This window comes from Parasphingorhabdus cellanae (assembly GCF_017498565.1).
Lineage (GTDB): Bacteria > Pseudomonadota > Alphaproteobacteria > Sphingomonadales > Sphingomonadaceae > Parasphingorhabdus > Parasphingorhabdus cellanae.
This window is the reverse complement of sequence record NZ_CP071794.1, coordinates 1,850,001-1,907,671: the sequence shown is the minus strand read 5'-3', so window position 1 is coordinate 1,907,671 and position 57,671 is coordinate 1,850,001. Positions and strand designations below refer to the sequence as shown.

Annotated in this window: 46 protein-coding genes (1 of these 46 only partly in view); 27 read left to right on the top strand and 19 right to left on the bottom strand. The window is 53.6% G+C overall.

The window, feature by feature from the left end:
• Nucleotides 1–159: 159 nt before the first annotated feature.
• Nucleotides 160–318, bottom strand: a complete 159-nt coding sequence (locus J4G78_RS09075) for a DUF5818 domain-containing protein (RefSeq protein WP_207986285.1) — start codon at nucleotides 316–318, stop codon at nucleotides 160–162.
• A 281-nt stretch (nucleotides 319–599) separates the two neighbouring features.
• Here J4G78_RS09075 and J4G78_RS09070 point away from each other — a divergent pair, with 281 nt between their 5' ends.
• A complete protein-coding gene (locus J4G78_RS09070; protein ID WP_207986284.1) occupies nucleotides 600–1,700 on the top strand; it encodes an efflux RND transporter periplasmic adaptor subunit in 1,101 nt (366 codons plus the stop codon).
• Nucleotides 1,697–4,819 carry an efflux RND transporter permease subunit gene (locus J4G78_RS09065; protein WP_207986283.1) on the top strand — a complete coding sequence of 1,041 codons (3,123 nt, stop codon included), beginning with the start codon at nucleotides 1,697–1,699 and terminating at the stop codon, nucleotides 4,817–4,819. Before J4G78_RS09070 ends, J4G78_RS09065 begins: the two co-directional genes overlap by 4 nt.
• Nucleotides 4,820–4,843: 24 nt before the next feature.
• On the opposite strand, the gene J4G78_RS09060 is transcribed toward J4G78_RS09065, so the two are convergent.
• Nucleotides 4,844–7,177 carry an EAL domain-containing protein gene (locus J4G78_RS09060; RefSeq protein WP_207986282.1) on the bottom strand — a complete coding sequence of 778 codons (2,334 nt, stop codon included), beginning with the start codon at nucleotides 7,175–7,177 and terminating at the stop codon, nucleotides 4,844–4,846.
• A gap of 80 nt (nucleotides 7,178–7,257) precedes the next feature.
• Nucleotides 7,258–8,628, bottom strand: a complete 1,371-nt coding sequence (locus tag J4G78_RS09055; RefSeq protein ID WP_207986281.1) for a FecR family protein — start codon at nucleotides 8,626–8,628, stop codon at nucleotides 7,258–7,260.
• 137 nt (nucleotides 8,629–8,765) lie between these two features.
• On the opposite strand from J4G78_RS09055, the gene J4G78_RS09050 reads away from it, so the two are divergent.
• Nucleotides 8,766–10,493: a ShlB/FhaC/HecB family hemolysin secretion/activation protein gene (locus J4G78_RS09050; protein WP_207986280.1), complete on the top strand. Its 1,728-nt coding sequence runs from the start codon at nucleotides 8,766–8,768 to the stop codon at nucleotides 10,491–10,493.
• 61 nt (nucleotides 10,494–10,554) lie between these two features.
• Here the strand turns inward: J4G78_RS09050 and J4G78_RS09045 are convergent, their stop codons facing one another.
• From J4G78_RS09045 to J4G78_RS09030, 4 genes are all read right to left on the bottom strand, one after another.
• Nucleotides 10,555–11,970: an efflux transporter outer membrane subunit gene (locus J4G78_RS09045; RefSeq protein WP_207986279.1), complete on the bottom strand. Its 1,416-nt coding sequence runs from the start codon at nucleotides 11,968–11,970 to the stop codon at nucleotides 10,555–10,557.
• Entirely contained in the window at nucleotides 11,967–15,140 is a 3,174-nt protein-coding gene (locus J4G78_RS09040; protein WP_207986278.1) for an efflux RND transporter permease subunit, read from the bottom strand. The genes J4G78_RS09045 and J4G78_RS09040 overlap by 4 nt, the downstream gene beginning before the upstream one ends.
• A gap of 3 nt (nucleotides 15,141–15,143) precedes the next feature.
• On the bottom strand, nucleotides 15,144–16,352 hold the full coding sequence (locus tag J4G78_RS09035; RefSeq protein WP_243457038.1) for an efflux RND transporter periplasmic adaptor subunit: 1,209 nt from the start codon (nucleotides 16,350–16,352) through the stop codon (nucleotides 15,144–15,146).
• A gap of 200 nt (nucleotides 16,353–16,552) precedes the next feature.
• Entirely contained in the window at nucleotides 16,553–17,257 is a 705-nt protein-coding gene (locus J4G78_RS09030) for an SDR family oxidoreductase (protein WP_259371364.1), read from the bottom strand.
• Between the two features lie 181 nt (nucleotides 17,258–17,438).
• On the opposite strand from J4G78_RS09030, the gene J4G78_RS09025 reads away from it, so the two are divergent.
• Nucleotides 17,439–18,260 (top strand): helix-turn-helix domain-containing protein, encoded by an 822-nt coding sequence (locus tag J4G78_RS09025; RefSeq protein WP_207986276.1) that lies wholly within the window; start codon nucleotides 17,439–17,441, stop codon nucleotides 18,258–18,260.
• 22 nt (nucleotides 18,261–18,282) lie between these two features.
• Here the strand turns inward: J4G78_RS09025 and J4G78_RS09020 are convergent, their stop codons facing one another.
• From J4G78_RS09020 to J4G78_RS09010, 3 genes are read right to left on the bottom strand one after another with little or no spacing between them, the layout of a single operon-like run.
• On the bottom strand, nucleotides 18,283–19,314 hold the full coding sequence (locus J4G78_RS09020) for a sugar kinase (RefSeq protein ID WP_207990272.1): 1,032 nt from the start codon (nucleotides 19,312–19,314) through the stop codon (nucleotides 18,283–18,285).
• 2 nt (nucleotides 19,315–19,316) lie between these two features.
• The gene (locus J4G78_RS09015) at nucleotides 19,317–19,979 is read right to left on the bottom strand and encodes a bifunctional 4-hydroxy-2-oxoglutarate aldolase/2-dehydro-3-deoxy-phosphogluconate aldolase (protein WP_207990270.1); all 663 of its coding nucleotides are present in this window, start codon (nucleotides 19,977–19,979) and stop codon (nucleotides 19,317–19,319) included.
• Between the two features lie 45 nt (nucleotides 19,980–20,024).
• Entirely contained in the window at nucleotides 20,025–21,701 is a 1,677-nt protein-coding gene (locus J4G78_RS09010) for a glycosyl hydrolase family 28-related protein (RefSeq protein WP_207990268.1), read from the bottom strand.
• Between the two features lie 149 nt (nucleotides 21,702–21,850).
• Here J4G78_RS09010 and J4G78_RS09005 point away from each other — a divergent pair, with 149 nt between their 5' ends.
• The 9 genes from J4G78_RS09005 (at nucleotide 21,851) to J4G78_RS08965 (ending at nucleotide 32,152) form a co-directional block, all read left to right on the top strand.
• A complete protein-coding gene (locus J4G78_RS09005; RefSeq protein ID WP_207990266.1) occupies nucleotides 21,851–24,703 on the top strand; it encodes a TonB-dependent receptor in 2,853 nt (950 codons plus the stop codon).
• A gap of 18 nt (nucleotides 24,704–24,721) precedes the next feature.
• Nucleotides 24,722–25,498 (top strand): 2-keto-4-pentenoate hydratase, encoded by a 777-nt coding sequence (locus J4G78_RS09000; RefSeq protein ID WP_207990264.1) that lies wholly within the window; start codon nucleotides 24,722–24,724, stop codon nucleotides 25,496–25,498.
• 95 nt (nucleotides 25,499–25,593) lie between these two features.
• Nucleotides 25,594–26,520, top strand: a complete 927-nt coding sequence (locus J4G78_RS08995) for a TRAP transporter substrate-binding protein (RefSeq protein WP_243457284.1) — start codon at nucleotides 25,594–25,596, stop codon at nucleotides 26,518–26,520.
• On the top strand, nucleotides 26,520–26,993 hold the full coding sequence (locus tag J4G78_RS08990) for a TRAP transporter small permease (protein ID WP_207990260.1): 474 nt from the start codon (nucleotides 26,520–26,522) through the stop codon (nucleotides 26,991–26,993). Before J4G78_RS08995 ends, J4G78_RS08990 begins: the two co-directional genes overlap by 1 nt.
• On the top strand, nucleotides 26,993–28,270 hold the full coding sequence (locus J4G78_RS08985; RefSeq protein ID WP_207990258.1) for a TRAP transporter large permease: 1,278 nt from the start codon (nucleotides 26,993–26,995) through the stop codon (nucleotides 28,268–28,270). Before J4G78_RS08990 ends, J4G78_RS08985 begins: the two co-directional genes overlap by 1 nt.
• A gap of 54 nt (nucleotides 28,271–28,324) precedes the next feature.
• Nucleotides 28,325–29,347, top strand: a complete 1,023-nt coding sequence (locus J4G78_RS08980; protein ID WP_207990565.1) for a LacI family DNA-binding transcriptional regulator — start codon at nucleotides 28,325–28,327, stop codon at nucleotides 29,345–29,347.
• Between the two features lie 134 nt (nucleotides 29,348–29,481).
• Complete coding sequence (locus tag J4G78_RS08975) at nucleotides 29,482–30,114, top strand: RpiB/LacA/LacB family sugar-phosphate isomerase (RefSeq protein WP_207990256.1); 633 nt, start codon at nucleotides 29,482–29,484, stop codon at nucleotides 30,112–30,114.
• A gap of 35 nt (nucleotides 30,115–30,149) precedes the next feature.
• Entirely contained in the window at nucleotides 30,150–30,908 is a 759-nt protein-coding gene (kduD, locus tag J4G78_RS08970; protein WP_207990254.1) for a 2-dehydro-3-deoxy-D-gluconate 5-dehydrogenase KduD, read from the top strand.
• Nucleotides 30,905–32,152, top strand: coding sequence for an alginate lyase family protein (locus J4G78_RS08965; RefSeq protein WP_207990252.1), 1,248 nt, complete (start codon nucleotides 30,905–30,907; stop codon nucleotides 32,150–32,152). Before kduD ends, J4G78_RS08965 begins: the two co-directional genes overlap by 4 nt.
• Before the next feature lie 338 nt (nucleotides 32,153–32,490).
• Here the strand turns inward: J4G78_RS08965 and J4G78_RS08960 are convergent, their stop codons facing one another.
• A complete protein-coding gene (locus J4G78_RS08960) occupies nucleotides 32,491–33,753 on the bottom strand; it encodes an acyl-CoA dehydrogenase family protein (protein WP_207990251.1) in 1,263 nt (420 codons plus the stop codon).
• A gap of 239 nt (nucleotides 33,754–33,992) precedes the next feature.
• On the opposite strand from J4G78_RS08960, the gene J4G78_RS08955 reads away from it, so the two are divergent.
• From J4G78_RS08955 to J4G78_RS08945, 3 genes are read left to right on the top strand one after another with little or no spacing between them, the layout of a single operon-like run.
• Nucleotides 33,993–34,418: a MarR family winged helix-turn-helix transcriptional regulator gene (locus tag J4G78_RS08955; RefSeq protein WP_207990249.1), complete on the top strand. Its 426-nt coding sequence runs from the start codon at nucleotides 33,993–33,995 to the stop codon at nucleotides 34,416–34,418.
• Between the two features lie 12 nt (nucleotides 34,419–34,430).
• Nucleotides 34,431–35,267: an HAD-IIB family hydrolase gene (locus tag J4G78_RS08950; RefSeq protein ID WP_207990247.1), complete on the top strand. Its 837-nt coding sequence runs from the start codon at nucleotides 34,431–34,433 to the stop codon at nucleotides 35,265–35,267.
• A 33-nt stretch (nucleotides 35,268–35,300) separates the two neighbouring features.
• Nucleotides 35,301–36,515, top strand: coding sequence for a glycosyltransferase family protein (locus J4G78_RS08945; RefSeq protein WP_207990245.1), 1,215 nt, complete (start codon nucleotides 35,301–35,303; stop codon nucleotides 36,513–36,515).
• On the opposite strand, the gene J4G78_RS08940 is transcribed toward J4G78_RS08945, so the two are convergent.
• A complete protein-coding gene (locus J4G78_RS08940) occupies nucleotides 36,512–38,290 on the bottom strand; it encodes a sugar phosphorylase (RefSeq protein ID WP_207990243.1) in 1,779 nt (592 codons plus the stop codon). The two genes, J4G78_RS08945 and J4G78_RS08940, sit on opposite strands and share 4 nt — an antisense overlap.
• Before the next feature lie 63 nt (nucleotides 38,291–38,353).
• On the opposite strand from J4G78_RS08940, the gene J4G78_RS08935 reads away from it, so the two are divergent.
• Nucleotides 38,354–39,628, top strand: coding sequence for a glycerate kinase type-2 family protein (locus tag J4G78_RS08935; protein WP_207990241.1), 1,275 nt, complete (start codon nucleotides 38,354–38,356; stop codon nucleotides 39,626–39,628).
• Nucleotides 39,629–39,696: 68 nt separating this feature from the next.
• Here J4G78_RS08935 and J4G78_RS08930 read toward each other — a convergent pair whose 3' ends face one another.
• Entirely contained in the window at nucleotides 39,697–40,563 is an 867-nt protein-coding gene (locus J4G78_RS08930; RefSeq protein ID WP_207990239.1) for a hypothetical protein, read from the bottom strand.
• Between the two features lie 229 nt (nucleotides 40,564–40,792).
• Here J4G78_RS08930 and J4G78_RS08925 point away from each other — a divergent pair, with 229 nt between their 5' ends.
• The 6 genes from J4G78_RS08925 (at nucleotide 40,793) to J4G78_RS08900 (ending at nucleotide 48,622) form a co-directional block, all read left to right on the top strand.
• Nucleotides 40,793–43,024, top strand: a complete 2,232-nt coding sequence (locus J4G78_RS08925; protein ID WP_207990237.1) for an ATP-binding protein — start codon at nucleotides 40,793–40,795, stop codon at nucleotides 43,022–43,024.
• A 289-nt stretch (nucleotides 43,025–43,313) separates the two neighbouring features.
• Nucleotides 43,314–43,847: an energy transducer TonB gene (locus J4G78_RS08920; RefSeq protein WP_310737260.1), complete on the top strand. Its 534-nt coding sequence runs from the start codon at nucleotides 43,314–43,316 to the stop codon at nucleotides 43,845–43,847.
• Between the two features lie 242 nt (nucleotides 43,848–44,089).
• Entirely contained in the window at nucleotides 44,090–46,768 is a 2,679-nt protein-coding gene (gene acnA, locus J4G78_RS08915) for an aconitate hydratase AcnA (RefSeq protein WP_207990233.1), read from the top strand.
• A gap of 44 nt (nucleotides 46,769–46,812) precedes the next feature.
• Nucleotides 46,813–47,466: a carboxymuconolactone decarboxylase family protein gene (locus J4G78_RS08910; protein ID WP_207990231.1), complete on the top strand. Its 654-nt coding sequence runs from the start codon at nucleotides 46,813–46,815 to the stop codon at nucleotides 47,464–47,466.
• A complete protein-coding gene (locus J4G78_RS08905; RefSeq protein ID WP_207990229.1) occupies nucleotides 47,463–47,999 on the top strand; it encodes a VOC family protein in 537 nt (178 codons plus the stop codon). The genes J4G78_RS08910 and J4G78_RS08905 overlap by 4 nt, the downstream gene beginning before the upstream one ends.
• Before the next feature lie 251 nt (nucleotides 48,000–48,250).
• The gene (locus J4G78_RS08900) at nucleotides 48,251–48,622 is read left to right on the top strand and encodes a hypothetical protein (protein ID WP_207990228.1); all 372 of its coding nucleotides are present in this window, start codon (nucleotides 48,251–48,253) and stop codon (nucleotides 48,620–48,622) included.
• Nucleotides 48,623–48,712: 90 nt separating this feature from the next.
• Here the strand turns inward: J4G78_RS08900 and J4G78_RS08895 are convergent, their stop codons facing one another.
• Both J4G78_RS08895 and J4G78_RS08890 read right to left on the bottom strand, forming a co-directional pair.
• Complete coding sequence (locus J4G78_RS08895; protein WP_207990226.1) at nucleotides 48,713–49,483, bottom strand: sulfite exporter TauE/SafE family protein; 771 nt, start codon at nucleotides 49,481–49,483, stop codon at nucleotides 48,713–48,715.
• A gap of 70 nt (nucleotides 49,484–49,553) precedes the next feature.
• Nucleotides 49,554–50,192 (bottom strand): TetR family transcriptional regulator, encoded by a 639-nt coding sequence (locus tag J4G78_RS08890; protein ID WP_207990224.1) that lies wholly within the window; start codon nucleotides 50,190–50,192, stop codon nucleotides 49,554–49,556.
• A gap of 160 nt (nucleotides 50,193–50,352) precedes the next feature.
• On the opposite strand from J4G78_RS08890, the gene J4G78_RS08885 reads away from it, so the two are divergent.
• The 3 genes from J4G78_RS08885 to J4G78_RS08875 all read left to right on the top strand — a co-directional run bounded on the left by J4G78_RS08885 (nucleotide 50,353) and on the right by J4G78_RS08875 (nucleotide 54,970).
• The gene (locus J4G78_RS08885) at nucleotides 50,353–51,927 is read left to right on the top strand and encodes a DUF389 domain-containing protein (RefSeq protein ID WP_207990222.1); all 1,575 of its coding nucleotides are present in this window, start codon (nucleotides 50,353–50,355) and stop codon (nucleotides 51,925–51,927) included.
• Nucleotides 51,928–51,991: 64 nt separating this feature from the next.
• A complete protein-coding gene (locus tag J4G78_RS08880; RefSeq protein ID WP_207990220.1) occupies nucleotides 51,992–53,371 on the top strand; it encodes a DUF4139 domain-containing protein in 1,380 nt (459 codons plus the stop codon).
• 3 nt (nucleotides 53,372–53,374) lie between these two features.
• Nucleotides 53,375–54,970: a DUF4139 domain-containing protein gene (locus J4G78_RS08875; protein ID WP_207990218.1), complete on the top strand. Its 1,596-nt coding sequence runs from the start codon at nucleotides 53,375–53,377 to the stop codon at nucleotides 54,968–54,970.
• Between the two features lie 187 nt (nucleotides 54,971–55,157).
• Here the strand turns inward: J4G78_RS08875 and J4G78_RS08870 are convergent, their stop codons facing one another.
• Nucleotides 55,158–55,574, bottom strand: coding sequence for an acyl-CoA thioesterase (locus J4G78_RS08870; RefSeq protein ID WP_207990215.1), 417 nt, complete (start codon nucleotides 55,572–55,574; stop codon nucleotides 55,158–55,160).
• Nucleotides 55,567–55,866, bottom strand: coding sequence for a hypothetical protein (locus J4G78_RS08865; protein ID WP_207990213.1), 300 nt, complete (start codon nucleotides 55,864–55,866; stop codon nucleotides 55,567–55,569). The genes J4G78_RS08870 and J4G78_RS08865 overlap by 8 nt, the downstream gene beginning before the upstream one ends.
• Before the next feature lie 138 nt (nucleotides 55,867–56,004).
• Between J4G78_RS08865 and J4G78_RS08860 the strand changes: the two genes are divergently transcribed.
• On the top strand, nucleotides 56,005–56,433 hold the full coding sequence (locus J4G78_RS08860) for a CBS domain-containing protein (protein ID WP_207990211.1): 429 nt from the start codon (nucleotides 56,005–56,007) through the stop codon (nucleotides 56,431–56,433).
• Between the two features lie 27 nt (nucleotides 56,434–56,460).
• On the opposite strand, the gene J4G78_RS08855 is transcribed toward J4G78_RS08860, so the two are convergent.
• A complete protein-coding gene (locus tag J4G78_RS08855) occupies nucleotides 56,461–57,264 on the bottom strand; it encodes a sugar phosphate isomerase/epimerase family protein (RefSeq protein ID WP_207990209.1) in 804 nt (267 codons plus the stop codon).
• 43 nt (nucleotides 57,265–57,307) lie between these two features.
• Nucleotides 57,308–57,671 carry the 3' end of a lipopolysaccharide biosynthesis protein gene (locus tag J4G78_RS08850; protein ID WP_207990207.1) on the bottom strand. 1,148 nt of this gene lie beyond the right edge of the window, so the window shows 364 of its 1,512 coding nt (coding positions 1,149–1,512); its start codon lies off the right edge, out of view — the gene reads right to left on this strand; the stop codon is at nucleotides 57,308–57,310.

Genomic DNA, 57,671 nt, shown 5'->3' with positions numbered 1-57,671 from the left:
TTTTACTCGCACCTTGGTGCACAATAGTGCAACCCGTCTTTTGGCTCGGTTGCTCATTTGGGAGGGTTTGGTAAGACCTCAAAACCATTGAGCCAGGAAGGGAAGGAGCAAGGCCGCCAGAACGAACTAATAATCCAAGCGGTTCTACCGGCTTCTTCGCTATTGGTTTCCCTCAACGGTCACGCGTTCTCCACTCAACTTTCGAGCGCTGTTCTTTACATCGAGCATCCACTTGCCGCCGCCATCCATTTCCAGCGCATAGCCCAATGGTGCCCGGCGCAGAATGCTGGTTTCTTTATGTATTGTTCCTTTTGGCAATTCCGGTCTCCCCTGAGGCCTTTAGGCCCGAGAGCCTTGGACATACGCCACACGTTCCCTGAACATAAGGTAAGGAGTGCGACGCTGATACGGTCCACGCTATCCTGTTATGGACTTTGCAAAGCATGCAAATATTACGATTGCCGAACATATAAGCTATTTCGAAAATATTCTGTTGTCAGCAGAAATCAGGGATAATATGAAATAGTTGACTCAATTGAAGTTCGCGCGCTCAAAGACATAGTTCAATACAGCGTTCCCGGCTTTAAGGTAACCGACATATGGCATTTCGCATTTTATGGTTGCTAACATTATTGCTCGCATTGGCGGCCTGTGGCGGCGCGGATGGACAAGGTGACGGGCGCGGCGGCGTTCCGACAGTTGTTGGCGGCACCGTGACGCAGGCGGAATTTGTGAGTGAGATTGAAGCGGTGGGCACTGCATTTGCCAATGAACAGACCGTGATTACCTCGCCTGTCACTGAACGGATCGAACGGATTGGTTTTGCCGATGGCGCTATCGTTCGGCGCGGCGCGGTTATCGCACAATTGTCACGCAACGAAGAATCGGCTGACCTTAGTTCAGTTGAGGCGCGAGCGCGTGAAGCCAACAAACAGCTGGAACGTCTAACCTCCCTACAAGAACGCGGCTTTGCAACCAATGCCGCGGTGGATGAGCAAACCGCTTTGCGAGATGGTGCGCGGGCTGATGCCAACGCTATTCGATCCCGCATATCCGACAGGGTTATCCGCGCACCGTTTGACGGTGTATTGAGTTTGCGAACTGTATCGCCAGGGACAGTAGTGACTTCAGGCAGTCCGATTGCAACGATCAGCGATATTTCTTCGATCAAGCTCGACTTTACCGTGCCGGAAAACTTTCTTACCGCTCTGGAAACGGGCCAAGTGATCGAAGCAACAACCGCCGCTTACGCCAACCAGAGTTTTTTTGGCACAATTGACAATATCAGCCCGTTGGTAGATCCACTTTCGCGTAGCTTGACCGTTCGGGCTCTGTTACCCAATGGAGCCCGGCAATTACGCCCGGGGATGCTGATGAGCGTGCGCATTGTTTCGGAAACCCGCAAAGGTCTAGCGATTCCCGAAACAGCGTTGATTGCGCAAGGCGATCAGAGTTTTGTGTTTCTGGTCGATAATGAGGGGATCGCCCGGCGTACAGCAATCGGCGTTGGTTTGCGTTCAAATGGCATGATTGAGGTCACAAACGGCATTGCTTTAGGCAATAAGATCGTCGCGGACGGAACGGTCAAGGTGCGCGATGACGCGCCAGTCAACGCAATTTTGCCCGGTGAAAAAACAGCTGGAAAGACCAACAAAAACGCCGGGAAACCAGACGCCGGTCCCACAGCAGGTGGCTCATGATTATCTCTGATGTTTCGGTCAAGCGACCAGTTTTTGCGGTCGTGCTCAGCCTGTTGCTGGTATTGGCCGGTATCGTAGCGTTTCTCGACCTGCCAGTGCGGCAATATCCAGCAATTGAGCCGCCAATCGTATCGGTAGATGTCAACTACCCTGGCGCAGCCGCCAATGTAGTAGAATCGCGAATTACTCAGATATTGGAAGACCGTATTGCCGGTGTGGAAGGTATCGAGATGATCCGTTCCTCTTCCCGCGATGGCCGGTCCGACATTACAATTGAATTCTCGCCGGATCGCGATGTTGATGCAGCAGCCAATGACGTTCGCGACCGTGTGTCGGGAGCGCTCGACAATTTGCCAGAGGAATCTGATCCCCCCGAAATTAACAAGGTGGATGCCGATGCCCGCCCATTCATGTGGCTTAATCTTACCGGAGAAGGTCGGGAGTCTCTTTGGCTGGCGGATTATGCGGATCGGGTCTTGGTCGACCGTTTTTCGTCAATAGATGGGGTTGCCCGAGTCCAACCCAGCGGCGCATCGCGTCCTGCAATCCGGATTTGGCTAGATCGTGAAAAAATGGCAGCATCTGGAATTTCGCCCAATGATATAGAAGAGGCGCTACGCCGGGAAAATGTTGAACTGCCTGCTGGCCGGGTAGAATCATCGAACCTCAACCTTACCGTACGTGTCGCTCGGGCTTACGGTAATGTGGATGATTTTCGGGCACTCGTTATCCGGAGGACCGATGATGGTGCGCTGCTGCGTCTCGGCGATATGGCCCGCGTCGAGCTTGGTCCTGAAAATGTCTACGCCCATTTCCGGTCCAATGGCCTGCCCGGTGTTGGCATGGGTATCATCCGTCAATCTGGCGCAAATGAGCTGCAGGTCGCGAACGATATTAAAGACCGCATCAAAGAAATTACCCCTTTACTGCCGCCCGGCGTTGAGCTGGCGGTCAGTTATGACAGCAGTGTGTTCATTGCCAAGGCGATCGATAATGTCTGGCAAACACTGGCCTTTGCTGCGATCCTGGTCATCTCGGTAATTTACCTGTTTCTGGGATCAGTCCGTGCCACCATTGTTCCGGCGGTTACCGTGCCGATTTCAATAATCGGAACGTTTTTTGTGCTCTGGTTACTTGGCCTTTCGATCAATCTTCTCACCCTGCTCGCCCTCGTTATGGCTATCGGTTTGGTCGTCGACGACGCGATCGTGGTGCTGGAAAACATATATTCTCGTATTGAACAGGGTGAGAGCCGCCTGATCTCTGCGTTCGAAGGCGCACGCCAGGTGGGTTTCGCGGTTGTCGCAACCACTGCCGTAGTAGTGGCGGTGTTTGTTCCAGTGATGTTCTTACCCGGCGAGACGGGACTGTTGTTTCGTGAACTTGCCATCACCATGATCGTGGCCGTGTCCATATCCACATTTGTTGCGCTCACACTAATCCCGGTAATGTGTTCGAAAATACTGAAAAAAGGTGGCGGCGAGACCAAGCTGAGCCGCTATGTCGATGATAAGTTTCAGCAAACCAGCGCTAGCTATGAAAGCATATTATCTCGCTGGATAAGCAGGCCATTTCTCCTTGGTGGTATCGCTTTTGGACTGGCAGCGCTATTTGCTGGCATTGGCCTGCAAACGTTAAAAAGTGAGGTCGCTCCCCCGGAAGATACCGGGTTCATGTTTGGCCGAGCCACCATTGCAGAGGGGGCGGGCTGGGACCGATTAGTCAAGACTATGTTTGATCTGGAAGAGCTGGCGTTGCCGCTGACCGAAGAGGATGGTCCGCTGCGCCGTGTCCTGTTCCGTGCGCCCGGATCATTTGGCCCTTCAGGAGATTTTTCGTCTGGACGAATAATCATGTTCCTAAAACCGTGGGATGAGCGCGATATGACGACCGCCGAAACCCAATCGGCAGTCAACAAGCTGTTCCGGGACTATCCGGCAGCTCGGGTTTTTGTATCTGGCGGCTCAACCATCGGCGGGCGCGGTGGTGAGGCCATTCGATTTGTCATTGCCGGTGACACTTATGAAGAATTGACACGCGCGCGCGATGCACTGTTTGTCGCTGCTGATGAATATCCCGGCATTGCGACATTGGAGTCAGACTATAAGGAAACTAGACCGCAGCTAGTCGTGAACGTAAACACCTTGAGGGCTGCGGACCTCGGCGTGTCGGTCGAAGAAATTGGCCGAACTTTGGAAACCATGATGGGCTCACGCAATGCGGGGACTTATGTGGATCGCGGCGAGGAATATGATGTTGTCCTGCAAGCCGAGCCTGAAGACCGGGTTACAGCGGAGGACCTCGCAAATGTTTATGTCCGCGCTCGCGACGATAATCTGGTGCCGTTATCAGGCCTCGTTACATTATCCAGTCGCGCGGAAGCAGGCGAGTTGAACCGGTTCAATAAATTGCGCGCCGTCACTCTGGAGGGCACGGTGGCAGACGGTTATTCGTTGGGTGAATCGCTGACCTTTCTTGAGGATGAAGCAGCATCTCTTCCAGAGGTGGTCTCCATCGGATATGAAGGCCAGAGCCGTGCGCTTCGACAAACCGGAGGATCAATCTGGCTTGTTCTGGGCTTCACCATCATTCTGGTTTATCTCGTGCTCGCAGCGCAATTTGAGAGCTTTATCAGCCCGTTGATCATCATATTGGGTGTGCCGCTGGCAGTAAGCGGCGGGCTATTGGGGCTGACGGTAATGGGCGGGACGCTCAATCTGTACAGCCAGATAGGCCTTGTGATGTTGGTCGGGCTGGCGGCCAAAAATGGGATATTGATCGTCGAATTTGCCAACCAACTTCGAGACGAAGGCCTGGAATTTGCGGAAGCAATACTAGAATCGGCCAAACGCCGTTTTCGTCCGGTATTAATGACATCTATCGCAACCGTTGCTGGTGCTCTTCCACTCATGCTTGCAACCGGCGCTGGCGGGGCGAGTCGTGAAGCCATTGGCATTGTTATCGTCTGGGGCGTCGGCATTTCGACCATCCTGACATTAATCATCATACCATCATTTTACTATTTGCTGGCCCGTGGGACTGGTAGTCCGCTAGCCGTCACTCGGCGGCTCAAAAGCTTGCGCCAGAGCAAACAAGTTCCGGTTAGCATTAAGACATAAGTACACCAATGTTAGATCGCTCTGTCAAACCGCTTGGACGCGTACGGCCTTTTCAGTCGTAATGGAATCCAACCAATTTGTCTTAAAACCCTGAGACGAGACTGGTTTCGAGATATGCCAACCTTGTCCGACATCGCAGCCAAATTCAGTCAGCATGTCCATACACGGCTGATCTTCAATACCTTCAGCAACCACCTTTAGCTTAAGCGCGTGGGCCAATTCGATGGTCGACTTAACCATCAACCGGTTTGAATCATCATTCATCATGGTTTTGACAAAACTTTGGTCGATTTTGATTTCATCAATCGGCAAGCGTTGCAGATAGCTCATTGTCGATTGACCCGTACCATAATCGTCAATCGAAACGCTGATGCCGGCGTTGCGGATACGTTCAAGCGCATCGACGGACAATTGCAGATCCGCCAAGGCTGCCGTTTCAGTCACTTCAAAAATAATATGATCGTTGTCGAGATTGGCAGCACCAACCATCGCGATTGCCTTGTCGATAAATGCAATATCATCGAGCAGCTGCGCCGAAATATTGACCGAGCAGCTTAGACCGGGACGCTGTGCATTCCATATCGACAAATCATCCAGGGCGCTTTGCAACACATGCAGTGTCAGCTCGTCAATTCTGCCAGCTTTTTCCAATATGGGAATAAACAGTTCAGGGCTGATCATCCCGCGCTCGGGGTGCTTCCAGCGCACAAGCGCCTCGACACCGTCCAGTCTATTCTCGCGCAGGTTCCATTTTGGTTGGTAAACCGTCCAGATATGCTTTCTTTCAATCGCTTGTTCCATTTCAACAAGCAAGTTCTGCTTCTGGCCAATCGCGCTTGCGGCCTCGGCGTCATGAAGTGCCCAACGCTTGCTTTTGGCTATTGCCTGGTCACTAGCGATTTTCGCTTTGTCGATCGATTCACCGCTCAGGCCAAAGGAAGCGTTCAGTTTGACTTTCGTCTCGCCGGCCATGATCGGAGCGTGAAAAAGGGCCACTGCCGTATCGAAATGCCCGGATATATCGTTGGCATAATCTTGTTTTACCACCCAGCCGATTATATTGGTATCAAGATGAAAAATCCGTTCCTCTGCAGCCAGAAACTTTAACCTTTCCGCTAGATTCTTGAACAGATCAATCCGGCTGTCCTTATCAGTCACCACCAAAAGGTCGCCAAAATCTGAAAGCCGGGCCACCGCGATATTGCTCATCTCGCAGCGACCAATAAACTCGATCATGGCTGGTTCGTTGGGTAGCGCGCTGTCCGCATTGGAAAAGCGGCTGCGGTTGAGGGCGAGATTTGTTTTGAGAAATTTGTCCGCAATCAGTAAGATACCAAGGAAGAATAATGCAGGAACGTTGGAAAACGTTACCACCCCGAAATATTCCGAAACGAGCAACAGAATGAACAATATGGCCGCAATGGCCAGCGCAGCTGGTACGAGGCTGTTTTCGCTGCGTGACCGGCGCATTGTGAAAATGACAAGTACGATTCCAGCAAAAGCCAAAGATGGAAGATAGCCGATATTTTGCACATTCGTGCCCTGCAACAGGGTTTCAGCTGCCATTGCCTGAACAACTACACCTGGAAGCACGCCGTGAAGGCTGATCGGATAGCGGTCTCCGAGCTCGATTGCAGTCGCGCCAATCAGAATCTTTTTACCTTTGAGAGCTTCAATCGGTTCCGTTGACCGCAATATATCGACAAAGCTGAATCGCGGGATCGTAGCGGGATCTATCGACTGATCGATGGAAAAGTTTTTATCAATATTACCTGGCGTCTCAGCTATCATAGCCGCCATCGAGGGTCGTACGGTACCGTCCGTTATAGTGCCGTAGCTATAATCATTCAGTTGCCCGTTTTCGTCAGGATGGACATTGACCGAGGCCAGAAAAGCATGATCACGTAAAATCGCGATGGGCAGGCTTTCGATATAACTGCCTTTATTTGATGTTTCTTCCTGTTTGAAGGTCGGCAATATCACTGCTGCTTGCGACTTTTTTAATGCTTCAGCAAAAGCCATATCTTGTTCAGCTGTCGAATTGGCGGAAAAATCGACATCGAACGCTATTTGAGCGACATCCGCCGCAGATAATTTCTCAACCAGCCCGGCATAATAATCACGTGGCCAAGGCCAACGATCAAGCGCCTGAATAGATTTCGCGTCAATTTCGACAATAGCGATGTCGCCGGAAGCCGGCTTTTCCAAAAGGTCAGAGCGCAGATTTTGGAATTGTTGTTCAACCTCGCCGCCAACCCCGGCGATAGGCAATGCAATCGCACTTGCTAAAGCCAACGCCCAAGCCAAGAAAAAGCGCCGCGTGGAACTCGCCCGGATAGAAGCAAGAAAGCTTTTCAAAATATCTCCGTAAACCGCTCAAGACACCGGTTTAGGCGAGATATCTCTATTTACGGTTAATTCTGGTCAGGCACAAAGCTTCAGTCGTGTTTGTTGCCGCGACCGTTATTGCCTCTACCGTTACCATTGCCATTGCCATTTCCGCGACCAGGATTGCTGTCATCGAAGCCATCTGGGTCATTTCCGTGACCGTTGTTGCCATCGTCGTCACGATCATCGTCCCGGTCGTCATCGTCGTCGTCGCGATCATCGTCACGATCATCATCGTCACCTTGATCGTCATCATCCGGGCCATCGTCGGTCTGATCGTCTTCCATATCGTCATCGGCAGTGTTGCCATCGGTGCTTTCGTTACCCTTGTCCTCGTCGCCTTCCTCGCCGCTGGCTAGGTTATCATCACCTTGGTCTTCTTCGCCCTGATCTTCACTTTGATCTTCGCTGCCCGGGTCTTCGCCGCCCTGCTGCTCTTCGCCTGCATTTTCATCGCTTGGATCATCAGCGCCTTGATCGTTCTCGTCCTGACTATCATCACCTTTGTCGTCGACAGTCTCTTCGCCGCCGCTATCAATCTCATCATTGCCCGAGGCGATTTCTTCGTTGCCGAGATTGTCATCGAAATTCTCGATGGCACCGATAGCCTCTTCGGCATTTGCAACGGCAACAAAGCTGCCATAACCCACGTCGCCGCGGACAAGCCCGTTTGTCAGCTCGGCCAATTCAACGCCGTCGTCGACAATCGGTGCCGTGATAACGCCCGAAAGATCAGAAAAAGCTGGCTTGTTCGTGGGTGCAACGGAGGTTGTCACTGATTGTCCGGCCGTGTGCGCCTTTTTTGGACCTGTCACATCTGGCTTGTTTGGCGACTCGATCACGCGCCGCTCGCCGTTAATAACCACGAGGCTGAACGGATCATTTGCATTGATCATGCCGATCACACCGGGGGTTACCAATTGAGAAGCGCCACCATCCAAAGTAGATACTTCCACGGCACCTTCGGTGACCTGTACAGCCGTACCTTCTGGACTAACCGATACGCTGAACGTCGTTCCCTTAACGACAGCAGCCATATAGGGGGTTTTGACGCCAAAATGGGGCGTTTCCTTTTTGTCTATACGAAACAGAACATTGCCGAGATATTCGATAATCTGGGTCACTTTGCCGCTTTTGGCCGGTTCGGCTATTTCAATATGACTCGCCGGTGAAACCACAAGATATTCGCCGCCGCGCAGCAACACAGCACGACCCTTCGGCCCGGTTTTGATCACATCACCTGCCGCCAATTTAGTCTGGCGTTGGGCGATCTTCACAACGCCATTACGCGCTATGGTCACATTTCCGCTGATTTCGGAGACTTGCCATCCCGGTGTTCCAGCATAAGCAGCACTGCTAGACAATAGAGCCGCGATAATCAGCGACTTTGCAACGGGATTGGACATAATAACAACTTTCATATCAATATCAGAATCGCTGTTAACGCCACGCCTTTGAAGATATGAAGAAGAGAGTTAGTTAAATGCAGATTAATTTACACCGCTGATAACCAACATTTAATATCGTCCGGCTACACCGTCAACGAAACCAAATGTCCATGAGTATCGGTGTTATTGTGTCCCGCCTTAAAACAGCTTCCTTTCTTTGGGCCTTGTTCGTTCCCCTATCGGGGCAGCAAGTCGCGATTGCACAGAGCACCGAAATAGCCGCATTGGACAACGAAGCCTGGACAGTCGGGTTTCCTGAACCCAGAGTTTCAGAACAGTCGCAATCCGGACTAGACACATCATCACCACCAATTTTACCTAATATGTCAGTCTCCGTGGTTCAGTCCTCTGATGCGGCCGATGAGACCGGTCCATCGCATATCGGTGCGACCAATTTTCGGATTGGTGCCATTAATGTCGCTGGCGCTGCGACGCTTGGTATCGACGTTTTTTCGCCTGTTGTGGAAACGTTTATCGGGCAAGAGGCATCCGAAGAGGAGCTTGCATCTCTCACGCAGCAAATCGCCGATATTGCGCGTGACGAAGGGTATATTTTTGCTTCGGTTTACGTGCCGGAACAGTCCGTTCAGATGGGTGTGCTGGAAGTTCAACTGGTTGAAGGCATGATTGATGCGGTCCGCGTTATCGGCTCCGACAATCGGCATTTACGGAAAATCCTGTCTTCCCTGGAGGGCAAAGTCGCGCATCGCTCAGAGATTGAGCGGAAGCTATTGCTGGCTGGTGATATCCCGGACATCCGTGTGCGCTCCACAGAGTTCCTGCAGGAAGATGGTCGGAATATTCTGCAGGTCAAAGTTCGCGAACGCGGTGATCGTGTGCGTATACAGGGCGATAATTACGGAAGTGACAGTTTTGGTCCGATAAGAGCCCGTATTTCAGCTGACATGCGGGCGGCGATAAACGATTCTGATGCCCTTGGATTCGCGATCCGGACCAATCCGATCGACCCCCAAGAGATACTATCCGTCAGCGGCTATTATCAGACTGAATTTGGCACAGATGGTATCAGGGGCGGTATTGCCGGTTCCATTGGAAATACCGAACCGGGGGGCAATAGGAGCGGTTCTAACATATCGGGGAAAAGCAGCTATTTGGCGCTTTTTGCTAGCTATCCGATTATCCGTGCCACGTCCGGCAGCCTATGGATCGAGACAGAAGCCGCTTATCTATCGATCAACCGTGACGAACTGAACGCCCTGATCCGCGAAGATACGCAAGTCACGGCAACTTTAAGCCTTAGGGGAGAAATACCTTTCGCGGGCGGCAGGCTTCGCGGAGGCGCGGCGCTTGTCCAGGGATTTGATGTTTTCGGCGCGACCCGGCTTGGTAATCCACTATCTTCCCGATTTGATGGCGACGGCGTTTTTACGAAGGGTGAATATTGGGCCGATTTCAGAACCGGATTAACCAAAGACCTTAGCATATATCTTGCCGCCCGCGGCCAGATTGCTAACCGTCCATTGCTCGCAGCACAGGAATTGGGCATTGGCGGGGCTTATCGTGTACGCGGCTATGATTTCAGCGAACTATCCGGGGATGAAGGCTTTTACGGCTTAGCCGAACTGCGATATAATGTCAGATCGCGTTTATCTTGGCTGAAGCGACTGCAAATTTATGGGTTTGCCGACATGGGCCATGTCAACGACATTGCGCGCGATAACAGTGAGGGTACATTAGTCTCAGCCGGTTCCGGTATTCGTGGGGACTTAGGACCCGTTGATTTTGAACTGGAAACCGCTCTACCGGTCAATCGTGATCGTTCAAGCAGCGGCAATAGGAGTCCACATGTGAACATCCGTGTTGGTCTAGATTTTTAGCGCACGCGCAAGATGGTTTGCAACTTAGAGTATTTCGCATGTGGCAGATTTTGAGCGGCGATTAATCATCGATAACTGGCGCGCTCTGCCATCCGCCACCCAAGGCTTTGAACAAGGCCACCTGCGCAGCGGCACGATCGGATTGCGACTGGACCAAAGAAGCCAGCACGTCGACGCGGCTGCGTTCTGAGTCCAATAGCTGCAAGAAGCTATCGGCTCCATAATCATAGCGGATACGCGAAATTCTGGCAGCGTTATGAGCGGCATCGAAGGCCTTGCGCAAAGAAGCCTCGCGTTCAATCGCACCACTGAGCCGGGCAAGGGCCTGTTCGGTTTCTTGCAATGCAACCAAAACGGTCTGATCGAAACTGGCGAGCGACCCTTCGGCAATGGCTTCATTGGCTCTGACCTGGGCTCTTGCTGCGCCGTTAAACGGAAAGTTCCAACTGATGAATGGACCGACAGAATAGCCGAGGCTGCTATTGTCGCCCAGATTGCCCAGGTCATTCGCGCTGAGCGAAATGGATCCTAACAGCTGGATCGATGGATAAAGTGCGGCTGTGGCTACACCGACCCGCGCAACGTCAGCGGCGAGCAGCCGTTCCGCTTGGCGGATATCCGGGCGCCGCGCCAATAAGCTTTCTCCATCGCCCACCGGTATTTTCTGCCGGACCGTGGGTGCTATATCGCATTGCGCAGCGTCTGGATTGATCGCGTGCGGATAATCACCAGTCAGAACGGTAAGGCCATATAGAGCGGCCCTGCGCTCTCCTTCAAACTGCGGGATCTGACTTCTTGCCTGTTCCACCAATAGTAAAATTTGATCGACGTCCCGCTGGGTCCCGCGGCCGCCGGCGAGCAGGCGCTGCGTCAGATCGAGTGTGCTTTCCAACAGGCGCACAGATTCCCGCGCGGCCTTTGATTGTGACCCAAGGGCACAGGCAAGAGCATAGAGGCGGGCGGTTTCAGCGGCCACGGACACACGCGTTACGTCCAGCGCAGCCTGTGACGCTTCATAGTCTGCTCGGGCCGCTTCCACGGCACGGCTTACGCCGCCAAAAACGTCCACTTCATAAGAGGCATCAAAGCCGGCGCTGTAGAAATCATCAACATTGGCCGGAAATCGGTTTGTACCCGCTGTGCGTTCCTGAACGCCGGACGCAGTGACTTCGGAAAACGGCAGCCGGGACGCACGCTCCGCGAACAGCGCTGCTCGTGCTTGTTTGAGATTGGCAAATGCCACTCGGATATCATTATTGTGCCCCAATGCCTTTTCAACCAGGCCATCGAGCACCGGATCATCAAAAAGCTGCCACCACTGATCCGGGAGTTGTTTTACCGTGATGTTCGCATTGTTTCTGGCTTCCAGCAGTGCGCGATTTTCTTTAGACAGCGGCGCTGGTCGTTCATAGTCCGGGCCAACAGCGCAGGCCCCGAGAGCGAAACAAGCCAGGGCAATGGCGACAAAACGTATCATGACTCTGTCTCCTCCGCCGGTTCTCTGTCCGCGCTATTGCCAGCTTTTGACTTTATCCATTGCGCCAGATTGCGCACGATGACGTAGAAGCTGGGTGTGAACAGCAATCCAAAAATGGTTACCCCGATCATCCCAAAAAAGACGGCTACGCCGAGTGCCTGACGCATTTCGGAACCCGGCCCGGTGCCGATGACCAGCGGCAATGTTGCGAGAATGAAGGCAAGAGAAGTCATGATGATAGGGCGCAGGCGCTGCGCGGCCGCTTCCTTGGCCGCTTCCATGATGCCCATATCCTTTTCTTCGTTCTGTTTCGCAAATTCGACGATTAAGATCGCATTTTTGGCTGCCAGTCCGATCAGCACCACCAGACCGATTTGTGTGAGTATGTTGTTATCCATGCCCAAGAGGTTCACGCCCAATATCGCGCTTAACAGGCACATCGGAACGATCAGTATGACAGCCAGCGGAAGTGCCAGACTTTCATATTGGGCGGCAAGAAGCAGGAAAATAAAGACAACGGCCAGGATGAAAACCACCGTTGCCGTGTTGCCGACCTGCTTTTGTTGATAGGCGAGCTCGGTCCATTCATAGGCGAAGCCTTGCGGCAAAACCTCGTCGGCAATAGCTTCCATGCGCGCAAGCGTTTCTCCCGAAGAATAGCCTCTTGCTGCTTCACCCTGTAATTCTGCTGAAGTATAGAGATTGTACCGAACGACCCGGTAAGCGCCGCTTTCATTTTCCAGCGACATAACCGCGTTGAGAGGCACCATTGCGCCCGATGCGGATCGCGTTTTCAGCTGGCCGATATCAGATACTTCGTCGCGATAGGCGGCATCAGCCTGCGCCGTCACCCGGTAGGTCCGGCCAAGAAAATTGAAATCATTGATGAATGTCGAACCGAGATAAGTGCCCAATGTAGAAAAGATTGCCTCGACCGGCACGCCCAGTCGTTCGGCTCGTTCGCGATCAATATCGCCATATAGACGCGGTGTTCCGGTGTTGAAGGTTGTAAAAGCAGAAGCCACTTCGGGCGTGGCATTCGCCCGCTGCATCATATTGAGCGTCACTTGTTCAAGCGTTTTAAGTCCGGCTCCGCCCCGGTCCTCAATAATCATCTTGAAGCCGCCGCCACTGCCAACGCCGCGCACAGGCGGCGGCGGTATTACCAGCAGATTAGCGGCTGTTATCGATGAAAAAGCGCCCCTCAGTTCATTAGCAATGGTGTCGGCATCGGCGCGATCTGGTTGCGGTACCAGTGGCACAAACATAGCAGCCGAATTGGGCGCATTGGTAAAGGTCGCGCCATCGAGACCGGCAAATGCCACTGTCGCACGGGCGGCGTCATTGTCCAAGGCGATCTGCTGGGCCTGCTGAACGATTGCATCGGTCCTTTGCAAGGACGCTCCGGGAGGCAACTGAATGGCAACGATGAGATAGCCCTGATCCTGAGCGGGAATGAATCCGGACGGCGTGGCAACCATGCGCCAGCCGGCCGTTGCAATCAGCAACGCATAGACAACACCGACAATGGCAAGGGCCCTGACCGCTCGTGCTGTGAAACGACCATATTTTTCGGATAGACTATCGAAACGCTGATTAAACCCGTTGGCAAAGCGTTTTGGCCATCCGCGCCATCCGTCGGCTGGTTGCACCTCTTGTTTGGGTTTCAGCAGCAGCGCCGCAATGGCCGGGGAAAGGGTTAAGGACACAAAGGTCGAGATAAGCGTCGCGCTGACGATGGTCAGCGCAAATTGCTGATAAAACTGCCCAGAAATGCCCGGGATGAAAGCGGTCGGGATAAAAACGCCAGACAGAACCAGGCTGGTTGCAATCAATGCTCCCCCGACCTCGTCCATGGATTCATGCGCAGCTCTCAGTGGGGAGAGGCCCTTTTCTTCGATCAGGCGCTCAATATTTTCGACAACGACAATGGCATCGTCAACGACAATGCCGATCGCGAGGACGAGGCCGAATAGCGAAAGATTATTAAGCGAAAATCCAAATGCGGACATGAAAGCCAGTGTGCCAATCAAAGAAACGGGAATGGCGGTGATCGGAATCAGCGCCGCCCGCCAGCTTTGGAGGAACAGCAATATGATGATAGCGACCAGGAATACCGCTTCGATCAGCGTGTTCTGAACCGCGGCGATAGACTCTTCGATATATTCGGTCGGGTTATAGGGAATTTCATAGTCCATACCCGGCGGAAAGGTTTCAGACGCAGTTTCCAGTTCATCTCGCACAAGCTGCGCTGTTGTTAGCGCATTGGATCCTGGCAATTGGGTGACTGCAATTGCCACCGTCGAATCGCCGCTAAGATAGGCGTTAATTGTGTAATCTTGTGCTCCCAATTCGAGACGAGCGACATCGCGCAGCCGCGTCAGCCGGCCCGCCTCATCGCGTTTGACAATGATGTCACCAAATTCAGTCGGAGTGGTGAGCCGCCCTTGCACCCGGATGCCAAGTTGAAATGCTGTTCCCCCCTGATTGAAGGGCGGTTGCCCAACCGCACCTGCGGATACTTGCGCATTTTGAGCGCGCACCGCACCAACAATTTCATCTACCGTCAGGTTCCGTTCTGCCGCGCGATTGGGATCAATCCAGACCCGCATATTATAATCGCGGCCGCCGAAAATTTGTACGGAGCCGACGCCTTCCAATCTGGCCAGTCGGTCCAACATCTGCAGCGTTGCGTAGTTCGACAGATAGGGTTGCGAAAGTGACTCATCCGGTGAGATCAGTGTCGCTACCATCAAAATATCTGGTGAATTTTTGCGTACGGTTACACCAATTTGGCGCACTTCTGTTGGTAGGCGGGGCTCTGCTGTGGAAACTCTGTTTTGAACCAGTACCTGTGCCTGATCGACATCCGTACCTTGTTTGAACGTCACGGTGATGGACAGAACGCCGTCATCGGTTGCCGATGATGACATATAGATCATATCTTCCACGCCGTTGATCGCTTCTTCCAGCGGAGCGGAGACTGTTTCTGATAAATTCTCGGATGTAGCCCCCGGATATGTAGCCGAGACGACGACTGTGGGTGGGGCAATTTCGGGATATTGTGCGACGGGCAATGTCGGATAGGCGACGGCGCCAAAGATCATGATCAATATTGACATGACGGCCGCAAAGATCGGCCGGTCGATGAAGAAATGGGGGAATTTCATCCGTTAACCCGCTGTCGTTGCTTCTGACGCGGGCGGCGCGCGGACCGGGACCGAAACCGGGGAGTCATTCTCTGCCTGCGGTTTGATTTTTACCAGTTGTGGATCGACGACAGCACCAGCGCGCAGCCGGACCAAACCGTCCAACACGACTTTGTCGGATGCTTTCAAACCTTTGCTGACCACACGCAAGCCTTCAACAGAAGGGCCGATTGCCACCTCCCGCTGGGCGACCTTATTATCTTTGCCGAGTATATAGACGAGCTTGCGATCCTGATCGGTGATGATTGCTTCATCCGGTAACAGCATGGCATTGTAAGTGCCGGAGCCAAGTATTCTTATTCGCCCGAATAGTCCGGGGATGAGAAAGCCATTTGGGTTTTGAATGGTGGCGCGCGCGCGAACAGTACCGGAATTCGGATCAATGGCATTGTCAACAAAGGTCATCTGACCCTTCCAGCGATATTCATCCTCATCGGCGAGCTGAATTTCCACTGGATTATTGGCATAGCGCGAGGACTGCCGTTCTCCACTTTCATCCTGGCGGACATATTTGAGATAGAGACTTTCCGCACCTTCGAAACTGAACTCGATGGGATCGACCGTCACAACGGTCGTCAAAATTGACTGTCCTTCGGTCACAAAATCACCAAGCGCCACGCGAGCATCAGATATCCGACCAGAAATCGGTGCATATACCCGAGTAAATGACAGATTGAGCTGCGCATTGTCAGCGGCTGAACTATTGGCATTGACGTTGGCCTGCGCGCTTCTCAAAGCCGCCTGTTTCTGCTCAAATTCTTCTTTACTGATGGCGTCAAATTTCAGCAATTCACGGGCCCGTGTAAGCTCCGTTCTGGCGTTTGTCAGGGTCGCTTGCGCGCTGCGGGTCTGCGCATCTGCCTGTGCGCTTGCTGCTCTAAATGGTCGTGGATCAATGATGAAGAGCAATTGCCCCTTGCGTACTTCCACACCTTCACGAAATGCGATGCGCTGGACTGTGCCAGATACACGCGGTCGGATCTCGGCATTTTCCACGGCCGTAAACCGTCCGACATAGTCATCCCAGTTCACCACTTCGCGTTGTAGTGGAACTGCTACGGAAACTTTCGGCGGTGGAGGTTGTTGATCATCTTGGCCGGAGCAACCGGAAACTATCAGTGATGCGGCGACCAAGCCTGCCACCGCCTGGCATTTTGCGAGTAGATTTTTCACCTGCATTGAAGACCCTCAGTTCAAAACCAGCGCGACCAGAATAGGTCTTTGTGCCAATATTGAGGAGCGGGGAAACAGGATCATAGTCACGCGATCGACCACTCTATATTGTAAACTATGTAAGTTTTGTTGCAATTAAAAGACTCAATCAAACAGGAGAATGGAATTTTCTGTGCAACGGCTATCTGAATTTAGGACCGCTACAAGATGCCTCCATTAGCCTGAATATTCTGACCATTTATCCACCGCGCTTCTCTCGAACACAGAAAACTTACAACATCAGCAACATCTTCCGGTTGTCCGAGCCGGCCCAGCGGTGTCTGCTGAATAAGACTTTTGACCTGATCTTCATCCATTACCAATCCATCGGTATCGGTTACGCCCGGCGAAATGACATTAACCGTAACACCCTTATCACCCAGTTCCTTCGAGAGCCCTAGTGCCATGCTTTCACCCGCTGCTTTGGTACCGGTATAGATGCTGGCACCCATCATTGGCATTTTGGTTCCCCCCGTTGAAAACTGAATGATCCGGCCATTGTCAGCGATGCGCTTGGCCGCTTCACGCAGTACGTGAAATGCACCCAAAATATTGACCGCAACGGATTTTTCCAGATCGTCTGTTGACAGGTTAACCATCGGCCCGAACACGGAAACTGCAGCAGCGTTTATAACAATATCAACATCGCCAAATGTTTTTTCCGTCTGATCAAAAGCATCGTGCACCGCGTCATCGTCCGACACATCAGCGCGAAAGGGGAATGCCTGACCGCCAGATTGTTTGACGAGATCTACTGTCTTGTTAGCAGCCTCTTCATTGCCGGCATAGCCGACCGCGATATTTGCCTCTTCTTGCCCAAGCTTGATGGCAGTTGCGCGCCCGATGCCTCGAGAGCCCGCAAATATGATTGTATTTTGTCCTTTAAGACTAGTGATATGATCGCTCCCGTTCGATGAAATCGTTATCGAACAGGATGTTAACCGATGTAGATCAGTCGTTGTTGTACTGATTAGATCATATATTTGCTAAATTGTTGCACCAAACTGCTATTGCGCATCGGCAACAAATCAGCGATCAATTGCCTACATGACCACTCCCCCTACTGACCTGCACATGAATGCGTACCGACATAGTCTGTTTGATTTTGCCCTTGTTCCCCCTGGTAAGAAGGAATGGGATGGAATTCATTCTCGATCGGAAATCGGTTTCAATTTTTCCGATGTGATCGCAGATTGGTCGATTGATGGGAGTCGTACCAGTAGGAAGCATGCGCCGAGAGACAGTGTCGTTTACTACCCACGTGGCATTCAACATTCTGTAACAGCAGAGAACCACAGAAGCCGGCTGAAATTTACATGGTCGGGCGCTTACATCAAATCAATGATGGTAGATGCCAACCAACTTGAGGTGCTAAGCGAGTTTCGTGACTATCATAGCGATCCCGTTCTGATAACGCTGGCCCGGAACGTCACAGCGATCCTGGCCGACCCCGGCCCATTTGTTGATCTCCAAATGGACGGATATGCGCACGCCATTCTTGGTCGCTTTTTGCACATTCACGCCGGTGCCTTGCCAAATATCGCTCCGGGACACAGCCATCCGCCGATATCACGCGCAATCGACTACGCGATGGAAAACCTGCAAACGTCTCTGACCATCAATGTCCTCGCCGAAAAAGCCGGACTAAGTCCGTGGCATTTTTCCCGCGTTTTTAAAGCTCTTGTTGGAGATACGCCGCATCGATGGGTGATGAAACAACGCTTCAACAAGGCATTCAACCTGCTGCGTTTTTCCAAACTCAGTCTGGGAGAGATCACGTTTGAATGTGGCTTCGCCAGCCCTTCTCATTTGAGCAATACGGTGAAAAAAATCTCAGGTAAAACACCTCGCCAGATAAGGAACGAATAAACGGCGTTATGCTCTCACCCGTTCAGCGCTGTACCCGTCCTGATCCATCACCACTCATCAGCTTTTCGACCTCGTCCACGCTCACGCGATTAAAGTCACCGAGGATAGAGTGTTTAAGGCAACTCCCAGCTACAGCGAATTCCAGCGCTTGTTGCCGGTCATCATAGCTGTTGAGACCATAGATGAGTGCCGAAGCAAAGCTGTCGCCGCCGCCGACACGGTCGATAATGTCAGTTATTTCATAATGCCGAGAGAGCATGAAGCCCTGGTTTCGATCTCGCAAGCAAGCGGACCAGCCGTTAGTGTCCGCGCTTCGGCTTTCCCGCAGCGTGATAGCAATGGCCGACATGTCGGGATAGAGTTCGAGGACCTTTTCTGACAGCGCTTCATATTTCTTGGTGTCCAGCTCCCCGGCATCAACGTCGACATCGACGCTTATACCAAGCGATTTCTGGCAGTCTTCTTCGTTGGCAATCCCGATATCCACATGCTTGACGAGCTCGGTCATCACTTCTGGCGCAGACTTTCCATATTTCCATAGCTTCCCGCGGAAGTTGAAGTCGCATGAAACGGTCAATCCGGCTTTCTTCGCCTGCTGTACGCATTCCATGCTGAGATCTGCCGCCGATTGGCTGAGTGCGGGCGTGATGCCGGTAATATGGAGCCAGCGGGCGCCGTCAAAAATCTTCGGCCAATCAAAATCCCCGGGCCCGCATTCACAAATGGCACTATGTGCGCGATCGTAGACCACTTTTGATGGGCGCTGGTTGGCACCGGCTTCCAGATAATAGATGCCGACGCGATCGCCAGACCGGCGGATGCGCGCGGTATCGACGCCAAAGCGGCGTAATTCGCCAATTGCGGCTTGACCAATATCATTATCCGGAAGGGCCGTTATGAAACCAGCTGACAGGCCATAGTTGCTGAGTGCGACCGCGACATTCGCCTCGCCCCCGCCAAAACTTGCTTCAAAAGACGGCGATTGAAAAAACCGGTCATGGCCCGGGGTCTTCAATCGCAGCATAATCTCACCAAAAGACAAATAGTCAGCCATATTCAATTTCCTGCTTTTCTTCCATTATTGGCCACCGCAACCGCTTCTTTTGCGAGCCGCGTCACCGTTTCAAAATCACCTTGTTCTATCGCTTTAGCTGGTGTGAGCCAGCTCCCGCCGCATGCTACAACCGACGGCATCGCAAGAAACTCATGCAGGTTGTCAGCCGAAATCCCGCCCGTTGGCATGAACCGCATGTCACGGAAAACCGAAGACAGTGCTTTGAGCATGGGTACGCCCCCCGCCAGTTTGGCTGGAAAAAATTTCACGGTGCGCAGACCCAATGCATAAGCCCGCTGCACTTCGCCCGCGGTCATCGTGCCGGCAAATATTGGCACTGAACGTTCCAGGCAATATTGCGCGACTGAATCGACAAGGCCTGGTGAAACGATAAATTGTGCACCTCGCGATAGAACCTGTTCCGCTTGATCATCAGTCAAGACCGTCCCCGCTCCAACAATGATGCCTGAGGTCTCATTTACAATCGCCTCCATGCAATCCACGGCCGCATCGGTTCGCAGAACCACTTCTACCACATGCAATCCGCCCTCCTGCAAAGCATTGGCGGTCGCGATAGCCACCGTGGGGTCGTCGGCTTGAATGAGCGGCACAATAGGTACGTCTTGAAAGGCGTGGTCAAGCTTCAAGTCTATTTTTTCGGTCATTGGTTCGCTCTTCAATATCTGGGAGTGTGGCTGGCAGATGCGGTCTTATTTTTTTCGTTGTTCCAGTTGATAGGTATAAAGTGAAGGAATTTTATCCACCCGGCGATTCAGCGATTCAACATAGGGTTCAGGACGATAATCCAAACGGATCGGGCGATTGCCGTGCAAGCCGATGACCCGGGCATCTGGTCCTTCGGTCGCGCCTAATATAACAAGTTCTTGATCTGTCTCGACGCCGCCATCGACCAGGATTTTCAGGTTCCAATTGGTATTGTACCGGCCATGGCCTGGCTGCCAATAACCGGCGCCACCTGCTTCATAGAGATCGAACATAGGTGCGCCGTCTTTGGCTATTTGGTCCGGTGTAAGGTGTACAGTGACATTGTCATAGAGGTTCTGGTGATTGGCCCCGGCATGTTGGTCCAGGCTCGGTCTGGTCCAGACCACCGCGTCCTTGTAGACCGACTTGGTCGCCTGCGTATTAAAGCTTAGTGTATGCTGCGTGGGATTGAAAACGGTCAGACTATCAATCAGGACATTGTGCACATTTCCGACATGAACGCTATAATGGGCCTTATGATTGCCATCGGTCACGATATTTGCGATCGTCACATTGGCAAGATCATCGGTCAGGATGCCGCTATCGGCATTGGTCACGCGAATGTTTTTGATCCAGCCATTATGGACACCGGTAAAATATATCCCGTTAAACCCTGCCTCAACATGGTGACCAAAATAGGGGTTTTCCGGAAAGACCATCGCAAAATCCTGTAACCCGACATTTGTCAAATGCTCCCATTTCGCGAAATAGGCGGGCATCTCGGCCTCAATATCGTGCAGCAGCGGATCGGCGATGGTGACGCGGTCGCCGTCAATAGCTTCTATCCTTGTCGCCTGACGAACCAAAGGCCGGTCGGGCATGGACCAATGGCGATTACCGATTTTCAACTCTGTTTCGCCATAAAGGGATTTTACCAACGGGCCATTTGGTCCCGCGCGATTATGCCAATGGATTTGCAGGACATCTCCCACTACGAAACCAGAGGTGTCAGCAACCGTCAGCGCCTTCGTGCCCTGTTTTCCCATCGAGATATCGGTGATCTTTGCTATCGGACGATCGTAACGTTCAAGATAAGTGGCATGGCGACCGCCAGGCACGCGCGTCCAGATAAAGCCACCGCTCCAGCTATATTCCGAAAAAATCACATCTATGTTGGCATCCGGCTGGCGCTCTCGCTTATCCAGCTCGACCAGATATTCCCTTACTTCTTTTAGAGCGCCGCCATCATCAATCTGTCCAAGCGGGCGGGGCATGTAAAGCCGGGTCCCGCCCTTGCCGTTTCCCATACCAGCCAAGACGATGCCGCTCTTTTCGATCCACAATATCTCGGAGAGAATATATTGTCCCGCAGCCAACTGGACTCGTACCGGCCCAGTGCTCTTGTGCGCGGATGCGAGAGCCGATTGGAGCGCCTCGCTATCATCCTTCCCATCGTCGGGAATTGCGCCATGATCGGCAACATCAATCACCGTCTCGATTTCAGGGATCGGTGCCTTCCCGAAACCGTAACCGGCATAAGAAAAATCCGGCAGAAAATTTTTAGCGGCTATTTGCGAATCTGAAAGAATTTGCGGAGTTTCTTGAGCGAAGGCACTTTGGGAAAGTAGCGATCCCGCTAAAGTCGAAAAAAATAATATATTTTTATTCAGTGTCTTAGTCATTCCCGCCTCCTAAACCGTCATGTTCTTAGCATGTTTTCCAAAACAGCTATTGACCTCGAATGGCACCGGTGTCAATTAGAAGGTTAACCGGTGTCAATTCCGGAAATATATGCAGGCAAAGACCTGCGGGGGAAATTAGGGAGGTTTTCATGGGAATCAGTTTAACCGGCGCAAAAGGTCATATGCCATTTCGGATGAAGGCATTGCGAGCATCTTTCTTGGTATCCGCGGTCTGTTTGGTACCAGCAAATGCTTGGGCGCAAGATGCACAGCAAGAAGCAGCGCAGGATCAACGCACGGACGATGATGGAACAATCGTTGTCACCGGCGAGATATCGCGCACTATCGAGAATTCACTGGCGACCAAGCGCGACCTTTCGGTCATCGGCGATGCGATTGTCGGTGAGGATATCGGCGATTTGCCGGATCTGTCTGTTGCGGAAACGCTGGAACGTGTAGCCGGTGTCACATCGGACCGATTCAAGGGCGGTGCATCCGAACTCTCTGTTCGCGGTCTCGGCGCCTTTCTTGGAGCATCCTATTTTAACGGAAGGGAAATCTCATCGGGTAGCGATGGCCGAGATGTGAACTTTGGACAATTTCCGTCCGAACTTATTAACGGCGCGGTTGTTTATAAAACTCAGCAGGCCAGTTTCATCGAAGGCGGCGTGTCTGGCATCATCGAACTGCAGACATTACGGCCACTTGATTACGGTAAAAGCCGGCTTCAGATTCAAGGGCTGGCTGGCTATAGCGATTATGAAGATAAAGTCGTCGGCGGCAATCCGGTCAACTACCGTCTGACTGGCTCTTATGTCGATCAATTCAGCACGGGAATTGGTGAAATCGGGATTGCCATTGGCGGGCAGATCCGGCGAGATACAGCACCGGAAGACATCTTTACCAGCAGTTCGACCTATCGTCCGTGTAACACTATCGAAGGTGTGGATCGCAGTAATAACTGTTCTTTCCTGACGGATGGTGACGGGAATCCCACCGGCGCGTCTGACACTTATTTCGTATCCAATCAGTATATCTTCCGGGCTCAAGCGACAGATGCCGACCGCGATGCGGTGATCGGGAGCATTCAATGGCAGCCATCTCCTGATCTGGAATTTAATTTTGACGGGCAATATAGCTATCGGGATGATATCGAAGAGCGCGCCAATCTTGTGATTGCGGACGGGCGTCGGGATATCACGCCGATTGAGATTTCGCCGACCGGAGCATTGCTGGCATGGAGTGGTGAAAGCCGTCTGGAAAACCAGACCGTCTGGCGTCAGCGCACCGAGGAATATATTGGTCTTGGCGGCAATGTTGAATGGACCAGTGATCGTTTGATCCTGGCTGCTGACATCGGCTTTTCCCAAACCAAGCGCCGGCAGGACGAACTGGATATGCGTATCCGGACCAACAGCCGGGTCTTGTACGAAATTGATCGTCGTGGTCAGACCGTTCCGGCTTTGACGCTGACCGATGTTTCCGCGGTCGAGAATAACACAGGACTAACTTTCGATCTCGACAATCATGACCTTTACGATAACGGCGCGCGTGCAAGGCGCCGGCTTGAAAATGTCGATGATGAAATTTTTTCCGTGCGGCTCGATGCAACTTATGAAATGGAAAGCTTTCTGACATCGATCCAGGCAGGTGTTCGCTACGGCGACCGACGCCGGGTTCGCGATGATGGAATAGATTCGACACTTGACCTGCAGCCGGACGGATATTTTTCTGACGCCGCCATTGCAGCGCGCCAGGGATTTTTCCTCGTCCAAGATCTATTTGACGGCGCCGACACGCCAACCGAGGGCCTCACTTTTGCCAATTGGGATGCGCGGCCATTATTTGCTGCACTGACCGGTGACCCGGATGCAGGCTTACCAACGGGCTCTACCTTGTCAACTCAAGATGCGGATGTATCGGAGGAGACCTTTGCTGGCTATCTGCAAGCCAATTTCGACGCCGAATTATTCGGCGCACCGGTGACCGGCAATTTCGGGCTCCGCGCTATCAGGACGAAAATTTCGTCCGTTGGGGTAAGTTCAGCGCTTGTCACCAGCCCAGGTCCTGATCCAGATACGATCACCGTGACTGAGGTGGGTGATCCCATTGTGAACGTGGAAACCAACAGCTTCTGGAATTTCCTACCTAGTGCCAATATTACATTCGAGATAGCGGATGACAAATTGCTGCGATTGGCCGCCTATCGGGCGATTGCACGGCCTGATCCTGAAGCCATGTCGGCAGCATTGTCTTTTGACGATGAGGCAGATCTAGGGGATCTGGGCAGCATCGTCAGCGCCAGCGGCAACCCGTTCCTTGAGCCTCTGGAATCGTGGAACGCGGATATTTCTTTTGAATGGTATGCATCGCCGACCAGCTCTTTGGCTATCGCGGCTTATTATAAAAGCCTGCAAACCGGTTTTCAGACGGATGTTACCAACCTTACGCTGAATGTTGATGGTGCGCCGACGGATGTTGTCATCGGGCGAACCGCCAATTCGAATGACAAAAGCACACTATACGGTTTTGAGATCACTGCTCAGCATAAATTTGACTGGCTGCCTTCGCCGCTCGACGGCTTTGGTTTTCAGGCCAGCTACAACTTTGCGGATTCCAATTTCGAATTTCCGGATCCCATCGTGGTGAGCGGAAATGCGCTGGCTGATTTTACGGAACCGGCCAATATTCCCGGCTATTCCAAACATTCTGCCAACGCGACGCTCTATTACGAACATGAGCGTTTCTCGGCCCGGCTGGCGTACAAATATCGCTCCGATTATTTCAAGCCATTCCGAACGAGTGCCAACCGGTTCACGAAGGACCAAGGCTTTCTTGATTTTTCGGCCAGCTTGAATTTGATGAAAGGGGTGCAAATGCGCTTTCAGGTACTGAATATTCTCGACGAGCCCAATATTTTCTATCGCCCGACGAGCGACAGTCTTGCGCAAGCGGATTATTCCGGAACACGGTATTTCATTGGCCTACGGACGAAATTATAAGGTGCAGTCGGAGCATAAATGGCGATTCCAGATGGTGTGCGGGAGGCAAGTCTGTCAATTTCAGACATATTAGTCCGCGCCCGGCGTGAGGCAAAAACGTTGGAAGGTTTTCCCGGTGATCTGCCGGAAACACTAGAAGATGCCTATGCCGTACAGAACCAGTCTCGTCGTGCCTGGCATGACGAGGTAGGTGGCTGGAAGGTCGGGGGCGTTCCGGCCGCCTATCTTGACCGGTTTGATTCAAAGCGCCTGGTCGGCCCTATCTTCCGGCAAAATATTGTCAGGGCGGAAGTCGACGAACGTCAGTCTATGCCGGTCTATGACGGATTTGCTGCTGTTGAGGGCGAGCTGGTATTTTGCTTAGGCTCGGTGTCAGCGGAAGACCGGCTGCATATCGGGGTAGAGATTGCGAGCAGTCCGTTGCCTGCGATCAATGATATCGGTCCCATCGCGGTGATCTGTGATTTTGGCAATAATGGCGGCTTGATCGTCGGCCCGGAAATCGAGGACTGGCGGACGCTTCAAATATCCGAACTGGACGTTGTGACGGAAATTGATGGCGTGGTTTGCGGGAAATCCAATATCTCTGATTTCCCGACGGACGCGCTGGAAGCCCTATCCTTCCTTCGCGCTCATGCGGCACGGCATGATATTGCTCTTCCCGCGGGTACATTTATATCCACGGGCGCGATCACCGGCGTGCATGAAGCGCGCGCTGGATCGACATCGCAAGTCAGCTTTGGCCGGTTCGGCAGCTTGCAAATCGAGCTGATACCAGCGAAACCGATCATCTGATGAATAGGATCGATAGTCTCTCTTCCTTGCGGCAGCCCCATTTTACCAGACGGGCGGTGCTTGCGGGAGGCGCGACTTTGCTGGCGTCGTGCAGCATGAAATTATCCGGCGCGTTGACATCGGCCGATACCCATGTGGGCAGCTATCCCACCGTCCAAGCGGTCATCCGCTTTGGCGAATTGCTGAAGGAGCGGACGAATGGGAAGCTGAGCGTGCAGATGTATCCCGGCGGACAGCTGGGCAACGAACGCGACACATTGGAAATCACCACTTTCGGGGGACTGGATTTCAACCGGGTCAATCTGGCCCCGCTCAATTCCATCGAGCCGCTGACAATCGTAGCGGCCTTGCCGTTTTTGTTTGAATCGACAGAGCATATGCGCGGCGCTCTCGACGGGCCGATTGGTGATGAAATTCTGGCGTCTCTCGAACGCCATGGCTTGATCGGCTTGTGCTTCTATGACTCTGGCGCGCGCAGCTTTTATAACACGCGCGGCCCGATCCAAACGCCGGATGACATGCGCGGACTAAAGCTGCGTGTACCCGGTTCCGATCTCTATGTCGCGATGGTCAACTCGTTGGGAGCCGACGCGACACCCATGCCGCTCGACGAAGTCTATCAGTCTTTGGCCCAAGGGGTAATTGATGGCGCGGAGAATAACTGGCCGTCATTTGAGAGTGGGCGGCATTACGAGGTCGCACGCTATTACAGCCTGACCCGGCACCTGCTCGCTCCTGAAGTGTTCGTGATGTCGAAGATCAGCTGGGACAAGCTGAGTTCCGAGGAGCAGGCCATTGTTCGCCAATCCGCACGCGATTCCGTGCCGTATATGCGGCAACTTTGGGACGAACAGGTTGAACGCAGCCGCAAGACAGTCTTGGCCTCCGGCGTATCGGTGAATGAAGTCGATCCTGCGCTCTTTACCGACAAAATGACCGGTATGTGGGACAGCTTCGTCACGACGTCCAAACAGCGTGAACTGGTCGATCGCATGTTGTCCATGCGAACGGGGAAAAGCTAATGCTGGATAAGGCATCAGACTGGTTGATCCGGCTCGGTGCAGCGGGGCTGGTCATAATGACGGCCGTGATTGGCTGGCAGGTGTTCGGGCGTTTTGTTCTGCAATCTAGCCCCTCCTGGTCAGAGCAGGCCGCCTTGTTGCTGATGATCTGGTATGTCCTGTTCGCAGCGGCGGCTGGCGTGCGCGAAGGGTTTCACATCCGCATTGCGCTGCTTGAGGATATGAGCTCGCCCGCGATGGCTCGCAGAATACGAATGGTCATCCATTGTCTCGTTGCGTTGTTTGGTATTATTTTGTTCGTTTACGGTTCGCAGCTGGTCTGGTTGGTGCGCGATCACGTCATTCCTTCCCTCGGTCTCAGCCGCGGATTTGCTTATATTCCGCTACCGGTTTCCGGTTTTCTCATGGCCATATTCGCGCTTTTCCATGCCCGTGATGAATGGCGCGGAAATACAACCGGAGAGGATGTCTGATGGAAATTCTCGTTCTTCTGGGCGCTTTGTTGTTACTATTACTGCTCGGCGTGCCTGTAGCTTATGCATTGCTCGGCTCAGCTTTGGCCATTTTTTTGGTCATCGACATCCCGCTGGTGGTTGCGGTGCAACGGATGGCTGCCGGGATTAGCGTGTTCACGCTTATGGCGATTCCGTTTTTCATATTTGCCGGTGATCTGATGTATCGCGCCGGGATAGCGGACCGGCTGGTGCAGGTCGCCGATGCGGCCTTTGGGCGCGTGCGCGGTGGACTGGGCTTGGTGGATGTTGGTGCCTCGATGATGTTCGGTGCTGTCTCTGGTTCAGCCATAGCCAGCGCATCGGCGATTGGCTCGACCATGGTCCCGCTGATGAAAGACAAAGGATATCCGGCGGACTATGCCGTCAATGTGACGGTGACGGCCGCTGTGGTTGGCCTGCTTATCCCGCCATCTCATAATATGATCATTTACGCAGCAGCTTCCGGCATGGGCGTGTCCATTGGCGACCTGTTTCTGGCTGGCATCGTCCCGGGTTTGCTAACCGGACTGATGCTGATGCTGACCACCTGGATTGTCGCCCGCCGCCGCGGATTGCCTAGGGGCATTTTCCCTGGCTGGCGCAAATTCTTGCGCGCTCTGGTCTACGCCATACCGGGATTGATGACCGGTGTCATCATCATGGGCGGCATATTGAGCGGAATATTCACGCCAACGGAATCCTCTGCCATCGCTGTTATCTATACTGCCATCGTGGGAGCATTGGTCTATCGCAGTCTTGGGTGGAAAGGCTTTGCCGAAGCGGCGCAGAAATCAGTTCGAACGGCATCAATGGTGCTGTTTATTATCGCTGCCGCAACCGCCTTTGGATTTGCATTGGCGCTGCTCGAAGTGCCGGCCCAGTTGGCGGCGCTGATCGGCCTGATGACAGATAACCCGATCCTGACATTGCTGATCATCAACATCATGTTGCTGGCGCTTGGCACCTTCATGGACATGGCGCCGCTGATCGTCATCACGACACCGATATTTCTGCCTGTCGCCGTGGAAGTTGGGGTTGATCCGGTACATTTCGGGATTATCCTGATGCTCAATCTCGGCATTGGTCTGGTGACACCGCCGGTGGGATCCGTACTGTTTGTCGGCTCGGCTGTGGGCAAAACCCCGGTGCCAATTCTGGTGAAAACGATCTGGCCCTTTTATATGACGTTAATCGTTGCATTGGGCCTGATCAGCTTTGTCCCGGCTCTCTCATTGGCCCTGCCCCAGGCATTTTAAGATTCGGTACAAGCTGCGCTTGACCTGAGCCGCTGCCCTATTGATAAGGACATGATGACGCAGAGGGGTAATTCAACGATTAACGACGTGGCACGATTAGCCAAGGTCTCAAAGAAGACCGTGAGCCGGGTCATCAATAAATCGTCGCTGCTCAGCGAGAAAACCCGCCAGCATGTCGAAAAAGTTATCGAGGAAATTGGCTATGTGCCCAATCCTCAAGCCCGCGCCCTTGCCCTGCGTCGTAATTTTGTCATCGCGGTCATTCACGATAACCCGAATGCTCAGTTCCTGGTCAGTGTACAAAAGGGCATTCTCGAAGGGATTAAGGGGACAGAATTTGGCCTGATGGTGCAGCCCGTGGACCGAAATTCGCCCACGATCGAAAAGGAGATCAAAGATTTTCTGGAGCGGCAACGTCCCTACGGTGTTGTTCTGCTACCGCCTATTTCCGATAATGATGCACTGGCGGAACTGTGCGCAAGCTATGGCACACGTTATGTCCGGATGGCTTCGGTTGAACTGGACACGCCGGAACATATGGTTACTTCGAATGACAGAGCGCCAGTCCATGAGGCCGTAAGCTATCTCATTGAAGTCGGTCACAAGAAAATTGCACTTGTCGAAGGACCGAAAGGCTTTATTTCGGCCGCGGAACGGCGGGCCGGCTATGAGCAAGCCATGGCTGATGCCGGGCTGGAGGTCGAGCCTTGGATGATCGAACCTGGAAGCTATACTTTTGAATCCGGTGTAACAGCCGGGCTGGCGCTTCTAGATGGGAAAACCCGGCCAACGGCGGTGTTTGTTTCCAATGATGAAATGGCGATTGGCGTTATGATTGCGGCGCGTCGGCGCGGAATCGAAATTCCGCGCGGACTTTCGATTGTCGGCTTTGATGATACTCCGCTGTCGAGCCATGTTTGGCCAGCACTGACAACCGTGCACTGGCCGATAGTCGATATGGCAAGGTCGGCCGCCCTTAAATTGATCAGCGGACCCGGAGAGATCCCGATAGAGGAGACAAGTCTATCCTCTTCACTGATCAAACGTGATTCCGTCGTCGGTCCACCAGAAAACTAGAAAATCGGATCGACATCTCAGGTAAAACTCTGCTTGCATCTAGTTATGACACCGGTTACCTAATTGATAAACGACAACGGTTGGTCTTCGGATCAACGAACGTGCGTCGCCAGCTAGACACAGAGAGAGAAGTTATGAAAATTGCACTGATCAGCGAGAACAGCCAAGCCGCCAAAAATGGCATCATTCACGAGGCGCTAACCTCGGTCGCCGAACCCTTCGGCCATGAAGTTTACAATTATGGTATGTACACCGCAGAGGACAGCGCACAGCTGACCTATGTGATGAACGGTCTCCTGACCGGGATTCTTCTAAATTCCAAGGCCGTGGATTTTGTCGTGACGGGCTGCGGCACAGGCATGGGATCGATGCTGGCTTGCAATGCGATGCCTGGCGTATTCTGCGGTTTGGTTATCGATCCGACCGATGCGTTCCTGTTTAACCGGATCAATGACGGCAATGCTATTTCCATGCCTTATGCCAAGGGTTTCGGCTGGGCGGCTGAGTTGAACTTGCAGGATTGCTATCGCAAATTGTTCGAGGAAGAAGGTGGCATTGGCTATCCTAAAGAACGCGCCGAGATCATGGCCAAGAATCGCGGTATCCTCTCGCAGATGAAAGATGTCACCTGCAACGATATGCTGACCGTACTGAAAAATGTCGATCAGGACCTTTTGAAAGCCGCAATCGCGGGCGAGAAATTCGAAGACTATTTCTACGCCAATTCCCAGGATGACGAGATTAGCGGCTACCTCCGTAGTCTTTAAGACCGGCGGAAACAAACGGAAGCGAGGGGATAAGCATGTCGAACAGTTACTTTGACCTGACAGGGAAAGTCGCCATCGTGACCGGTGCCAACACCGGCATCGGCCAGGGCATCGCTGTTGCCTTGGCAGAGGCTGGTGCTGACATCGCGTTGGTTGGCCGTACCGATGCCAATGAGACCGCCGAGAAAATACACGCAGTCGGAAGAAAAGCTGAACTGATCCGGGCGGATTTGTCGACGACCGAACCTTGTGAAAATATTGTCAGCACTGCGCAGGATGCCCTTGGTGGACTGGACATATTGGTCAACAATGCCGGAATTATTCGCCGCAATGACGCTCTCGACTTTACCGAAGATGACTGGGACTCGGTCATGGATACCAATCTCAAAAGCCTGTTCTTTCTGTCACAGGCTGCGGCCAAGGTGATGGTCGAAAACGGCGGCGGAAAGATCATAAACATCGCCTCCATGCTGACTTTTCAAGGCGGCATAAGAGTTGCGAGCTATACGGCGTCGAAGAGCGGGGTGGGCGGGCTGACCAAGCTGCTTGCCAACGAATGGGCGGCCAGGGGCATCAACGTCAATGCGATCGCACCGGGATATATCGCGACCAACAACACCGCCGCCTTGCAAGCTGATGAGCAGCGCAATGCCGAAATTCTCGGACGCATCCCGGCCAGCCGGTGGGGCGATCCGGACGATCTCGGCGGCGCGGCAGTATTTTTGAGCTCTGACGCAGCCAATTATGTGCACGGCCATATTTTGGCGGTAGATGGCGGCTGGCTAGCTCGGTGACCGCGGGGCTAGCCTCTTTGATGCTGGCTCTGTCGGCAGCGCAGGCAAGTTCGGGCGCCGCGGACCAGGTGCCCATCAATTCTTTCAAACCGGCGCCCGATCAGCCTGCATGTCAGGGTAGCAAGGGCTATGCTGATGCCTTTGAAGGGCGTCGAACATTTCTCTGGCGGCCCCAATGGCTGCGCGCCATTCAGGCGGACGAACAGGCGCGGGCTACTGCTGTCCAAGCCGCTGACAAAGCTTTGCGGAGCTCGCTCTACAGCGTTACGGACAAACCAAAGCCGGCTCCGGGCGCGACCGCCCATGACTATGCGTCCATCGGGCCTTATTGGTGGCCGGATCCAGCAAAGAAGTCGGGCCTGCCGTACATAAGGCGCGATGGACAGGTGAACCCCCAGCGCAACGGGCCGGAATTTGACAAAGACAGGCTGCGCCGGTTCAGCAATGATGCGAAGGATTTAGCGCTCGCTTATTATGTGACCGGTGAAGAAAAATATGCCGAGCAAGCTGCACGCATGTTGCGGACTTGGTTCATAACACCTGCGACCCGGATGAACCCCAGTTTCAATTTTGCTCAAGGCATACCAGGTAAAGTTAATGGTCGCGCGGAAGGCATTATCGAAGCCTCTCATCTGTCGACGATCATCGAAGCGATTGGATTGTTGCGGCCTTCTACGGCTCTGAGCAAAGCCGAACATCAAGCCATTGAGCAATGGTATCGTGACTTTGCCACCTGGATGGCAACGAGCGAAAATGGCACGACCGAAATGCGCAAGGGCAATAATCACGGCATATTTTTCGACTATTATCTGGCCCATTTTGCGCTCTATGCACGGCTGGAAAATGTTACAGAGAATATCGTAACGGCCTTTCCACAGCACAGACTGGCCAGACAGATGGACCGCCGTGGTCGTTTTATCGCTGAACTGAAACGCACCCGCAGCTGGCATTATTCGCACTATGTTGTTGAAGGGACAACAAAACTCGCGACGATCGCTGAATGCGTTGATCTGGACCTTTGGACTTACGAACTGCCTGACGGAAGAGGCATTCCAACCGCACGCAGCTTCCTCGCAAAATATTGGGATGGGGAAATGGAATGGCCGTTCCAGGATATCGATCACCGGAAAGCAAATAGCAGCCCAAAGATATCGAAAACGGTCAAGGCAGTGCAAATATTGGTCGGCTATTCCAATCGCTCCAGCGCGAGCCAAGAACGTGAAACTGTTCGGTTTCTTCCTTAGCAGAAGGACAATCGATGGAGAGCCCATAGTGGTGTCTTAGGATATAGGCTCCTTACCCTCTCCGTGATAAAGTTGCACTACGAGACGGGGGTCACGAGTGCACAATGTAAGAGTGATGGGTTTCTTGTCGGTGACTTCCAATCCGATATGTTGGACAATTTACCGATGATCATGGGCACCGACAATTATCGCCTGATTGATTTTTCATTCTTCTATGGAAACATTCGAAAAAAACGCACGGGACAGAGTTAAAGCGTTTCTTACCATAGAGTGATTGCCCAAATATCAAAAAGGCCGGAATTTGCATCCGGCCTTTCTATACCGTTTAATTTTTGAACCTAGCGCTGCGGCTTGTAGCCGGCATTGGCCATTTCATTCCGGCCAACGACCATATGGTGGACCTCATCCGGTCCGTCTGCGAGGCGCAAGGTTCTTTGATTGGCATATAGCCGGGACAGCGGTGTCCATTGCGACACACCGGCGGCACCGTGAATCTGGATCGCTTCATCGATGATCCGGCAGGTAATCTCTGGGACATAGGCCTTGACCATGGACACCCAGACGCGGGCCTGTTTGTTGCCCATCACATCCATCGCCTTGGCCGCTTTCAGGACCATGAGCCGCATGGCTTCGATATCAATGCGTGCGCGTGAAATGACTTCGAGATTCTTGCCGAGCAGCGCTAAAGGCTGGCCAAAGGCTTCCCGGCTGCCGCCGCGGTGAATCATCAGGTCCAGCGCCCGTTCTGCGACACCGACAGAGCGCATGCAGTGGTGGATACGTCCGGGGCCAAGGCGAAGTTGTGATATTTCAAAACCGCGCCCTTCGCCCAATAGGATATTTTCCTCCGGCACCCGCACATCGTTAAACTTGATATGCATATGACCGTGAGGGGCGTCGTCATCGCCAAACACATGCATGGGGCCCACAATTTCAACACCGGGTGTATCAATCGGTACCAGAATTTGGGATTGCTGCGAATGGGACGGACCATCCGGGTTGGTGCGGACCATGGTGATCATCACCTTGCAACGCGGATCGCCTGCGCCGGAAATATAGAATTTCTCGCCGTTGATGACCCACTCACCCTTTTCGAGAACCGCTTCGGTCCGAATATTCCGCGCGTCCGAAGACGGATGGCCGGGCTCGGTCATAGCAAAGGCCGAGCGGATTTTACCTTCGAGCAGAGGTACGAGCCATTCCTGTTTCTGGGCCGTCGTGCCCACCCGCTCCAGCACTTCCATATTGCCGGTATCGGGCGCGCTGCAATTCATGCATTCGGACGCCAGAGAATTTTGGCCCAGCACGCCTGCGATGAAGGCATAATCAAGGTTCTTTAAACCTTCGCCTGACTCGGCATCGGGCAGAAAGAAATTCCAGAGACCCTGCGTCCGCGCTTTGTCCTTTACGCCTTCCAGCAATTCCAGTTGACCGGGAACATAGCTCCAGCGATCCTCACGCCCTTCACCCATCTTGAAAAACTGCTCGGTAATCGGGTCGACTTCTTCGGTGACGAAGCGCTTGACCTTGTCATAGAGCACGCGGCCCTCGTCGGACATGCGCAGATCGTTCATTTCAGAATCGTTGGGATCTTGGATCATTATGTTTCCTTTTCCAGGGTGATGGGACGGTCATGTCCACATAGGGGTTGATGAAAACGCGAGTCGCCATTTAGTTCATTATTGAACTATATCATAACGGACGAAGATGGCAATATCACTGATATACCTGCAAAAATGGGCAAAATACGCTATCTCTGCCTGAACGCGAAATAATTTATAATTCACCTATAAACTTATAATCGGTTCACAAATGACCGGAAATAGGGTAGCGTTTCGCCATGACGGCAAGACACCTCAGATTCTATTCGCGGCTGCAAATAGCGGCGCATGTGCTCAAGAAAAACTCTGATCGCCGGTTGCTAGAGGTGGCAGGCGTCACGACCGCGCAGATGTCGGCCCTGGGGATTATCGCTTCGGAAGAGACCACGACCCAGACGCGGTTGGCGGCGGAACTGGGGCTGAATGACTCCGCTATTACTGCGATGGTGCGGCGATTAATTGATCTGAAAATGGTGGCACGGGTGCGCGATGATAAAGATGGTCGGGCTTGGCTGCTCAAACTGACAAAGACCGGGGCTGGAGCGGTCAAGAAGGCAGAGTCCATAACCGATCAAACCAGTGCCAAGGTTGATGAATTGCTGGGCGAGAAAACAATTGCAACGGTGGTTGCGGCGATGGAACTGATCATTAATGATACGGATTGAGGGTCAAACATCATGGCAAACCAATGCGTCCACTTTCTGATATTCACTGATCTTGATGGCACTTTGCTGGATCATCATAGCTATTCAGCAAAGCCCGCGGATCACCTGGTCCGGCAATTGCGCGATCAATCGATGGCGGATATCATACCGATCACCAGCAAGACGCGTTCGGAATTGCAAGCGCTGGAACAATCGATCCCGATCAGTGGCGCGGTGAGCGTGACCGAAAACGGGTCCGTCATCCACGCTCCTGATGGAGCGCCTTTTGCACAAGACGAACATTCGCATATCGTGATCATGGGCGTCGAATATGGCCGGATATTGGACCAGGTAAATGGGCTGCCGCAGCATTTACGCCAGCATATCACCGGTTTTGCAGATATGTCGGTACAAGCTGTGGCGGAGGCCACCGGGCTTCCCATCGAAGATGCACAGCGAGCCAAAGAGCGGGAGGCAACCGAGCCATTTCTCTGGTCTGGTTCAGATGCCGCCTATTCAGAATTGGAAGCGGCTATGGCCAAGGCTGATATTCGGATTCAACGCGGCGGACGATTTTATCACTTCACCGGCCAGGCGACCAAGGAACAGGCAATGAAGACGGTCGTCCGTGCCTTTCAAAGCAGCAGACCGGAATTAGAATTGGTGTCTATTGCCCTAGGTGATGGCCCCAATGATCTCGGCATGATTGAGGCCGCTGATATTGGCGTCATCATGCCGAACGTGGACGGGGTCGCGATTATATCGACCAAATCGCATGTCCGCACCGCCGCAGGGCCCGGGCCGCATGGCTGGGTCGCGGCAATTCAGGACATATTGCAAAAATATGGTTTAACCCTGCCTGAAACATGATTAGGCATTGGCCTAGACATTATAGGGACGCACATGGCCGATTTTCATCAAAATGGTATAATTTCCACGCTTCACAATTTGACCGATCGGTCGACCGAGTCATTGGAAGCAGACTTGATGAACTTCCGGTCCGCCAATCCCATGGCGCTGGTGCTACCCAGCCTGTTTTCCGAGCTGGAAGGCCCGGCGCTGGAACATATTGTCGATGAATTGGCAGGGGTGCCTTATCTCGATGATATTATTATTGGACTCGACCGGGCCGATAAAGACCAGTTCGCCTATGCCAAAAGCTATTTCTCCCGCTTGCCGCAGCGCCATCACATCTTGTGGAATAGTGGGCCGCGGCTGACCGCTCTCGACGAGGAACTGAAAGAACATGGCCTGTCACCGGCGCAGCCAGGCAAGGGGCGCAATGTCTGGTTCTGCTTTGGCTATTTTCTGTCGGCCACCAACGCTCAGGTTGTCGGTCTGCACGATTGCGACATTTTGACCTACGATCGGGCGCTGCTGGCGCGGTTAATGTATCCGGTTGCCAATCCAACTTTTCCCTATGTTTTTTCCAAGGGCTATTATGCGCGGACAACCGAAGAGAAGTTCAACGGCCGGGTCGTGCGGCTGTTGATCGGGCCGCTGCTCGCTGCGCTGAAGAAGGTATGCGAACCCAATGACTATATCACTTATCTCAATAGCTTTCGCTATGCTTTGGCCGGTGAGTTTGCGATGGGACGACAGGTGGTCAAGAATATCCGCATCCCGTCCGACTGGGGGCTGGAGGTCGGCGTTCTTTCAGAAGTGTGGCGCAACCATTCGACCCAGTCCATTTGTCAGGTCGAGATAGCTGATAATTATGACCACAAGCATCAATCGGTTTCGCACGATAATCCGGAACGCGGATTGTCTAAGATGAGCATCGATATTACCAAATCCATCTTCCGTAAGCTCGCCACCGATGGACAAATTTTCTCGCAAGGGACGTTTCGTACGCTTAAAGCGACCTATTTCCGGATCGCGCTCGACCGGATCGAAACCTTTTACAATGATGCCGTGATGAACGGGCTGACGCTTGATCGCCATGAAGAAGAGACCACCGTGGAGCTGTTCGCGCAAAATATTATGACGGCCGGTGAGGTCTTTCTGGAATCGCCGAACGAAACGCCATTCATGGCCAACTGGAACCGGATTAACAGCGCTATTCCCGACTTCACCGATCGTTTCAAAGAAGCCGTGAGGCTGGATAATGAAGGTTAGTCCAGCTGTGGTTTGACGTTGGTAATCCACACAGACTGATAAGGGGACAAGGAAAAATCCCCTTCGATATCAGCAACAGCTTGACCGGAAATCAAATCCCACCAGACATCCCCTGCGATCAGGTTAATATCTGCCAGTGCCAGGATCTTTTCGCCGTTCGTCACATTGGTCACCGCGAAAATACTTTGCTTGCGATCCTGGCTTTGCCTCCAGATGCCGAATAAGCCTTCAGGCAAGGCCAGTGTGAATTGCACGGCATTGGGGTGAAAGGCGGATTGTTTTTTTCGGATTTCGATCAGACCGAGGAAACGGTTGAAGACAGTGGCTTCAACCGTCCCGGGATTATCAAGCTTGTCGCTTATGTCGTCATAGTCCAGCCGTCGTCGGTTGATCGAGCGGTTCTGACCGGTCAGATTGACTTCTTCATAACCATTGGGCGTGGCAAGCAGGCTGTGAATATAGATGGCCGGAATGCCTTCCAGCGACAGCATGATTGCCATTGCAGCCATGAACCGGTCAATCTGGTGATCGTCCGGACCATCAAGCGTGCCTTGCATCGCCTCGAAATAAGAGATGTTCATCTCATAAGGCTTTTCGGTTCCGCCGGGACCACGTCGCATCGAAAGGCGGCCACCAAAGCCTTGGATCGCCGTCAGCATTTGATCGACCTCACCTTGCGGCAATACGCCTTCGGTCGGACGCAGACCAATGCCATCATGGCTGGCCGTAAAGTTCAGGTAAGTACAGCCGGTCAATGCGGGCGGATTGCTTCGCGTCAGGCGCTTGAGGTAAAGTGCATCACCGGTCAGCAGCGCGTGGACGAGCAGCGGTGGCAGCGAGAAATTATAGATGACATGCGCTTCATTCTGGTTGCCGAAATAGGTCAGGTTTTCATGATTGGGGATGTTGGTTTCGGTGATGATGATCAGCGTTTCGGCATGATGGTCCATCAAGGTCCGCAATAGCCGGATGACCTCGTGGGTTTCATCGAGATTGATCGAGGGCGTACCGATTTTCTTCCACAGAAAAGCAATGGCATCAAGCCGGAATATCCGCACACCATGAGCGATATAGTCTGCGATAATTTTTACAAATTCACACAATAGGTCAGGGTTGGTAAAGTCGAAATCGAGTTGATCCGCGCTGAACGTGCTCCAGACATTGCGATCTCCCGCTGCGGTGCGAAAGGGCGTGAGCAACGGATGGGAGCGCGGGCGCACCACTTGCCCCAGATCCGCAGCTGGATCGGCCGTGTAATAATAATCTTTGCCCGGTGCTTGGTCGGACAAAAATTGCTGAAACCAGGTTGATTTGCTTGATCCATGATTGATCACCAGATCGGCCATCAAGCGATAATCACCGGCAATGGTTTCGATGTCGGACCAGTCCCCAAGCGCCTCATCGACCTGCAGATAATCGATCACGGCAAAGCCATCATCGGAGCTGTAGGGAAAGAACGGCAGGATGTGCACCATGCCGATGGTCTGGCCAATATGTGTCCTCAAGAACCGGTGCAAGCTATGCAGCGGCTTTTCGCCGTCCGACCGGATCGTGCCGCCATAGGTGATGAGCGCAATATCGCTTTCATCCCAGAGATGCTTGTCGGCAATATGCTCTCGCTTGATCATCTGATCCCGGTCGGGCCAGAACAGGTCGATAATCCGGTCAGCCAGTGCATCGATATCATGATCGGGGCTATCATGATCGGGATAGAGGATGCTCAATTGCGCAGACAGGCGGCTGTGCAGATGGTCGAGTGTTGCGCGATCATTCATATTGGGGATCAACCTCCGAAAAGTCGCTTGACCGCGATGGGACAATCGGGCCTTTATTGTGCAGTGCATAAAACAACAAATCCCGATTCAATAAAAGCTTTTTTAAAAGGCCTTTATGAACGCGCACTCGCGCCGGCACTGCCCAAGCATGCCATGTGCGATGTGCAGTGGCCTCAGGTTATGGGCCGGACCTATGTCCTGGCGGCTGGCAAAGCGGCCACCCAAATGGCGGCGGCGATCTATGACCGGTTGCCGGAAGATGCGGCGGGATTGATCGTCACCCGGCAAGGCTATGCGCAGGCGGATTTTGCACCGCACAATTTTCGGATCGTATCGGCGTCGCATCCTGTGCCCGACACGGCGGGAGCCGATGCGGCGCAGTTGGCGCTGGCGGCGGCGGATGGTCTGGGCGAGGATGACCTGTTGCTGGTGCTGATGTCAGGGGGTGCCAGCGCGCTGCTCCCTGCGCCTGCCGAGGGTATTTCACTGGCCGAGAAGCAGGCGGTCACCCGGGCCCTGCTCCACAGCGGCGCGCCGATTGGCGAGATGAATATTGTGCGCAAGCATCTCTCTGCCATCAAGGGCGGGCGCCTGGCGGCACGGGCATGGCCTGCCGCGACTCATATGCTGGCCATTTCCGATATTCCCGGAGACGATATCGCGATGATCGGATCCGGCCCAAGTGTTGCGGACCTGTCCACTTGCGCCGATGCGTTGGCCATCATCGATCATTATGCGATTGCCATTCCGCCCGCCATCCGCGCGCAGCTGGAGCAAGGCGCGCTGGAAACGCCCAAGCCGGATGATCCGCGCATGCAAACGGCGACGGCCGAAATCTGTGCGCGCCCGGCGGATATGTGCGCCGAAGCCGCCGCCGCCGTCACGGCGCTGGGCTATGAAGCGATCATGCTGGGCGATGCGCTGGAGGGGGAGGCGGCGCAGCTGGGCGCGGAGCATGCAAAGCTGGCCCTGCAATTACAGGCGCAGCGGCGCAAGGCGGCGCTTGTTTCGGGCGGTGAGGCGACAGTCACGGTGCGCAATCGCGATGGCCGCGGCGGGCGTTGCAGCGCCTATATGCTCGCCTGCGCGCTGGCGCTGAACGATGCGCCGGGGATAATCGGATTTGCCGCGGACAGCGACGGGATTGACGGGTCGGAAGATAATGCGGGCGCGTATCTGTGGCCCGGTATTGTGGAGCAGATGGGCGGCGCAGCGGCGGCACGGCAACAGCTGGAGAGCGACAATAGCTATGCCGCCTTTGCCCGCGCAGACGGCCTGCTGATGACCGGCCCGTCGGGCACCAATGTCAATGACCTCAGGATATTATTGATCGGATAGGGGCGCTGAAAAATGGCTGGACGAGTGGGGATGGGGGATAGGCCTACGCCGCCGCGGCTATCTCCCGCCTATTCCCGGTTAAACTCCGCTTTCCTTTCCTCTGGCACGCCGCCGGGATATTCGGCGAGAAATTCCGCCTTGGCCTTTTCAAACTTTTCCGGGGACAGCCATTTAAACTTGGCGGGCAGCATCACCCGGCCGCCGGCGACAAAGCGCTGGACCGCTTCGACCACTTCGTCGGTCATGCCCTGATTGGTGCGCAGGTTGATGGTGCGGCTGCCCAATCGTCTGATATTGTCGCTGATCTTCTTGAGCTTTTCATCGAGCGTGTCTTTGGGCTTTGTCGGGTCCGGCGGGGGCAGGGAGACCCATTTGGGATAGATTGTGCGGCCCGCCACCGTCGTGGGCTCATCCACGTCCGGATATTGCGGCCCGGGATGCGCCCCGTCATGAACTTCCCTATCGGTCCCTTCATCGGCGTCATGGCCAGCCCCCTCACCCGACGGCGCAAAGCGTCCCTGCGCATCGCGGCCGGCGCCGTTGGTGTCATGCTGATAGAGCAGGCGCAGCAGGTCATTGGCATATTTGGTGCGCTTGCCGACCACCTTGCCATAATACCAGACATCCTCCTCCACGCCCTCCACCGCGCGCTGCCACGTGACTTCGCCAATGGTCGTCTCTGCCCGGCGCAGCGCGAGGGCCCAGCGTTCGGCAAAGGCCGGGCTGCGCTTGCGATGGCGATAGGCGCTGTTCCAGCTGATCCCCGCGATGCGGCTGGCGTCCCTAACGCAGCGCGTCTTGGCCAGCGATTCAATAAAAATATTCTGCCGCTCCGCCGTCCAGCCATCATGGCGGACCCGATAGGGGCGCTCCGGCGGCGGCTCCTCCGCCGCGGGGACGGGAAGATTGGAGTTATGGGGGTTGTCATCTGCCATGGCAGCGGCCCTTTCGTTCTTCTTTTGTTCCTTTGATTCGGGCCGGTGTATCAAAGACTGGGGGTTGTAGGAAAGGGGGTTTTACTGCTTTTTGTATCGCGGAGAATATTATTATTCATAGCAATAGACAATTAGTTGAAGAGCAAATAGAAGTAGGGGCTTAACGTATAGCGTTATATTCGGGGTTAATTGATACGCAGCAGCTATACGTTAAATGAAGGGGCATTGATTGACAGAAAATCTTAGCCAAAAAAGCCGATTTCTCGCTTTTGGAATAAACGGCCTTATATTCTATATATTGTATATTTGGGTGACCGGCCACTTTGCAATATCTGCCGGTGGTCAATCTGTTTGGTTTATATCCGCAATCGGGTGGTGGACATTAAGTTTAATATCGGCCCCCTTTTATCGTCCACCTCGTGACGCAATTGGTGCCGCTGTTGTCAACATCGTTGCACTGGTGACGTTGGATTTAGAGCCAGTTCAAGATATTGATTTCGAGATCGAAATCTTCCGTTTTTTTGCAATTGTCTATTCTGCGATTGTCGGCGTAGCGGCCCTTACTGCCGCAATGTTTGCCAAAGATAGGGCGACACCTCTGGGAAGATTTGCATTCGATTTTGCTGCTCAGTTTTCTAACGGAGCCGTTCTTTTCGGAATGACAGCGCTGATCAGTATCTTTGGCTTCTATGCCGATGCCACGAAGATTTTTTTGCTAACCCTATTTTGGCTCGGCTTTGCTTTGTTAAAACCCGTTGAATTTATTATAGCAGCCATAAGTAAATGGGTCGAAGAAAAATCCTCTGGTGAGTTTGTCTTGTCAGGTGAACTCATGAGGGTTGACGATCCAGATATTGTTCGTGTCCGGCTAACCGAAGATGAGCGTTGGATCGACGACGTGCACATCGCTCTGATGCCCAATGGTAGTCAAAGATACGTGTTACCTTTGTTCTCGAATGTTCAAAATGACGAAATAATGGGCACCGGACTGTTGGTTGGTGCGGAGCTAGAGTACGAACTCCCAAAACTAAATGGCCGGGTCTTCAAGGCATTTGCGCCGGAGCTTCGCGAAGGCTTACTCAAAGAGCTTTCGGGGCCAGAAGATCAATGTGAACTGGTTGGATTTGTAGTCGAAGGTTCGGAGATCTCAGAGATAAAATTTGAAATTGCTCTGGGCTCTAATTTGACAAAGGGTTCAGTTCTCTTTTGTATCATAAATGAAACCGCTGTTTATTATCAGATAATGAACGCAAATACTGCTGAGGAAAGTTTTCAACAGAACCCTCGAGGCACACACATTGTTAGTGCTGTTCAACTTGGTACTTGGAGTGATGAAAACGGCTTCAGCACGTTCTCTTGGTTACCGAAAATGAATTTACCGGTATTTATGATACTCGAAGAACGAAAATTCGACTTGAATCCCGGAAAAGGTGAATTTGAACTGGGGCATATTCCTAATACTGACATCAAGACCAAAGGCTTTTTGCCAGATTTGATCGGATATCATACCGCCATTTTAGGTGTAACTGGTACGGGGAAAACCGAACTTGTATTTGATCTAATCGAGGAGTCTTTGCACCAAGACACTAAAGTAATCTGTGTTGATTTAACGGGCGAATATCGAAAGCGCTTGGCCCATTTGAAGCCGGAAGGAATCGGCTTAACTACAGGAAAGTCGGACGAGTTAGAAAGTAAGATATTTGACGTCGATACTGGTAAACATGGTGCGAAGGACGAGAAAAGAATACTCAAGGAATTCCAAGACAAAATAAGAGCGATCGCAAGAAAACAAATAGATACGTTCCTTTGTGCCAGCGGACCCAAGATCGGACTTTTCGAACTGGCCGAGGTGACCAATACAAATGCAACTTTGCTCGCCACTGAGATATATTTATCGGAGGTAATGAAATGGGCAAGAGCACATCGAAAAAGCCGTCGGATTCTAATTGTGTTGGAAGAGGCTCATACCATAATCCCAGAAACTTCGGGATCTGGTTTGAGTTTTGCTACTCAAGCTGTTGTTAGCAAAATTGGGCAAATCGCTTTGCAAGGTAGAAAATACGGAGTTGGCTTGTTCATTGTGTCACAGCGAACTGCCCTAGTGAGTAAAACAGTATTGTCTCAGTGCAATACCTTTCTGACTCACAACCTTGTCGATCAAACCAGCTTATCTTTTCTGATGAACATTTATGATGCTGGTTATGTGAAGGCTATTCCCAATTTAAAATTCCTTGAATTTATCGCGTTCGGTAAAGGGGTGATAGGTGAAAGACCATTGTTATTAAAACGCAATTTTGATCAGGGAAAAAAAGAAGCCAGCGCAAAATTGGACGAGTTCATGGATATAAATACGGCAATTGAAACCGTCGCACAAAAAGAGGCAGCGGCAAAAGAAGCGCAGCCAGAAGCAGCTCCATCTCGACCTTCACCGGCTGTTTCTGTTCCAACAAGTCAAGACTAGTTCAGTTCTTCGCTCCTCTTTTTCTCCCTCGCCTATTATACACCCTCAAAGCCCGTCATGACAAAACCGGACAACCAACATGTAACGGCTTGTAAAATGCATCGTTTCGACTCACCATGCAAACGTAGCGAATACCGGGATTAGCGTTCGTCGCGCGAAGTAGGCATTCTGAACTGGGGATATGGTGTCTGCTGCTATCCGTCGTCACGCATTTGTTCGTGGCCACCTCGGTCCCCATCGCTATGTAGTCTTTTTGACTTTAAAGAATTAGATGCTCTAGGATCACCCGATGACATGGGGCAAAAAACATATCGGGCTAACCACAATAGCCTTATCGATCATGGTACTATCGGCACCATCACTTCAAGCGCAGAACCGTCTCTCCAAGTTAAAGTGGGTGGTGGTTATGCCTTTTGCGGATAGCAATGCGAATAACCGAAGTGGTCGCAGCCAATCGCCGAGACCAAGGGGAATTTATAGCCGGTGGATGAGAAACGGAGATTATCCCCACAAAGCGCTGAGAGAAGAGCGTAAGGGTAGCGTGGCCCTGTTACTGACAATAACCAGAATGGGGCGAGTCGGAGCCTGTGAGGTGACCCAATCGAGTGGGCATGATGATCTGGATCAGGCGGCCTGCAAGAACCTGTCTAGGCGAGCGCGCTTTGTCCCTGCGATGGATTATTACGGGAAGCGCGATGAAGGCTTCTACCCGCTTTCGGTAAACTTCGCTGGTCCGCCGTGGATAGAATTGCAACGTGCGCAGGAGAAAGGCATCCAGTGGGAACCGCCTTTGGCGTTTCCAGAAGGCAAGCCAAGTGAATGATAACAGTTCTGTGCTCAGGACTTGATCCGGAGCAAGGGTGTTTGTCGTGGCGCTGCGCAATCTCTCCCTGGGTTCCGCATCAAGTGCGGAACACGTGGCTCTTGCCATTGCACCCCGGCACCCCCTGCGCTAAAGCGCTCTCGAACATCGATTCATATGCCGGAATTCCTGCTCCCCTCCGCCTTCGCTGACGCTTCGGCGGACAGGCCAAACCGGCAAAAAATTAAAATAAGGGACGAATTATGACCACCACCGGACAAGACTCACTCGGCACGCGCGCGACGCTTAATGTTAACGGCACCAACTATGCCTATTATTCGCTCGCCAAGGCGGCGGCGAAGCTCGGGGATATTGATCGCTTGCCCTATACGCTGAAAGTCCTGCTCGAAAATATGCTGCGCTTTGAAGATGGCGGCCATACGGTGGCGGCTGGGGATGCGCAGGCGGTGGTCGACTGGCAGAAAGAGGCGAAGTCCTCGGCCGAAATTCAATATCGCCCGGCCCGCGTTTTAATGCAGGATTTTACCGGCGTTCCGGCGGTTGTTGACCTCGCGGCGATGCGCGACGGGATCAAGTCGCTCGGCGGTGATGCGCAGAAGATTAACCCGCAGGTGCCGGTGCATCTGGTGATTGACCACTCGGTCATGGTCGACGAATTTGGCACGCCGCAGGCTTTCGAAAATAATGTGGCGCTGGAATATCAGCGCAATATGGAGCGCTATGAATTTCTGAAATGGGGATCGAAGGCGTTTGACAATTTCTCCGTGGTGCCTCCCGGAACCGGCATTTGCCATCAGGTGAATCTGGAAAATATTGCCCGCGCGGTCTGGTCATCGAAAGATGCGGACGGCGTGGAAGTGGCCTATCCCGATACCTGTGTCGGCACCGACAGCCATACGACGATGATCAACGGCCTGGGCGTGCTCGGCTGGGGCGTGGGCGGGATTGAGGCGGAAGCCGCGATGCTTGGCCAGCCGGTATCGATGCTGATCCCCGAAGTGGTCGGGTTCAAGCTGACCGGCGAGCTGGCCGAGGGCATTACCGCGACCGATCTGGTGCTGACCTGTGTGCAGATGCTGCGCGAAGTGGGCGTGGTCGGGCGCTTTGTGGAATTTTACGGTCCGGGCGTGGCGGCGCTGTCGCTCGCCGATCGCGCGACGATTGCCAATATGGCGCCGGAATATGGCGCGACCTGCGGTTACTTCCCGATTGATGACAAGACGCTGGATTATCTGCGCCTGACCGGTCGCAGCGAAGCGGATATCGCGTTGACCGAAGCCTATGCCAAGGAGCAGGGTTTCTGGCGCCATGATGACGAGGTTGAGGCGATCTATACCAAGACGCTGGAGCTCGACATGACCAGCGTGGTGCCTTCGCTGTCGGGGCCGAAGCTGCCGCAACAGCGCGTTTCGATGGCCGATCTCGATGAGGGCTTTAACAAGGATATTATCGAGGTGTTTAATAGCACCGAGCCTGACAAGCGGGTCGCGGTGGATGGCGCGGATCATGATCTCGGCCACGGCGATGTCACCATTGCGGCGATTACGTCCTGCACCAACACCTCCAACCCCAGCGTGCTGATTGCCGCCGGGCTCGTTGCGCGCAAGGCGCGGGAGCGGGGCTTGCAGCGCAAACCCTGGGTGAAGAGTTCGCTGGCGCCCGGATCGCAGGTGGTGACAGATTATCTCGACAAGGCGGGGCTTTCGGAGGATCTCAACTATCTCGGCTTTAATCTGGTCGGCTATGGCTGCACGACTTGTATCGGGAATAGCGGGCCTTTGCCGGCGCCGATTTCCAAGGCGATTAATGACAATGATCTGGTTGCGGCTTCGGTGCTTTCGGGCAACCGGAATTTTGAAGGCCGTGTGTCTCAGGATGTGCGGGCGAACTATTTGGCGAGTCCTCCATTAGTTGTGGCTTATGCGCTGAAAGGCACGGTGCGTGAGGATATGTACGAAACGCCGATCGGGCAGGGCAGCGATGGGGCGGATGTTTATTTGAAGGATATCTGGCCGACCAATGATGAAGTGAACGCAGCCATGGGCGGGGCGGTGAACCGCGACATGTTCATGAGCCGCTATGCCGATGTCTATAAAGGTGACGCGGCGTGGCAGGATATCGATGTGACCGGGGGCGACACCTATCAGTGGCGTGCAGGTAGCACTTATGTGGCCAATCCGCCCTATTTTGAAGGCATGACCATGACGCCGGAGCCTGTCGGGGACATTATCGACGCCAAGACACTGGCATTATTGGGAGATTCGATCACAACCGACCATATCTCGCCCGCCGGTGCGATCAAGGAAGACTCGCCCGCCGGAGAATATCTGCGCGACCATCAAGTGGCAAAACAAGACTTTAACAGCTACGGCAGCCGCCGCGGAAACCACGAAGTCATGATGCGCGGCACCTTCGCGAACATCCGCATCAAGAACGAAATGGCCGACGGCAAGGAAGGCGGTTACACCAAATATAATGGTGAGATCATGCCGATCTACGACGCCGCCATGCGCCACAAAGCGGACGGCAATGAGCTGGTCGTGATTGGCGGGGAGCAATATGGTACCGGCTCTTCCCGCGACTGGGCCGCGAAAGGCACGAACCTGCTGGGCGTGCGCGCGGTGATTGTCGAAAGCTACGAGCGTATTCACCGGAGCAACCTGGTTGGAATGGGCGTGCTGCCGCTGCAATTTGCCGAGGGCGTTGATCGGGAAACACTAAGCCTTGATGGCAGCGAGAGCTTTACAATCAAGGGCGTCGCGACGCTGAAACCGCTGCAGGAAGTCGAAGTGGAAATGACCCGCGCTGATGGAACAACGGCGACATTCAACACCGTCTGCCGGATCGACACCGCCAACGAGATGGAATATTTCCTCAACGGCGGCATCCTGCACTACGTGCTGCGCAACCTGGCGGGGTAGCAAGCCGTTAAATTATGTGCATAGTCGGGGTACAGGAGAAACCCATGCCCCGACTGCGCGAAATACCCCGGTCTGAAGTTACCGACGAATATGTGTTGGCGCTTTACAAAACGCTGTTCGGGGATCGTGATCCGGCAGCGGAGCCGGGTACCGCAACCGGGACACCGGGAAATTGGTGGACTGTCTTTGCGCAGGTTCCCGACGCGTTCAAACATACCACCGAGGGTTTTGGCTTTTACCGCTCGCCCAATCGCAAGCTCGATCCGAAATTGCGGGAGTTGGGCCAGATCCGAGCAGGCTATGCCGTTGGTTCGCAATTTGTCTATTCGCAACACAGCAAAGCGATGCGCTTTGAGGGCTATTCGGAGGAGCAGGTCAAGGCCATTCCCAACTGGTCGACTGCAGATTGTTTCGACGAAGTAGAACGCGCTGTGCTCGCTTATACGGACTGCCTGGTATTGGAGCGGGGCAGGGTGCCGGACGGTGTATTCGATGCGCTGAAAAAGCATCTCAGTGAAGTCGAGATCATCGAGCTGACCTACATCACCTGTACCTATATGATGCACGCTGTGATGAGCCGGGCGCTGCGGCTTGAATTTGATGATGTCGATGAGCGGGTTGTCGAAATACCTGCGCCAGAAGGCGCGATGGCGGATGTCATGGGCATGGTCGATAAACGGAAGGACGCGAACAAATGAGCTATCACCATCTCGCTTTGGCCGCGAAAGACATGGCCGGCATTCATGCATTTTACGAAGGCATTATGGGCTTTGAACTGGTTAAAGTCGAGATTGCACCGGTTATGGGCGGTGGCTGGGGCAAGCATTTTTTCTATCGAATGGACGGTGATGACAGCAAGTTTATCGCGTTCTGGGAACTCAACGATACGCCGGGCCAGGATGAATATGCCTATGACCTCAACGAAGCGGCAAAAACGCCGCAAGGCACTAATCATTACAGCTTTTCGGTGGATAGTCCTCAAGACCTGGAAAATTGGCGCAAGAAGTGGAACGCGGCGGGTTTGGATGTGCTGGAGATTGACCATAATTGGTGCCATTCGGTTTACACCCGCGATCCCAACGGCAACATGATCGAATATTGCCTGACAACGGGAAGCTTTACCGAAGACGATCGCAAGAGAGCGTTGGCTGCGCTGGATGAGCAAGAAATGAACGCCTCGCCACCGCCTGCGAAAATGAAGCAATGGCTGGCGTCTGAATATCAGGGTTGAAATTCAAAAAGCCAAACTGCCGACCAAGCCTAGCATCAGCTTTTTGCGATTACTTTGAATTGTCTGACAGTCATTCTCGGAACAGACCGGAGAGCTTTCCTTTTGGCTGTTTCACTGAGTTAAATTCTTCGCCAGCTAGTCGGAAACAGGTGGCGTATTGACGGCGCTTGAACCTTCTTTTCGCCGAAAGCCTGTAACCAAAGCCGCACTATTTTCGAACCGTTGAGTAAGACACTTAACGGAGAAAGAAAATGTTAAAACTGACTTCAATAGCAATGACCGGCCTGCTCGCATTGGTCGCCGTCGCTCCTGCTCAAGCAGCAAATCTGGCGGATAACGACGCTGTTGTCGGATCGACGATAGCGGCAGATATTGGTATCGAAATACCGGTTTCAGCCGACGCGTTGCAGGGCAAGGCGGAGAATCGCCGGCATTTCCGATCACGCAGTTTTGGCCATCATCGCGGCCTGCATCACCGCAAATCGCATCTCAAGCACAAGAAAGTTTTTCGCAATCACAAAGGATTTTCCCGCCATCATGATGGCGGTTTTAGGCATCACAAAAAGTTCAGCAAATTTGGTCATTCCAAATATTCGGGCCACCGAAGTTTCCGCCGCCGATAAGACGGCGGAAAGACCCTGGCACGGGGGACTAAGTGCAGGGTCGCAGGGTCAGGCGGTGTCCTTCTACTCCACGAGGCGCCGCCTGACTTTTCAAAACGCTCTGAGCAACGCCATTGTCGCGGCAATGCCGAGCAGCAAGACAACAACGCCGCGCCACACAGGTTCGGAAACGCTGCCGAAAAATTTCGCGCCGAGCTGGTTGCCACCAATCATCAGTGGACAGGCCAGCAGGCTTAAGACCAGCGTCTGCTCGTCAATCATCCCGCGCCACCAGGCGACTGCCGTTGCCATGGTTGCTGCTGCAAAGAAGATCGTGATCATCGATCCGCGCGCGACAATCGGCTGAACGCCTTTGCGGACAAAATGCAGGATGACCGGCGGTCCGGGCATTGCCGCAAAGCCGTTGAGCAGGCCCGAAAGACTACCGACAAATGCGATATGGAGCGGCGATGTGTTCAATTCCGGTGGCCGTTTCAGCATGAACGCGACAAAGCTCCCAATCGCGATGATCGTGATAACGAGCCGCGCAAGATCTGCACTGACAATGTCTAACAGCCAAAGCCCGGCCGGTGTTAGCAGGCAGGAGAGCGCTGCGATTTTCGCGACCATCGGTGCATTGATGATTTTCACTGCAGAGCGAATGCCAAAGGGGCCTATGATGAGCTGCATCAATATGGCCATGATCACGGCGGTGGTCGGCGCAGCGACAAGGCTGACCAGCGGCACTGCCAAGATAGCATAGCCGAATCCAGTCAGGCCGCGAAAAAAGGCGGCGCCAAATACAATGGAGCATACCAGCAGAAACGGAAGTAAGGAGAGCCCGGCATGAGCAGTGAGCCAGATATCGAGCGTGTCGGACATGGGCGCTCTTTGCCGATTTTCCGGATAAGGGCAACAGGCCATTTCTGTGTCCGCCACAATTGCACGGGCTTCAGCTCGCGATATGCAGTTCCGGTTTTTCCGGGGCCTTGTCACTATGGGCTTTCAGGCCGGTCAGGATCGTATCGACCACCTGCCGCAACCGGTCTTCATCGGCCAGATGCATCATGTCCATCATCAGGTTGGGATTGCAGAAGGGCTGCACCATTGTGTTCACGAGCGAGACCACCTGATCCAGCTCCAGACCTTCGAAATATCCCTCTTCCATCGCTTCGGCGAGAATGATTGCCATATAATGGTCGGTCAGATCGACATAGCCGCGAATGACATCAAAATGCTGATCGCCCAATTCCATATAGGAGCGGAACAGATCCGGGTCGTCCTCAAACCGCGTGCGCTTGATGACCAGTCGCCGGGCGAAAAACTCATACAGCTTTTGTCGCGCTGGCATGTCGGCCTCGACCAGTCCTTCGATAATCGTGATCAGTTCGGCAAACCAGCGCCCGGCCATTGCCTCGGCCAGCGCATCCTTGTTTTCAAAGAAACGATAGACGTTGGATTGCGACATCCCCGCCTCTGCGGCCAGATCGGTAATGGTGAAGTTGATCGCTCCGCGTTCACGGATAATTGCCTCCGCGGTCTGGATCAATTTTTCACGACCGGCTTCGATATCAGTTTCGGGACGTGGCATCGGGAGGCTCCTGTTTTGCTTTACAAGGTTGTGACATATATAAACCATACGGTTTTATGATAAAAGATATTTTTCTTTATTTTTCAATTACCCCAGAGGTAATGCGTAAAATGGTCGATTCTATATTGTCGGCGAACAAGCTCCGCGGCTATAGGAGCGCATGACCGAAAATTCGCAGGCAGAAGCACCGACTTCTGCGTCCAAACCGGAAAAAGAACCGGGTCCGTTTGATCCCATTAGCGGCAGCATCATGTTGTTCCGGCGCTGGTGGCGCGTGGTTGTCTGCTCTGGCGTGGATCAGCAAGCGGTGATTGAAAAAGTAAAGGAAGACAGCGACTTCAGTCCGCGTTACGCGTTCATGACCTGTATGTCAGCGGGCATCGCTATACTCGGTTTGCTGCTCTCCTCTCCTGCGGTTGTCATTGGCGCCATGCTGTTGTCACCGTTAATGGGCCCAATCATGGGAGCCGGTTTTGCGCTCGCGATCGGAGATTATGGTTGGTTGCGGGAAAGCGCCAAGGCGCTGGTTCTGGGAACAATTGTCGCCATTCTTTTCGCAGCGCTGGTTGTCGCGTTGTCCCCGTTGCAGACGGTCACGACCGAGATCGCAGCACGCACGCGACCGAATCTGTTTGATCTGGCGGTGGCCCTGTTCTCGGCTTTGGCAGGTGCCTATGCGATGATCCGCGGGCGGATGGGCACCATTGTCGGCGTGGCGATTGCGACGGCTTTGATGCCGCCATTGGCCGTGGTCGGCTTTGGCCTGGCGACATTGAATATGTCCGTCTTCGGCGGGTCTTTGCTGTTATTTTTCACCAACTTGATGACGATCGCGCTCACTGCGGCCGGCATGGCCCGGCTTTATGGCTTTCGCTCCAACCTGTCAGAGCGACAGTCGCAATTTCAAATTGGTGCAATGGTGCTTGTTTTTGTCGGTCTGGCGATCCCGCTGGGCTATTCGCTGCAGCAAATCGCGTGGGAGGCGAATGTTTCGCGGCAGGCCAATGGCTATATCAAGGATCAGTTTGGCGCGCGTGCCCGGGTGTCTCAGATCGAGATTGATTTTGATGCCGACCCGATCGTGGTCAGCGCATCGGTGTTCACGCCCAAGATTATTGGCGATGCGGAACAGCAAAGCGCGCGCGTGCTGAGCCGTGCGTTCAATCGGTCGATTTCGGTAGCGATTGAGCAATATCGCGTCGAAACCGGTAATGATGCTGCCAGTGCCGAACTGGCTGCCGCCCGTGCACAGCAACAGGCGCAGGAGGCGGAAATTCGCGTGGTCAAATTGCGCGAAAACCTTGCTTTGGTGGCAGGTGTATCGCCTGATGATGTGACGATTGATACCACCCGCCGCCGCGCTGTGGTCTCCGCAAAACCGCTGCAAGGTGCGACGCTTGATACCTATTATGCATTGGAGAAACGAATTGCAGAACAGGCTGCGGACTGGTCAATCGAAATCAAACCGCCGGCTGTGGCGCTGCCGTCTCTTGTGGTAACCAATGGGGCGATTGACGAGGAATCCAGCGCGCAACTCCCGCTAATTGGCTGGGCAGCGGCGCGCGTGCAATTGCCGCTAGGCGCTTATGGTTCTCCCGAAGATGTCGAGGTAGCCCGAAAAACCTTATACGATACCAGCGCAACGACGGTCCGTCCGTCTGGATCGGGCAGCGCCAGCGGAACCGTCATGCTGCGTTGGCTTTCGCCACAGGATGTTGAACAAGAGACGGAGTAGCTGTTTACACTACATTCATTTTGATGGCGTTAGGCCGTTCTTTACGAACGATGGAGAGAGAAATATGCGGCTTCTTGCTTTTACCGGCCTGGCACTGGTCACCCTTGCAACCCCGGCGATCAGCCAGTCTTCTGGCCAAGGCGATATAGCCGTCACAATCTACAACAATAATCTCGCGCTGGTGCAGGATACGCGCCGCCTCAACATTCCATCCGGCCGTTCGGTACAGACCTTCCCCGGCGTATCGGGACAGATCCGGGCGGAGACTGTCGGCTTCAATGCCGCCGATACCGGTATTGTCGAACAGAATTTTGATTATGATCTGCTATCGCCGCAGAAACTGATGGAAAAAGCGGTGGGTGAGACGGTTACTATTGTTCGCATCAATCCGGCAACAGGCAAAGAAACCCGCGAGCGGGCCAAAGTGCTGGCGGCCAATGGCGGTGTGGTGCTGCAAATTGGTAGCCGCATTGAAGTGCTGCGTGATGACCGGCTGCCGACGCGGGTGATTTTCGACAAAGTGCCGAATAATCTGCGCGCCCGGCCAACATTATCCGTAACCCTGAACAGTACGCGCGGGGGTACGCGGCCTGCGCAGCTCAGCTATTTGACCGGCGGCATGGGCTGGAAAGCCGACTATGTGGCGTTATTTGATGAAAGTGTCGGCAAGATGGATGTGCAGGGTTGGGTCACGCTGACCAATAATACCGGCACGACCTTTAACAATGCCAAGACGCTTTTGGTGGCCGGAACACCGAGCGTGAACGGGCAGCGCAATAATAATCGCCGCAACAATATCCGGCGCGCAGGAACCGAATCCGCCAATCGCGAAGCCCTGGGCGATTTTTATCTCTACCCGCTGGCCGCGCGGACCACGATTGCCAACGCCCAGACCAAACAGGTCAGTTTTCTGGATGTAACTGGCGCATCAGCGCAAAAGGCCTATGAATTTACCAACCGCTGGCTCGGCACGCAGAATGAGCCGCAAAGCGCAGCGACGGTATTGCAATTCAGCGCCTCTGCCGATGGCGGATTGGGCGATGCTCTGCCCGCTGGAACCGTTCGGGTCTATATGAAAGACGCCTCTGGTCAGCCGCAATTTATTGGCGAAAACACTATCGGTCATACGCCGATGGGGTCAGAACTCGGGCTCAAAACCGGCGAAGCTTTTGACGTGAAGGTGAAGCCCACTGTAACCGAGCGGCGGCGGCTGTCGTCGAGCAAGTGGCGCAGCAGCATGTCCTATGAACTGACGAATGCCCGGCCGACCCCGGTTACGGTGTCGGTGATCCAGGACGGACTGGACTTTTACTGGAGCGACACCAGGATTGTCAGCGAAAGCCTGAAAAGCGAGCGGCGCTCGTCCAACAGCATCGTCTGGAAAGTACCGGTACCGGCCAATGGACGCGCGACGGTGACCGCAACCTTTGAGACGCGGTTCTAGACCATGATAATGCGAGCGCTATTGGCGTTCATTTTGCTGGTCACCGGCACCGCAGCCGTCGCGCAAACCGAACCGGATGCATCGGAATGGGCGCGCCAAATTGTCACATCCAGCAGCCCGTCGTCCGTATCAGTAACTGTCTATCGCGACCCGAATCGCGACAGCGATAACGGCATGAACCTCAACTATCTCGGCGGCTATGCGCTGATCACAGAGCAGCGCACGGTAACGCTTCCGGCTGGCGAGATTGACTTGCGTTTCGAAGGTGTTGCTGGCGGGATCATCCCGCAATCGGCGATTGTCACGGGATTACCGGATGGCGTGATCGAGAAAAACCGCGATGCCGCTTTGCTGTCACCCTCAGCGTTGCTCAATGGCTATCTGGGACGCGGCGTGACGATCAGACGCACCAATGCCGTCACCGGCCAGACCAATGAGCTTGACGCCCAAATCCGGACCGACGCCAGCGGCGGTGTGATAGTGCAGACCGCTGAAGGTTTCGAAGCTTTGCAATGTACGGGCCTCAACGAAACAATTGTCTATCCAGCTATTCCTGAAGGGCTATCGGCCAAGCCTACATTGTCCGTGAAAAGCCGTGTCGCGACACCAACCCGCGCGACTGTGACACTGTCTTATCTCGCCACCGGTTTTGACTGGCAGGCCAATTATGTCGCGGACGTCAGCGCTGACGGCCAGACGATGAACCTCTTTTCCTGGGTGACTTTGGCCAATGGCGATGAAACAAGTTTCGCCAATGCCCAGACCCAGACGGTGGCAGGGCAACCGAATAAAGGCCGTGACAATATAGCGCCCGCGACAGGCGGATCGATTTCATTACGCTGCTGGCCGCAGGGGACGACCAGCGACATCATGGTGAAACGCTTTGAGAGAGTACGCGCCCAATCGCGTTTTTCAGGGCGGCCAATGCCCGCGCCGATGGCCGCTATGGAGGCGGAAGCCGATATGGTTGTTGTCACAGGTTCCCGAATGATCGAAGCGAAGCAGGAAGAGCTCGGCGACCTGAAACTCTATCGCATCCCGGTGCCGGTGACCGTAGCTTCGCAAAGTCAGAAGCAGGTGGCGATGTTCGAAAAAAGCGCGATCCCGTTTGTGCAGATTTACGAAGCGCAGATCGTGGCGGATGACTATAGCGAAGCCAACCCGCTTGCGACGACCCTGCGGTTCCAGAACGAAAAACGCGATGGTCTCGGCCTGCCTTTGCCGGCAGGAAAGATGGTGGCGTTCAAAGCCGCTGGCGGGGAGCGCCTGTTGCTCGGCGAAGGCGGTTTGGACGACAAAGCAATTGGCGAAGAGGTTGAAGTCACCATCAGTGAAAGTCCGCTGGTCCGCTATCAGTTGCAGGCGTTGGAGAATGTCGACAACGAAGATAGCCGGTGGACGGCGATGCAGCTCACCGTGACCAACGCATCGCGTGTGCCAGCCGATGTGGAGATCAAGCTCGACCACCGTGATGATGAGAAATTGCGCAAGCTGAGCGAGAAATTGGGCCGCAAGGATGGCCTGGATTTCTGGAAAGTCACGGTGCCAGCCAATGGCGAGCGGGTGCTGACCTATCGGGTGGTGCGCAACAAGCGATGACAGTGATGAAGAAACATAGCTGGCTTTCCTACAACAGGCCTGCTGTGATAGTGTTGATCAGCCTCCGAGCAGCGCGGAACTGACAGCTATTGTGAATGCAGGGCAGGCGCGTGTTTTTTACCTGATTCTGTGTATAAGCTGTATAAACTCATTCATCATAAGATAGAGTTTTCTGAACAAGCACGAATCAGCCAGTATATTTTGCTTTTGAGCTTTCGGGAATCGGACGCGGCCGATGCCGTTCGTCCAGCGCTACAAAGGTAAACAAACCGCTGGTGACGGGTACATGTTCTTCGCCGCGATTGCGCTCCGCAACAACATCGATACGCAAGCTGACCGAGGTTTTGCCGATCCGTTCAACCTGCGCGTAGACAGAGACAATGTCGCGCGTCAGGATCGGGGCGAGAAAGGACATAGCTTCAATCGCAACGGTTGCGGTTGAGCCTTGCGCCACGCGCGCGGCCATGATGCCGCCCGCAATATCCATCTGGGACAAAACCCAGCCGCCAAAAATATGGCCATTATTATTGAGATCGCGGGGTTGCGGGGCAACGCGCAAAACGGGCTGCAGTTTGATCAGATCCCGCAGTTCGTCTTCACTCATCCGGTGAAATATCCCGGCTGACCGGATCATCAATACAGTCATCATGACCGGTGCCGCTCGATAGGAAAACCAGTCCCATCAGAGCCGAGGTCAACAGCAGCGCAAAACCGACACCAGCGGCCGCGGCGATATACATGTGAACGGAAACAAGGCCGTGCGCATAATATAAAAAGCCCAAAGCGGCGATAACGCACAAGAAGGTCAGCGCGGTCATCCAGCGCATCAGACGCCAGTAACGCGACCAGGCAATACCGGCATATAGGGGATCATCTAGCTGTGAGGGACCAGGCAATTTCTATAACTCCTTTGGAATAGGTCCTCTTTGAACCTTATTCGATTTGCCATCAAGTCCAACTTCGGTCAAAAATATGCTATATCCTTTCATTCAAAAAAGGAATCAGGTTATTTTAAATCTGGGGAGAGGGCGCAAATGACAATACAAGCAATCATGCAAGGCCGAGATGGACCTGTTTTTAGCTGCTCGGCGGATCATAGAGTCGCGGATGCAGTTGCGATATTGGCTGACAAGAGGATTGGCGCCTTGCCGGTTCTAGATGGAGAGCGAGTCGCTGGTATATTTTCAGAACGCGACGTCTTGCACAGCCTTCAAAAATATGGCGCGAGTGCAATGGAAAAGCGAGTTGCAGAGGTAATGACTGCGGACGTTATATCCGTCGATCTCCAAAAAAGCGCAATCGGAGCGCTGTCGCTCATGACCAAACGCCGCATCCGCCATTTGCCAGTGGTTGAAAAGGATCAGCTGGTCGGCTTTATATCCATCGGAGATTTGGTGAAATATCGCATCGACAAAATTGAAAGCGAAGCGGCGGAGATGCGCAACTATATACAAAGCGCCTGAGCATCCCTGGAACCTGTCGACCGGAGCTTATCTGATAGAGATGCCAGTCTTATCCAGATAGGCTAGGCTTTTCACCCGAACGGCTTTGGCCCGTTCGACCGGATCAGGATATTGGTCACGATAGGTTTTTGACCGCACTTCCAGACTAAGCGGAATGTCCATTGGCAATGCATCTAATATATCGATAAGCGGCAGCTCGCCTTCTCCGGGCGCGCTGCGCAAGTCGATAGCATCTTCCAGATAAGCATCAAAATCGTCGGCGCAGTGCAAATTGCCGTCACATATTTGGCTATAGTGTAGCAGGTTGCCCGTGACAGTCTTTAGGTCGGCCGCAGCATGTCCTGCCCGCTGAAAATGCAAGCTATCGATCAACACGGCTGCAGCGGGATGATCGCAGCGGTGGACAATATCCAAAGCTGTATCAAGCGACTGTACCGCCGTGATCATCAGAAATTCCAGCGAGACCCTCATATTGGCCGGTGCTGCCCATTCACAGAGTTGATGTAATGCGGCAGCGGTTCGGTCGGGGTCGGGTTCGGCGCTAACCACCAGGACATTGGGCGCGCCCAATTCTGCGCCCACGTCTATAATCAGCCGATGGTCGTCGGTCAGCACGCCGCCTTCGGGAATCCAGATAACCTCGACATCAAGCACGAACAGGTCATGTTGCTTGATCGCGGCCTTGGTGGCTTTGGCTTGTTCCGCGCTCCACTTGTCCGGCTCAATAGTAAAGCCGACATGACTAAAACCGGATTGTCCGGCCGCTTGGGCAACTTGATCGGGCAGAAATTCCGGAAGTGTGCCAGCGGCTAAAGATAATATGTGAGACATGCCATTGATCTAGCCGATGCTCGCTCCCACGCAATGCGCGCTTTTAAGAGGGGCTTTCCGCAAGATCCGGCGCGGTTTGGGATTCTGGCGCCTTTTTGCGAACGACCAGCTGGAATATTTCAAGCAAGGCCTGCTTCGCCAACAGCCATAACAAACCGACATAGGCAAGCCCGCCGATCGCAACCAATATCGCAAACCGTGCATAAACGATCATGTCTGGCAAAAACTGGTCAGCAATCCATACAATAGCTGCCATCGCGATGGAGGCCGACAGGCCGGGCCAAACTGCGCCAGCCAGTTGACCTGCGCTGATTCCGATGTGGCGGTAGGACTGCAGGAACGTGAATAGCGTAAGCAAGGGAAAGGCGATGACCCAACCCCAGGCAAGGCCAATCGCGCCCCATTGC

What these genes read in the sequence shown, in the direction of transcription:
- J4G78_RS09070 (WP_207986284.1), top strand. Translation starts at nt 600, where the DNA reads ATGGCATTTCGCATTTTATGGTTGCTAACATTATTGCTCGCATTGGCG.
- J4G78_RS09065 (WP_207986283.1), top strand. Translation starts at nt 1,697, where the DNA reads ATGATTATCTCTGATGTTTCGGTCAAGCGACCAGTTTTTGCGGTCGTG.
- J4G78_RS09055 (WP_207986281.1), bottom strand. Translation starts at nt 8,628, where the DNA reads ATGAAAGTTGTTATTATGTCCAATCCCGTTGCAAAGTCGCTGATTATC.
- J4G78_RS09050 (WP_207986280.1), top strand. Translation starts at nt 8,766, where the DNA reads ATGAGTATCGGTGTTATTGTGTCCCGCCTTAAAACAGCTTCCTTTCTT.
- J4G78_RS09045 (WP_207986279.1), bottom strand. Translation starts at nt 11,970, where the DNA reads ATGATACGTTTTGTCGCCATTGCCCTGGCTTGTTTCGCTCTCGGGGCC.
- J4G78_RS09040 (WP_207986278.1), bottom strand. Translation starts at nt 15,140, where the DNA reads ATGAAATTCCCCCATTTCTTCATCGACCGGCCGATCTTTGCGGCCGTC.
- J4G78_RS09025 (WP_207986276.1), top strand. Translation starts at nt 17,439, where the DNA reads ATGACCACTCCCCCTACTGACCTGCACATGAATGCGTACCGACATAGT.
- J4G78_RS09020 (WP_207990272.1), bottom strand. Translation starts at nt 19,314, where the DNA reads ATGGCTGACTATTTGTCTTTTGGTGAGATTATGCTGCGATTGAAGACC.
- J4G78_RS09015 (WP_207990270.1), bottom strand. Translation starts at nt 19,979, where the DNA reads ATGACCGAAAAAATAGACTTGAAGCTTGACCACGCCTTTCAAGACGTA.
- J4G78_RS09010 (WP_207990268.1), bottom strand. Translation starts at nt 21,701, where the DNA reads ATGACTAAGACACTGAATAAAAATATATTATTTTTTTCGACTTTAGCG.
- J4G78_RS09005 (WP_207990266.1), top strand. Translation starts at nt 21,851, where the DNA reads ATGGGAATCAGTTTAACCGGCGCAAAAGGTCATATGCCATTTCGGATG.
- J4G78_RS09000 (WP_207990264.1), top strand. Translation starts at nt 24,722, where the DNA reads ATGGCGATTCCAGATGGTGTGCGGGAGGCAAGTCTGTCAATTTCAGAC.
- J4G78_RS08995 (WP_243457284.1), top strand. Translation starts at nt 25,594, where the DNA reads ATGAAATTATCCGGCGCGTTGACATCGGCCGATACCCATGTGGGCAGC.
- J4G78_RS08990 (WP_207990260.1), top strand. Translation starts at nt 26,520, where the DNA reads ATGCTGGATAAGGCATCAGACTGGTTGATCCGGCTCGGTGCAGCGGGG.
- J4G78_RS08985 (WP_207990258.1), top strand. Translation starts at nt 26,993, where the DNA reads ATGGAAATTCTCGTTCTTCTGGGCGCTTTGTTGTTACTATTACTGCTC.
- J4G78_RS08980 (WP_207990565.1), top strand. Translation starts at nt 28,325, where the DNA reads ATGACGCAGAGGGGTAATTCAACGATTAACGACGTGGCACGATTAGCC.
- J4G78_RS08975 (WP_207990256.1), top strand. Translation starts at nt 29,482, where the DNA reads ATGAAAATTGCACTGATCAGCGAGAACAGCCAAGCCGCCAAAAATGGC.
- kduD (WP_207990254.1), top strand. Translation starts at nt 30,150, where the DNA reads ATGTCGAACAGTTACTTTGACCTGACAGGGAAAGTCGCCATCGTGACC.
- J4G78_RS08960 (WP_207990251.1), bottom strand. Translation starts at nt 33,753, where the DNA reads ATGATCCAAGATCCCAACGATTCTGAAATGAACGATCTGCGCATGTCC.
- J4G78_RS08955 (WP_207990249.1), top strand. Translation starts at nt 33,993, where the DNA reads ATGACGGCAAGACACCTCAGATTCTATTCGCGGCTGCAAATAGCGGCG.
- J4G78_RS08950 (WP_207990247.1), top strand. Translation starts at nt 34,431, where the DNA reads ATGGCAAACCAATGCGTCCACTTTCTGATATTCACTGATCTTGATGGC.
- J4G78_RS08945 (WP_207990245.1), top strand. Translation starts at nt 35,301, where the DNA reads ATGGCCGATTTTCATCAAAATGGTATAATTTCCACGCTTCACAATTTG.
- J4G78_RS08940 (WP_207990243.1), bottom strand. Translation starts at nt 38,290, where the DNA reads ATGAATGATCGCGCAACACTCGACCATCTGCACAGCCGCCTGTCTGCG.
- J4G78_RS08930 (WP_207990239.1), bottom strand. Translation starts at nt 40,563, where the DNA reads ATGGCAGATGACAACCCCCATAACTCCAATCTTCCCGTCCCCGCGGCG.
- J4G78_RS08920 (WP_310737260.1), top strand. Translation starts at nt 43,314, where the DNA reads ATGACATGGGGCAAAAAACATATCGGGCTAACCACAATAGCCTTATCG.
- acnA (WP_207990233.1), top strand. Translation starts at nt 44,090, where the DNA reads ATGACCACCACCGGACAAGACTCACTCGGCACGCGCGCGACGCTTAAT.
- J4G78_RS08910 (WP_207990231.1), top strand. Translation starts at nt 46,813, where the DNA reads ATGCCCCGACTGCGCGAAATACCCCGGTCTGAAGTTACCGACGAATAT.
- J4G78_RS08905 (WP_207990229.1), top strand. Translation starts at nt 47,463, where the DNA reads ATGAGCTATCACCATCTCGCTTTGGCCGCGAAAGACATGGCCGGCATT.
- J4G78_RS08900 (WP_207990228.1), top strand. Translation starts at nt 48,251, where the DNA reads ATGTTAAAACTGACTTCAATAGCAATGACCGGCCTGCTCGCATTGGTC.
- J4G78_RS08895 (WP_207990226.1), bottom strand. Translation starts at nt 49,483, where the DNA reads ATGTCCGACACGCTCGATATCTGGCTCACTGCTCATGCCGGGCTCTCC.
- J4G78_RS08890 (WP_207990224.1), bottom strand. Translation starts at nt 50,192, where the DNA reads ATGCCACGTCCCGAAACTGATATCGAAGCCGGTCGTGAAAAATTGATC.
- J4G78_RS08885 (WP_207990222.1), top strand. Translation starts at nt 50,353, where the DNA reads ATGACCGAAAATTCGCAGGCAGAAGCACCGACTTCTGCGTCCAAACCG.
- J4G78_RS08880 (WP_207990220.1), top strand. Translation starts at nt 51,992, where the DNA reads ATGCGGCTTCTTGCTTTTACCGGCCTGGCACTGGTCACCCTTGCAACC.
- J4G78_RS08875 (WP_207990218.1), top strand. Translation starts at nt 53,375, where the DNA reads ATGATAATGCGAGCGCTATTGGCGTTCATTTTGCTGGTCACCGGCACC.
- J4G78_RS08870 (WP_207990215.1), bottom strand. Translation starts at nt 55,574, where the DNA reads ATGAGTGAAGACGAACTGCGGGATCTGATCAAACTGCAGCCCGTTTTG.
- J4G78_RS08860 (WP_207990211.1), top strand. Translation starts at nt 56,005, where the DNA reads ATGACAATACAAGCAATCATGCAAGGCCGAGATGGACCTGTTTTTAGC.
- J4G78_RS08855 (WP_207990209.1), bottom strand. Translation starts at nt 57,264, where the DNA reads ATGTCTCACATATTATCTTTAGCCGCTGGCACACTTCCGGAATTTCTG.